Raw genomic sequence first — 57,045 nt, 5'->3', positions numbered from 1 at the left:
CCAGAGGCGGCAACGGCATGCTCTCCGCCTTGCTCGCATCGCCGGGGAAAACGAAGATCATCCCGCCTGCCTCACGACAGGGATACGTCTTCACACCATTGGGTAGCTTGCCCTTGCCCAGATACGGCACATCGATGCAGCGTCCCGAGCGGCCATAGGCCCAGCCATGATAGCAGCACTGCACTGCCTCTCCACTGACCTTGCCGAGGCTGAGCGGAACCTGACGGTGCGCGCAGCGGTCTTCGAGTGCGAAAACGCTTCCCTCTTCGGGCCGCACCAGTGCAATGGGAAAGCGCCCGAACCGTCGCCCGATCGTCTTACCGCGCTTGAGATCCTTCGACCAGGCCAGCGGATACCAGAAGTCGGGATTGATATCGACGCGACGAAGGTCAGTTTTCGGAGATGCGGGGGAAGAAGTCATGGGGTCTGGCACAGTCGGGCGTCCTCTCCAGTGTAATGAACGGCACCCCGGTTACGGAGCGTCTTCCATCAATGGTTTCAGACACAATTTGAAACCTTACCCCGCCTTTTTCCAGCCCCGCTCTTCCTGTTTCCAGTACACGAGATTGTGACCGGAAGATTTCATTGCGACCCAGCGTTCTCTTGCCCGCTGGACCGATTGCGGATTTCCACCATCGAACAGATCGAAAATCCGGGTAAATGGCGCGAATTCATCGCTCCCCGCGCCATCCACGCGGAGCAGGAACCGCGCCTCGTTCGGCACATCTTCCCCGTCGGTGAGCCAGATCGGCTGCCGGGCCGCATGACCGCTCTTTGCGGTGCCATGCGGCAGCCAGACCGGATCCCGGCACGCCCACAGCGCCGTATCCAGCGCCATGACCGCAGCCGCATCCGGGCAGCGCACAACCGCACGTTCCCCGGCATCCAGCGTCCGACCCAGCAGGGCCGGAAGCGCCTGCTCAAGCGGCGTGCGCGTCAGATGATAGAACCCGACATCCACGGTGTTATCCCGCTCCTCAGGCGCTGGCTTCGTGGGCCTTCACGAAGCAGTCCAGCAGACGCACGCCGAAGCCCGTCGCACCCTTCGGTGCAATAGCGGACGCCTTGGTCTTCCAGGTCGTTCCCGCAATATCGAGATGCGCCCAGTCCGTATCGCCCACAAAGCGCTTGAGGAACTCTGCCGCCAGGATCGCACTGCCCGGACGACCGCCAATGTTCTTCATATCCGCGATATCGGAATCAATCTGGCGATTATAGGCCTCGCCCATCGGCATCCGCCACAGACCTTCACCGACCTGCGCCCCAGCCTCCGACAGCCCCTTGGCCAGCGCATCGCTGTTGCTGAACAGACCAGCATTTTCGTAGCCAAGGCTGACCACGATCGCACCCGTCAGCGTCGCCAGATTGACCATCAGCTTCGGGCTGAAGCGCTTCCGCGTATAGGACAGCACATCCGCCAGAACGAGGCGTCCCTCTGCGTCGGTGTTCAGCACCTCGATCGTCTGACCGTCATAGGCCCGCACGATATCGCCTGGACGCTGCGCCCCACCGGACACCATGTTCTCGACAAGACCGACCACACCGATCGCATTGACCGGCGCCTTGCGACGGGCCAGCGCGCTCATAAGACCAATCACGGTCGCAGCACCGCCCATATCCGTCTTCATCTCGTCCATGCCAGCCGCAGGCTTGATGGAAATGCCACCACTGTCGAAGGTCACACCCTTGCCGATGAAGGCCAGAGGCGCCTCACTGCCACCGCCGTTATGACGGACGATCACCGTGCGCGGCTTGTGGACACTGCCCTGCGCCACGCCCAGAAGCGCGCCAAACCCCAGCTCCGTCATGGCCTTTTCGTCGAGAACTTCAACCGTCAGACCAAGCTCACGCAGTTCTTCGATACGCTGCGTAAAGGTCTGAGGATAAAGCACATTCGGCGGCTCGCTCACGAGATCCCGCGTCAGGATCACACCCTGCGAGACCGCATCCAGAGCCGTCCAGCGCGTCTTTGCTGCCGTAACATCGGAAACCGCAACATGCAGCGTGTTCAGAACCGGATGGCTGTCGGACTTTTTCGTGCGGTACACGTCAAAATCATACGACGCCAGACGCGTGCCCAGAGCCGCTTCCGGAGCAAACTGCTCCAGCCCTTCGGAAAGCGCCAGAACCGCACTCTCAACACCATCCAGCAGACGAACCGCCCGACCGGCAGCATTTTCGACGGCCACGGCATCCACAGCAGCCCCGCCCTTCGGCTTCACACCGGCGAGCACGACCTGCGACAGCCCTTCGGCCGGCGCCGGGAGCACCACGCTCTGCCCGGCCTCGCCCTTGAATCCCTTCAGCGCGACAGCGCGCGAAACCGCTCCCGCAGAAGCCTTGTCCAGCGCCGAGAAAATCTCACCAGAGGCCGCATCGCACAACAGAACGACAGCCTTGGGCGCATCCGCAGAAAAGGCTGGAAGGGAATCGAAAATCACTGAAAGCATGATGGTCCTGTCGTCTGGAACATGAAGTCGTTGTCACCGTTATCGGGAACACCAACCGCCCATACAAGCCCTCTGCACGTCCGGCCTGAAGAAAGACCACTCCATGCGTCGCGCTCTTGTGAAGATCCTGCTCTGCTCCGGCCTGACTTTCGGAACCACACAGGGACGCGCTGCTGCGGCCAGTGCAGAGATTACCGATATCCAGCCCATCGTGATCGACAACCGCCCCGTCACACTTCATCCGGCAGGCTTCCCTGACGTAACCATCACGCCGCTATGGCGCGAAAACGGCAATGCATGGGGCTACATGCTATATGCCGTCAGCACCCGCGATACAGAACAACCCGACCGCACAAGCCTCGTGGATACGGAAGACCCGGATAATGGCGGTCAACTTCTCGATATGTTGCGCGACATTCCGCATACCGGCGAAGATGCCATCCAGACCATTCATTTTGCCTCCGGCCGGGCCAACGGAAAGCCAGCCTTTCTGCTGTTCGTAACCACCCGCGACACCGGCGCCCATCCCGTCCCACAGCCCAGCCCGGCGCATATCCGGATCTATCAGTTGACGCGCGGGGACGGGGAACCTGGCACCACACCCTTCTATTTCGCACTCAGGACCACGCTCGCATCCCCGGTTACAACCTGCCACGCGGACATCGCGCTGAGTGCCGCAACAAAGATCCCGTTTGCAAAATGGAACGGCCATGATGCGCCCGTACCGACCTGCCCGTGGTGACACCTGCCTTCATCAGCACATGACGCAAAAAGCATCTTGGAGTAGTCTGGGGAAATGACATCTGCCCCCCCATCACCGTCCGCGCGGACGATGACCGCGCCCTTCTGGCCCTGGCCTTCCGGCTCGCATCCGAAGCCTCGGACATCATCAATGCCATCCGCGCCCGAGGGTTCAAAACAGACATCAAGACCGATGCCTCCCCCGTCACGGAAGCGGACCATGCTTCCGAGCGGCACATTCTGTCCGGCCTGCGCGCAGCCTGCCCGTCCATTCCCGCCATTGGCGAGGAAGAAATGTCGGCTGGAATCCGGGTCAATGCAGAAGACGCCTACTGGTTGGTCGATCCGCTCGACGGCACCCGCGGCTTTGCCACAGGGGGAAAGATTTCACCGTCAATATCGGTCTCGTCCGACACGCCCGCCCGGTTCTGGGCGTCGTGGCCCTTCCCGGCTACGGCCTGATCTATAGCGGCGGACAAGGCCTTGGCGCCCACCGTTCGGACGGAACCCACAGCACACCGATCCGGACCGCTACCCCCTCAGCCGAGGGTCTGCGCGTTCTGGCGTCCAGCCACCATGGCAATCCGGAACTGCTGGAGCGCTGGCTCGCAGGACGGAAAGTCGCCTCCGTGGAAAAGCTGTCCTCCTCGGTCAAGTTCATGCGGGTCGCCGAAGGCGCTGCCGATTTCTATCCCCGTTTCGGACCCACCATGGAATGGGATACGGCCGCCCCCCAGGCCATTCTGGAAGCCGCAGGCGGCGCCCTTCTGGACGAGCACGGAAAACCCCTGCGCTACGGCAAGCCGGACCGGCTGAATTCATCTTTCTACTGCACCGGAGGCGCATCTTGAGCGACACGCCGCATACCGAACGTCTGACAGCCACACCCGAAGGGATCCGTCGCGCGGCTGAACTTCTGAAAGCCGGCAAGCTCGTCGCGTTCGGAACCGAAACCGTCTACGGCCTGGGTGCCATCGCCTCGTCCGATACGGCTGTCGCAAAAATCTTCGCCGCCAAGGGACGCCCGCGCTTCAACCCGCTCATCAGCCATCTGCCCGATGCTGAAAGCGCTTTCGCACAGGCTTCGCTCAGCGGCAGAATGCAAGACATCGCACATGCCTTGGCCGACCGCTTCTGGCCCGGCCCGCTGACGATGGTGCTCCCCCGTTCTCCGGACTCGACCGTCTCCGACCTTGCCGCCGCCGGCCTGTCTACGCTGGCGCTACGTGTTCCGCGCGGCAAGACGGCTCTGGCCCTGCTGCGCGAAGTCGGCGCGCCCGTGGCCGCCCCGTCCGCAAACGTCTCGGGCACTGTCAGCCCATCCGATGCCTTCCACGTCCTGCGCTCACTCGATGGCCGGATCGACGCGGTTCTGGATTCCGGCCCGTGCTCCATTGGCGTGGAAAGCACCGTGCTCGACCTCACCCGCGAAGTGCCCGTCCTCCTGCGTCCGGGCGGCGTGACGCTCGAAGAATTGACCGCTCTTTGCGGCCCCATCCGCCACCCGGATGATTTTTCCGAAATCGCCCCGGCCTCGCCCGGTCGCCTGGCCTCGCATTATGCCCCAAGCTTGCCGGTCAGACTGGACGCGACCTCCATCGCCTCCGATGAAGCCCAGCTCGCTTTTGGCAAACCCCTGCCCGGCGCCGGCCTGACCTGGAACCTGAGCGAAAGCGGCGATCTTGAAGAAGCCGCGGCCCGCCTCTTTGCCGGACTGCGCTTTCTGGATGCGGAAGGAACCCGCCGCGGCCTGAAAACCATCGCTGCCCAGCCGATCCCGCGCCATGGGCTTGGCCTCGCCATCCGTGACCGTCTTCGCCGTGCCGCCGAACCGCGCACGGATGCTGCGACGCTCTCCTGAACATGGCCCGCGCTCCAGACCCCAGGGAAATCAAGATCCTGTCCGATATCCTGGCCCTGGTGCTGGACGAACAGCCCGGTCATGCCGCCACGGCGCTGGAACGGATCCGCCAGATGGCCCGACGCGATGACGTTACGGGCGGCGCGCTGAAAAACCTGTTCATGACCCGCATCGGAACAGCGCCGCACAAAGACACGTCTAACCGGGAGCAGGGCCTGCGGGAGCAAATTTCCACGCTGGAGCGCCGCCTCAGACAGAGCGAAGCAGACACCCGCACCGCCCAGTTACGTCTGGGCCGATGCCAGATGGATGTGGGAATGCTTCAGATGGAGATGGCAACCGTGCGAACACAGAAACCCTGGCGTTATCTTGCGCTCGTCTTTGCGGTTGGTGCGGGACTTCTGGTGGGTATTGCCGCAACAGAACTCTATCACAGCCTGACACCCACAAGGCCGCCCATCGACCGGGCCTCCTATCTGCGATAGAAACTGTTTCGTTTTTTCGCCTTCCTCCCGCCACGCGCTAGGGATAGATGAAGGGCCATGGCCTCATCCTCCGGTACTTCCGGGCGGCAGATCCTGCCTCTGCTCGACCGCTATATTCTTCGTCAGCTCCTCATCGCCCTGCTGGCGCTGACAGGAGGCGCGACGGCACTGATCTGGCTGACCCAGTCGCTGCATTTCGTCTCGATGGTGGTCCAGCACGGCCTTTCGCTGCGGGTTTTCATCCAGCTCACCTCGCTGATGCTGCCCTCTTTCGTCGCCGTCATCCTGCCCATCACGACCTTTCTGGTCGTGCTCTTCACCTATCAGCGGATGGTCGGCGACCGGGAACTCACGGTCATGCGCGCTGCCGGCCGCTCACCGCTGGAGCTCGCCCGCCCCGGCCTGCTCTGCGCGGGCTTCTCCGTGATCCTGTGCTACATCCTGACCCTGTGGCTCGCGCCGGTCTCCTATCATGCGTTCCACCGTTACGAGTTCCAGATCCGGAACCGCATGGCCGCCTTCCTGCTTCAGGACGGCGTTTTCACCAGTCTTTCCAGCGATATGACGGTCTATGTGCGGGGCCGGACCAGTGACGGCCAGTTGCACGGTGTGCTGGTCGAGGATGACCGTGATCCCGATTCCCATACGACAGTCCTGGCGGAGCGCGGCACCATGGTCGTGGTCAATGACCAGCCCCGCGTCGTCCTGTATGATGGGTCACGTGAAGAAATCGATCGTCACACCGGCCGGCTGAACGTTCTGACCTTCGGACGCAACACGATCGACCTCACCTCGTCGCGCCGGAACAACCATGAAGACCGGGACCCGGACGAGATGTCGCTCCACGAACTGTTCCACCCCGATCCCCATGAAGTCTCCGAACGGGACCGGGGCAAGAACATCGTCGTGGCATGGCGTCGGCTCACCTCGCCACTGACAGCCCTTTCCTTTGCGATGATCGGTCTCGTAACCGTGCTGCGGGGAGCTTTCTCGCGACATGGCAACATCACCCGTCCCCTCACGGCCATCCTGACGGTCGTGGGCCTGCTGGCCATCTCACTCATGCTCCAGAACCTCGCCGGACGACATCTCATTCTGGTCCCGCTGATCTGGATTGAAGCCATCCTGCCCGCCGTGGTCTGCGCGGTGCTCCTGTTCCTCGAACAGTGGACCGGGAACGTGCGGGAACCTGCCTCTGCCCAGAATTCCGCGGAGGCCGCCCGATGAGGGCTGCATCCACCTTCCGCCCGGGGCCGTGGCTGACCTCCCTGTTCCAGGTCTTCAGGACCCGCGACGATCACGCCGGATTCTCCACGACACTCGCGATCTACATCGCACGCCAGTTCATGCTCAGCACGTTGTCCATGGTGCTTGCGCTGACCGGGCTGGTGTCGCTGTTCGACTTCATCGACCTGCTGCGCCGTGCGGCCACGCGTCCCAATGTTCCGGCCAGCCTCGTCGTCAAGATCGCGGCGCTGCATGTCCCGTATTACGTCATCTACGTCCTGCCCTTCGGCATCCTGCTGGGCGGGATCGTCTGTTTCTCACGCCTGACGCGCTCGTCCGAACTGATCGTGGCACGCGCCGCCGGCATTTCCGCCTGGCAGTTCCTCGCCAGCCCCCTGGCCTGTGCGCTGCTGACCGGCCTGCTGACAACGACCGGCATTTCCGCCCTGTCCTCAGACATGTTCCGCAGCGCCGAAATGCTGGACCAGACCTATCTGCGCACCGGTGGTGGCCCCCTGACCCTGAATGGCGGCGCGCTCTGGCTCAGACAGGCCGATGACGGGCTGGTGCCTCATGGCGTTGCCATCCTGCATGCCCAGGACGTCCATCTTGTCAGCGGCGAACTCAAGGTTTCGGGTGTCTCGATCTTCCGTCTTGATGACCACGACCGCCTGATCGTCCGCGTCGAGGCGCCCAGCGGCGCGCTTGGCAATCATCAGTGGATCCTTCACGGAACGTCCCTGCTGCATCCGGATCACCTGCCCCAGCAGATCGGCGACATGACCCTGCCATCCGATCTCACCGTCGGCCGCGTTCAGGAAAGTTTCGCATCGCCGGATACCCTCTCCGTCTTCGCGCTTCCGGGGTTCATCAACCTGCTGGAACGCTCCGGTTTTCCCTCAATCCGGCACAGACTTCATTTCCAGTCGCTACTGGCCCTTCCCATTCTGGCCGGGACCATGGCATTGGTATCCGCAGGCTTCTCGATGCGTCCGACACGGCGCGGCGGTGTGGCCCGGATGCTGGGATCGGGAATCGCCGCAGGCTTTGCGCTGTTCACCATCTCGAAAGTGGCCGAACAGTTTGGTGAATCCGGCGCCCTGCCGCCGGTTCTTGCCGCATGGGCGCCGACAGGTGCGGGGCTCTGCCTCGCGGTGGCCCTTTTGCTGCACATGGAGGATGGTTGATGACGGTGCCCCTGTGGCTCCCAACACGCGCCCGCAGACGCGCTTCGTTCGTCGGGGCCACGCTGATGGCTGGAACCGCGCTCGTGGCGCCGCAGAAGATGTCTGCCAATACGATGCAGCGCGACAACTCCCATGTCATCGTCATCGGCAAGCCAACGTCCCAGACTGATCCCCTGACCTATCTTGCGGATAGCGAAAGCTACGCCAAGAACGGCCTGATCACATGGGATGGCAATGTCCGTGTCTGGCAGGGCGATCACGCCATGCGCGCCGACCGCGTGACCTATGACCGCAACACCGGCATCCTGTCGGCCAAGGGTCATGTCGCCGTCGTCGAACCTGACGGCAGCACAACCTATGCCGATTATGTCGAGTTCAGCCATGGCATGCATGACGGTATCGGCAGCGGCATCTACATCCGCATGGAAGATAACGCCAAGCTTGCCGGCAACGGCATGCGCCGCACGAACGGACTTCTCAATGACCTCACGCATGCCGTCTACACGGCCTGCAAGATCTGCGAGAAAAATCCGGACCTGCCCCCTTTCTGGCAGTTCCAGGCCTTCGATGCGACGCAGGACGTACAGCACAAGCGGCTTGAGTTCGACCATGCCTGGCTGAAAATGCTCGGCCTGCCGGTTTTCTATTTCCCGTTCTTCTCCATGACCGATCCGTCCGTCAAACGGCAGAGCGGCTTCCTGATGCCCGGCATCAGCCCGCATGACCGTTATCTCGGCACCTATTTCACGCTTCCCTATTTCTGGGCCATCGACGAGCAGCAGGACCTGACCGTCCGCGGCCTCGTCTCGACCAAAACCGGCCCCGAACTGACGGCGCAGTACCGCAACCGCCTCAATTTCGGATCAGTCGACGTCACGGGCGGCATTGCCTACGACACGCATGACGAAAGCCGTTACACGAACACGTTCGGCAACAACGTCGGCGCCTCCAGTGAATACGGTGTGCAGGGTTATGTGTTCGGTCGCGCCAACTTCGCCGTCGACCGCAACTGGCAGGCCGGCGCCAACATCAACGTCGCCAGTTCCGCCAACTACATGCGTGATTACCGTGTTCCCGGCTACGGTCAGGAAATGCTGAATTCCAACGTCTTCCTCGAAGGCTACGGCATCGGCTCCTATCTGCGTTTTGACGGACAGGCCTATCAAGGCCTGAACCAGGGGACCATCCGCAACGCGGACCTTCCCTGGGCCCTTCCGCGACTGACTTATGCCTATCAGGGGCAGCCTGACATGTTCGGCGGCCGCCTCAGCGTTCAGACGACAAACTTCAACCTGTACCGAAAGAACGGCATCAACGATCAGCGTGGCGAAGTGGCCGCCCAGTGGGACCGCCCGTTCCACAACAAGCTTGGCCAGCAGTTCCTGCTGACGGCACGGCTTGATTCGATGATCTATCACGCCACCCAGGCCTATCAGCAGCCAACCTATTACACGGGTGCGGGCGGCAACCATGTTGTCGGACAGGTCCAGCCAACCATTGCCCTGCGCATGAACTGGCCGTTCCTGCGCAGCTTCGCCAAGGGACACGGTTCGCAGATCCTCGAGCCGATCGCCCAGATCATCGCTTCTCCCAATACCGGCAATTCGCAGAACCGCCACCTGCCCAACGAAGACAGTCTGTCCTACGAATTCACGGATACGACGCTGTTCTCTCTCAACCGCTATCTCGGTACCGACCGTCTCGATGGCGGCATCCGTGCGAATGTGGGCATCCACCAGAACTGGTCCTGGAACGGCCACGCCATCGACATGCTCGTTGGCGAAAGCTTCCAGGAACATATCGACCACAACCGCCTGCCCTATTCCGGCCTCGACCATCACCTGTCGGATCCGGTGGGCCGTGTGCGCGTCAGTCCGAACCAGTATGTCGATGTCACGGCCCGCGGCCGTTTCAATCCCTGGACGCACCAGTTCGATTACGGTGAAGGTCTCATCAGCACGGGCGTTCCGATGTTCCGCCTGACAGGCGGCTATGTCTATGCGCCCGTGACGCCCTATTATTATTACGCGACGAACTTCCGCCAGTACGGTCCAAACGCGCCCTACATGGTCAAGACCAGCGAAGTGACAGGCGGTTTCTCAACGCACTGGCGCAATTACCATGCATCAGGTTTCTTCCGTCGCAGCCTGTCGCGGAAACAGTTCGTCGCAAATGGCGGGACGATCGGCTATTCCAATGACTGTTTCGGGCTGGATATCATGTATATCAAGCAATACACCCGTATTGGCGGCGAACAGCGTAACGAGACCATCCTGTTCAACTTTACGTTCAAGACGATCGGCACATTCGGAATCAACGGTTGAGCATGTCCAAGACCCATTGCACCGCATCAACGGCCCTGGCTGCCCTGCTCGCCTTCTCGGCAGTCATGCCGGCCATGGCCGCCCCCCATCATCACAAGACAGAGGCGAAGCCTGCAGCGGCCAAACCGGCAGCCGCTCCGGTCAAGCCGCCTGAGGACCAGATCCTGGCCGTCATCAACGGCCAGGTCCTGACCCAGCGTGACGTGGACAACCGCGCAAAGCTTTTCGTGCTTTCCACCGGCCTGCCCATCAGCCCGGAGATCATGAACCGCATGCGCAGCCAGATCATCCATCAGCTGATCGACGAGCGCCTGAAGACACAGGAAATCCTCAAGCGCCACATCAACGTGGAGCCTGACCAGATCGCCGGCGCCATCTCCAACATCGAACAGCGCAACGGCATGCCCAAACATGCCCTGCGTGACCGTCTCGCAACAGACGGCGTGTCCCTGACGACGCTGATCGACCAGATCCGCGTGCAGATCGGCTGGATGCAGGTCCTGCGTGAAAAGCTGGGCGAGGAAGGCCGGATCACCGCCACCCAGATCAGCCAGCGCGAGCAGGCCCTTCAGGCCGAGCAGGGCCGTGCCCAGTACTTCATGAGCGAGATTTTCGTTCCCGTGGCCGACCCGCGCCATGACGAGAACGAACTGGCCTTCACCAAGACCATCATTTCCCAGCTCCGCGAAGGCGCGCCCTTCCCGATCGTGGCGGCCCAGTTCTCGCAGGCCCAGTCAGCCCTTGATGGTGGCTCCATGGGCTGGGTGCAGGAAGACAGCCTCGATCCGCAGGTCGTCAGCATCGTCCGCCAGATGCCGATCGGCGCCATTTCCAACCCGATCCAGGTTGCGGGCGGCTTCGTCATCGCGACGGTTCAGGCCAAGCGCGTGGTTGGCAAGCAGATGGGAACCCTTCTCGACCTGCGGCAGGCCTTTTTCCCGTTCGATGCGCCGCTTAATCCGCAGAACCCGACCGACCAGCAGAAAATGGCGCTGCAACATGCCACGGCTGCTATCCAGAACACCCATAGCTGCCCGGAAATGGAAGCGCTCAACAAGTCTCTGGGTGAAAAGCGCCCCAGCAATCCTGGCGCACAGGTTCTCGAACGCCTGATGCCCCAGATGAAGGCCATCCTTGAGACGCTTCCGCCCAACAAGGTCAGCCGCCCGCTCGTCTCGATGGACGGCATTGCCCTGCTGATGATCTGTGACCGCCAGCAGAAGAACCTGGCCCAGCAGAGCCCGAGCGAAATTGCCGACCAGCTCATGAACGAACGCGTCGAGCAGGCCTCCCGCCAGCTTCAGCGTGACCTTCAGCGCCGTGCAATCATCGAGATGCGCCCCGCCGCCAAGGCCACCAACTGACGTGTCCCTTCCCTCACTGCGTGACACCATCCAGGCCCATGGTCTGGATGCAAAGAAATCCCTTGGCCAGCACTTCCTTCTCGATCCGGGCATCTGCGCCCGCATCGCGGCTCTGGGTGGAGACCTGACCGGTCGCAGCGTCGTCGAAATCGGCCCCGGTCCCGGCGGTCTGACCCGAGCCCTGCTGGACACACCCGCCAGCCGCGTCGATGTCGTGGAAATCGACGAACGCGCCTGGCCCCTGCTGGACGAACTGGCAACCTACTACCCGGACCGTCTGCACGTCGTCCGTCAGGATGCCCTGAAGCTGGACGCTGCCACTCTGGCTCCTGCCCCGCGTCAGATCATTGCGAACCTGCCCTATAACGTTGCTACGCCCCTGCTCGTGGGCTGGCTGCGTCAGGCATCCCAGTGGGAACGGCTGTCGCTGATGTTCCAGCTGGAAGTCGCCGAGCGCATCTGTGCCGCGCCGGGAAGCTCGGCTTACGGGCGCCTTGCCGTACTGGCCCAGTGGTGCGCTTCATGCTCGGTCGCCCTGCGCATCCCGCCGGCCGCCTTCTCGCCGCCGCCCAAGGTCCATTCCGCAGTCGCCGTCATCATCCCGCATGCCAAGCAGCCTTCTCCACAGCTGTTCCGCGCCATGGAGCAGGTCACAGCCGCTGCCTTCGGACAGCGCCGCAAGATGCTGCGTTCTTCGCTGAAATCCATCGGCGGCGAACGCCTGTTGGAACAGGCCGGCATCGAACCAACCCGCCGGGCCGAAACGCTCTCGGTCGCCGAGTTCGCACGGCTGGCGGAACTCAATCTCGCCAGCCGCTGAAGCCTCTTACGACTTCGCGCTTTCCCGTTCCCGCTCGAACATATAGTCCCGCGTGAACGGCACGGCGTCGATCGACCGGGTCAACTGAAGCTGGAAGTTCATGTGCCCCTGCACCCTGAACGCCAGCTCGGCCCCCACGAGATAGAACTCGAACATCCTGACAAACCGCTCGTCATAAAGCGCCAGGATCTTGTCCCGATTGGCATCGAAACGCTTGCGCCATTCCGCCAGCGTGCGCGCATAATGCAGACGCAGCACTTCGCAGTCCGTCATCCAGAGCCCCGAGCGTTCAATCGCCGCCAGCGTCTCGCTCAGCGCCGGTGAATAGCCACCCGGGAAAATATATTTCTGGATCCAGGGATTGGTCGTCCCCGGCCCGTCCATACGCCCGATGGAATGGATCAGCGCCACACCATCCGGCTTCAGACAGGCCTTCAGCTGTTTGAAAAAGGCCTCGAACTGCGGCGGCCCGACATGCTCGAACATGCCCACCGAAACAATCCGGTCAAACTGCTGGCGCAGATTGCGGTAGTCGATCAGCTCGAACCGCACCTGTCCTTCGAGCCCTTCATCCTTCGCCCGCTGACGTGCCACCTCAAGCTGCTCGCGTGACAGCGTGATGCCCAGCACCTTGGCGCCATAGTCCTTCGCCAGCGTCAGGGCCATGCCACCCCAGCCACAGCCGATATCCAGCACCTCAAGCCCCGGACGATCCAGATTGAGCTTGGAGGCAATATGCCGCTTCTTGGCGACCTGCGCCTCTTCCAGCGTCATGTCCTCGCGCGCGAAATAGGCGCAGGAATACTGCCGGTCCTTGTCCAGAAACAGGTCGTACAGCTTGCCGTTCAGATCATAGTGATGCGCGACATTGCTGCGGGATTTCTTGAGCGAATTGAGCGTCTTCCACGCCCGCGTCACATAACGCAGACGGTCCTCGATTTCTTCAAAGACATGCCCGTGCCCGTTGATGTTCTCCATCAGGACCGTCAGCAGCGTCTCAAGTGTACAGCCATCGGGAACGATGCTGCCCGCCATGTATTCCTCGCCGAACGCCAGACCCGAATTGATGATCAGGGCGCGCTCGGCCTGTTTGTTCAGCAGATGAAGTCCGGCTTCCAGCCCCGGTTTGCGTCCCCGATAGGTACGGACAACGCCATCGCTGAAGGTTACCCGCAGGCTTCCTGTCTGGATGAATTTCTTCAGGACAAAATCCAGAATTTGCTTCATGCCGATCTCCTGTATCCAATATCGGGAAAAAGCCCGAGCAGTGCTGGAGTTGTATCCTGCCAGTCAAACGGGCACAAAAAACCCGGCTCGGGATTACTCCCGGCCGGGTTTTCCTGGACAAGGTCAGCGGTATCAGCCTTCGGCTTCTTCCGATGCTTCGGCAGCAGCTTCTTCGGCGGCGTTCTCAGCCTGCAGTTCGCCAAGGATGTTCTCATCCTCGTCCTGCACGCCGATGGCTTCGCCACGAGCCTGACGCTCTGCTTCTTCAGCGGAACGGGCAACGTTGACCGTCAGCGGGATGGACACTTCCGGATGCAGCACGATGCGTGCTTCCGTCAGGCCAAGCTGCTTGATCGGATGTGCCAGGACAACCTGCTGACGCGAGATCGTCAGACCGGCTTCCGTAGCGGCAGCCGCGATGTCGCGGGTGCTGACGGAGCCGTACAGGCTTCCGCTGTCACCAGCCTGACGGATGATGACGACGGACAGCTCGTGCATGCGCTCGGCAAGACGCTCGGCCTCTTCACGCTTCTTGAGATTCTGGGCCTCAAGCTGTGCGCGCTCGGTCTCGAAACGCTTCTTGTTGGCAGCCGTGGCGCGCATGGCCTTGGCCTGGGGCAGCAGGAAGTTACGGGCATAACCCGGCTTCACGTGCACCAGGTCGCCCATCTGGCCGAGATGCTCGACCCGCTGCAGCAGGATCAGTGCGGTCTGGGACATGATGCTCTCCTCAGTTCACGACGTAGGGGAGCAGGGCGAGGAAACGGGCGCGCTTGATCGCCTGTGCCAGCTCACGCTGCTTCTTGGCCGAAACGGCCGTGATGCGGCTCGGCACGATCTTGCCACGCTCCGAAAGGAAGCGGCTCAGCAGACGCACGTCCTTGTAGTCGATCTTCGGCGCGTTCGGGCCGGAGAACGGGCAGGACTTGCGACGACGGTAGAACGGACGACGTGCGCCAACTGCCGTACGACGGGCAGCGGGGTTCACTTCGTTGACGTCGGGAGTGTTGGTCTCGGACATGTTTCTTACTCCGCTCCGGCCGTCTCACGAGCATCGTCCTGCTCGCCACGTGCACGATATTCCTCACGGTCTTCGCTGCTGCGACGGGGACCGCCACGGCCGCTCTCGAAACGACCGGCCGGCTTGGAGCCGCCACGGAAGTTGCCGCGATCGCCACGATCGTCGCTCTTGCGCGCCAGAACCGGAGACGGGTTCTCGTCGATCTCGTCAACGCGCAGCGTGAGGACGCGCAGCACGTCTTCGTTCAGGCCCAGCTGACGCTCCAGCTCGCGCAGCGTGTCGGGGGTGCAGTCAAGGCCCAGCAGGACGTAATGGCCCTTGCGGTTCTTCTTGATGCGGTATGCGAGCGAACGCAGGCCCCAGAACTCGCGCTTCTGGATGGAACCGCCGTTGTCCTTGAGCAGGGTTTCGATGGTCTCGACCAGGGTTTCCACCTGAGCCTGCGACACATCGTTACGTGCGATGAGCACGCTTTCATACAATGGCATGAATACTCCCTTCGGATGAGGTCAACCCGAAACTGGCTCCGGCCCATGCCGGAAACAGGGCCCATGTTTCAGGGCACGGGTATAGCCGGTGCGATGCCACATCGCCCGGCAGGGAAAGGCGGCATTAATCACACCATGCGTCTCAAGGCAAGTCCTGCCTCAGAGTCGCCTCAGTCTTTCCGGGACATATTCGTCCGGAACGTCCCAGATTTCGGACACCACGTTGCGGACCAGAAAACCCGCCCGCCGGTAATTCGGCAGCGCATGGGGATGGTCCAGCGTGCAGGTATTGACCCGCAGCCGCCAGCTTCCGGCATCAAAGGCCCGCGCCACCGCATGGTCCAGCAGCATACGCCCCAGACCACGCCCCATCGCCTGCGACAGCAGACCGAAATAGGCCAGATTGGCGTCTCCATCCCGCCTCAGGTCAAGTTCGTAGAACCCGACAGGGCTGCCCGAACTGTCCCGCAGAACCATGAAATGAACGGCGGGATCATGCAGGATATCCGCAAGATCCTGATCCGGCATTGAACGCCGCATCCACCAGCAATACTCCTGCCCCACCCCTGCATAAAGCGCGCGATAGAGCGGCACGGCATCTCTGCCGGTCATACGGGTCAGGAAAAACCCGTCCGGCAGGACGGGTGACGGACACGCAGTACGCGTCTCCAGAAAGGTGACATCCACCGCAAGACGGGTGGATGTCCCTTTGGGTCGGAGCCAGCCGGGCAGCACCGCCTGACGATCAGTTGTCGTCGAGGAAGGACCGCAGCTTGCGCGAGCGGCTCGGGTGCTTGAGCTTGCGCAGGGCCTTCGCCTCGATCTGACGGATACGCTCACGGGTCACGTTGAACTGCTGGCCCACTTCCTCAAGGGTGTGGTCCGTGTTCATGCCGATACCAAAGCGCATCCGCAGCACGCGCTCTTCACGCGGCGTCAGCGACGCCAGAACGCGCGTCGTGGCTTCACGCAGGTTCGTCTGGATCGCAGCATCCAGCGGAATGACGGCCGTCTTGTCCTCGATGAAGTCACCGAGATGGCTGTCTTCCTCGTCACCGATCGGCGTTTCGAGAGAGATCGGCTCCTTGGCGATCTTCAGGACCTTGCGGACCTTCTCCAGCGGCATACCGAGTTTCTCGGCCAGCTCTTCCGGAGCCGGCTCACGCCCGATCTCATGCAGCATCTGGCGCGACGTCCGAACGAGCTTGTTGATCGTCTCGATCATGTGCACCGGAATACGGATCGTCTTGGCCTGATCCGCAATGGAACGCGTGATCGCCTGACGGATCCACCAGGTGGCATAGGTCGAGAACTTGTAGCCACGACGGTACTCGAACTTGTCCACGGCCTTCATCAGACCAATATTGCCTTCCTGAATCAGATCCAGGAACTGCAGACCACGGTTCGTGTATTTCTTGGCAATCGAGATCACCAGACGCAGGTTCGCCTCGATCATTTCCTTCTTGGCACGCGTGGAATCACGCTCGCCACGGGAAATGGTCGCATAGACCCGGCGGAATTCACCGACCGGCAGACCCGTCTCATGCGACAGGACCGCAATCTCGCCACGCAGATTGCGCAGCTGGTCCATGTGCTTGGTCGTCAGGTTCTTCCAGCCCTTGCCCGGTAGTGCTGAAATGCTGTCCAGCCAGGTCGGGTCAAGTTCGCGGCTGCGATACTTGATGAGGAAGTCATCACGCGAGATCTTGCAGTTCTCAGCCAGACGCATCATCCGGCCTTCGACATTGTTCAGCTTCTGAACCTGCATCTTGATCTGCGCAACCAGCTCTTCAATCCGGTTGTTGTGCAGATGCACCTGCTCGACGAGGCTGACCAGCTCATGACGCAGCTTCTCGTAGGTCTGCTCGGACTTGTCCGAATGATCTTCACCACCCGTTAGGGCTTCGATGCGCTTGATCTGAAGCTTGCGCAGCTTGTGATACAGTGGCTCGATGGCTTCGAAGCGTGCCAGGATTTCCGGCTTCAGCTTCTCTTCCAGAGCGGACAGGGACAGGCCGCTGCCTTCCTGCTGATCGCCTTCGCCCTCTTCGTTCTCGTCCTCGGTGGTGTCTTCCTCTTCGGAAGCCTCGTCACCTTCTTCGCCCTCAACCGCCTCTGGGTCCGGACCGCCACCCTGGCTGGCCTCGAGATCCACGATGTCACGCAGGAGCATCTCACCGTCCTTGAGGCGCTCATGCCAGGAGATGATGGCGCGAATCGTCAGCGGGCTTTCGCACAGGCCGCCGATCATCTCGTCGCGGCCGGCCTCGATCCGCTTGGCGATCGCAATCTCGCCTTCGCGCGACAGCAGCTCGACCGAGCCCATTTCGCGCAGATACATCCGGACCGGATCATCCGTACGGCTGGCGGCCTCGGCATCGACGTTACCGCCCTGCGGACCTTCGGCCTCTTCAAACTCGTCCTCGGCTTCCTTTTCAGCAGGAGCCTCGGCGTCATCCTGCTCTTCGTTCTCGATGACCTGAATGCCCATTTCGGACAGCGCCGCCATGACGTCCTCGATCTGCTCCGAGGACATCTGGTCCTGCGGCAGGACAGCATTCAGTTCGTCAAAGGTGATATGCCCGCGTTCACGCCCTTTGGCGATCAGCCGCTTGACGGCAGCGGACTGCGTATCGAGGAGAGTGGTATCCCCCTCCTGTTCCTGCGCGTTCCGATCCGTTCCAGAGGCTGTTTTCGTCGCCATTCGTCTCTCCGTCAACTCCGCCGCGAGTTAGCAATCCGGCAGCGTGCAGGTGGTCGATCCTTCGCCCGAAGTCAAGATTGGCACCCCAAAGAATGCAACCTTTCGGGAATAAAAAACATTACGTTGCCGTTTGCAGCCGCTCGTTTCCTAGACGGCCTCGCCCCGGCGCAGCGCCTCCAGCGCCCGCATCCGCGCCAGCAGTCCTTCCGGAAAAGTCGGCCCCGCATCCGCACCATCCGCAGTTGGCGCATCCTGCGAATAAAGCTGCATGATGGTGTTCTGGATGTCCGCCGTCACCTCACGCTCGAAGGTCTGGAAATTAACAAGACCGTAAAAATGCCACCAGCTTTCAATGACATCCACCTTCAGGATCTCGTCCCGAACCTTCTCGTCTCCCACGCCCCGGGGCAGCGGCCCGCTTTTCACTGTAATCGCCAGATCCGCCAAGCCATGCTCTTCCAGCCACGCCATGCACCCGTCTTCGGACAGTCCGTCCTGGCCCTCTTCCTGACAGGACCAGTCCAGCAGCGCTGACCGCAACCGGTCCAGTTCAGGCGGCAGAGGCAGACCGCTATAAGCCTGTTCCACTTCCGGAAGGATATCCGGATGATGAAGCAGCATGGCGGTCATGATGTTCAGCCGCTCCAGATTTCCCGACTCCACATCGCGCATTGCTCCGGGCGCCTGCGTGGACAGCGGCAGACTCTCGCCCCCCTTGCGCTGGAAATTCTTTTTCCGCCGGAAGCGGGCAAAGAACATGTCGAGCAGCGTGCTGCGATATTCGGACGCCAGCGCCTTGTCCGGAATAAGCCGCGACAGCGCCACCAGCTTTTCGCGCAATGCCGCCCGCTGGTCCGGTCCCGGATCCACCAGCCCTACCGTCAGCAGCCCGAAGAGCTCTTCCGCCATCGAGGTTGCGCCCGAAAGAACCTCCTGCATGGCTCGGGGCCCACGGCTGCGGATCAGACTGTCCGGATCGTCTTTCGGGTCCAGTCGGCAGAAGCGGATCGTCCGCTCCGGCGACAGAAGGGGCAATGAAACCTCACAGACCCGAAGCGCCGCCCGCGCACCCGCCGCATCGCCATCAAGACAGAGGATCGGTGACGGCGACATCCGCCACAGCAGTTCAAGCTGCTCCTCACCCATCGCAGTGCCCAGAGGAGCGACGGCTCCACCAAACCCGGCCTGATCCATGGCAATCACGTCCATGTAGCCCTCGACTACCACAAGCTCCGCCCCGCGATGCACGGCTTCGCGCGCCAGATCGAGATTGAACAGCGTGCGTCGTTTGGAGAACAGGGCCGTCTCGGGACCGTTCAGATACTTAGGCTGCCCGTCCCCCAGCGTCCGTGCACCGAAGGACATGATGCGCCCCCGCCGGTCCCGGATCGGGAATGTTACGCGATTGAAGAACAGTTCCCCCTTCGGAGCCCCCTGCTCATCCACGCGCATGACACCAGCCCGGATCAGCATCTCGACCGTCACCCCATGCGGCCGCAACTCGTCCAGAAGCTGCCGCCCGTCACCGGACCAGCCCAGACCGAACCGTTCGATCGTCTGATCCGTCAGTCCGCGCCCTCTGAGATAGGCCAGCCCCTCGCTTCCTTCCGGCCGATAGAGCCGCCGCCGATAGCTCTCCTGCACGAGATTGAGCACATCCCCGAGCGACTGCGCCTCCCGCGCCCGGGCTTCCGTCCGCGGGTCAGCTTTCGGAACCTCGAGTCCCGCCTCGGAGGCAAGCTGTTCGACCGCTTCCGGAAAGCTGCGCCCCTCGCTCTGCATCACATAGCTGATGGCATCGCCATGCACGCCACAGCCGAAGCAGTGGAAATGATCATCGTAAATATAGAAGGACGGCGTCTTCTCGCCATGAAACGGGCAGCAGGTTTTCCAGTTACGTCCGGACCTCACCAGCTTGTTACGCCGCCCGATCAGCGACGGAAGCGGAGTCCGGTTGCGCAGTTCGTCCAGAAAAGCAGCATCAATTGCCATGGGCAGGAAGAGCCTTTCATGCGGGTTGGAAAGAAGGTCCACGAGCGCATACAGCGCCAGTCCTTCTGTTTAAAGGAAACTTTTTTCCGAAATCCACCGCGCGTACCCTCCCGACGGGTCGCAGGAAACTGACCGATCGGTCAGTCCTGTCACAAAACCATAATGACCGATCGGTCATTTCGAACAGTTTTCAAGAAGATATAATTTCTTCCTTTTGATATCCATCAATGGTTTCCACCCTGAAGAAGCGTCATGGTGGCGCTGAACCGGGGCACGGGCCCTCCTGCTCCGCCTTTCCTTCGGCGACAGCCCGCGCCCGACGACAGACACAGGATCACAGCCAATGACTGTCAAAATTTCAGTCCTGAAAGAACGCGACGAAGGCGGGGAACGCCGCGTCGCCCTTATCCCGCAGGTTGTTGAAAGACTGACCCCGCTCGGGATCAGCTTTTCCATGGAGACGGGTGCAGGCGTCGCATCGTCTTATCCCGACAGTACCTACAAGGGCGTTACCTTCTCGCCGGACCGCAAGGCGCTGGCGGCGAATGCCGACATCGTCCTCGCCGTCCAGCCCCCGACGCTGGAAACGGTGAAGGCCATGAAGCCCGGCGCCATCCTCATTTCCTTCATCTATGGCCGCAACAATCCGGATCTGGTGAAGGCATTGCGGGACGGGAAAATCACCTGTTTTGCCATGGAACTGGTGCCCCGCATTTCCCGTGCACAGGCCATGGACGCACTCTCCAGCCAAGCCACGCTGGCTGGGTATTATGCCGTCCTGATGGGCGCGGTGCACATGCCCAAGATCCTGCCCATGATGACCACGGCCGTCGGCTCCCTGCGCGCCGCACAGGTTCTGGTCATGGGCCTTGGTGTGGCCGGGCTTCAGTCCCTGGCAACCGCCAAGCGCCTTGGTGCCATCACCGAAGGCTATGACGTCCGCCCCGAAACCAAGGAAGAGGCGCAGTCGCTGGGCGCGAAATTCGTCGATACCGGCGTCGATGCCACCGGTCAGGGCGGCTATGCCCGCGAACTGACGGATGACGAGAAACAGAAGGTCCGCAAGGCGCTGAGCGACCATATTGCCCGCTCGGATCTGATCGTCACCACGGCCGCCGTTCCCGGCAAGCGCGCACCGCGTCTGATCGACGCCGAACAGATCAAGGCCATGAAGCCCGGCGCCGTCATCATCGACCTTGGCGCCGAAGGCGGCGGTAACTGCGAAGGCACGCAGGCCGGGCAGACCGTTCAGGTCGGCCCCACGACCATCGTCGGCCCCGTCAACGTTCCGTCCATGCTCGCCGAACAGGCCAGCGAACTCTACTCCAAGAACATCATGCATCTGCTCCAGCAGATCATCACCAAGGACAAGGGTCTGGCGCCGGATTTCACCGACGAAGTCATCTCCGGCACCGCACTGACACATGACGGCACCATCACGAATGAAGGCATCCGCAAAGCCGTGGATCCGAATTCGCCAGCCCCGCCCGCGCCTGCGACCGCACCCGCCGCAACTCCCACGCCTACAGCTCCCGCTGCAAACGATACAGGCAAGGAGACCGCAAAATGATTACCGCAATGACCTTCGTCATCGCCCTGTACATCTTCATGCTCGCGGCTTTCACGGGCTATGAGGTCATCAGCCGCGTCCCCTCCATCCTGCACACACCCCTCATGTCCGGCTCGAACTTCGTGCACGGCATCGTGGTCGTTGGCGCCCTCGGCGCGCTGTTCAACGCGTCCTCCGTTCTGGAGCAGGTCGTGGGCTTCCTGGGCGTCATGCTCGGCGCCGGCAACGTGGTCGGCGGCTATGTCGTGACCGATCGCATGCTGGCCATGTTCAAACCCAGCACGAAACTCTCTGCCCCGGCATCGGCTCCGACACAGGGAGCCAAATCATGATCCTGCTCGCCTATATCGTAGCCCTCAGCGGCCTGGTCGCTTCCGGCCTGCTGGTCTATGGCCTCAAGCGCATGTCTTCCCCCGTCACGGCCGTCTCCGGCATCGTGACCGCAGGCTGGGGCATGCTGTTCGTCGTCGCGGCCAGCTTCCTGCAGATCTTCAGCGTTTCTGACGCAGCCCAGCCCCATATCGTCGTGAACGTCATCCTGGCCGTGCTCGCCCTGCTGATCGGTGGTGGCTGGGCCGGCTGGAAAGGCCGCAGCGTCGCCATGACCGCGATGCCGCAGATGGTCGCCCTCTTCAACGGCATGGGCGGTGGTGCGGCCGCGGCCGTCTCCGTCATCGCCCTGACCGGCCCGAAAGACACCGGTATCGGCCAGCTTCTCGTCACCGTCGCCGGTGGCCTGATCGGCAGCATGTCCCTCTCCGGCTCGCTGATCGCCTGGGCCAAGCTCGATGGCCGCATGAACAAACCGATCCGCTTCGGTGGACAGCGCATTGTCAACGCCGCCGTGTTCATGCTGACAGTCCTGCTCGGCGTCATGGCTGTCGCCCTGTATCATCAGCCCGGCGGTGGACTGCTTGCCCTGCTGTTCTTCATCGGCGCCCTGCTCTGCGGCATCTGCATGACCGTCCCTATCGGCGGCGCCGATATGCCGGTCGTGATTTCGCTGTACAACGCCTTCACGGGCCTTGCCGTCGGGCTTGAAGGCTATGTCATGGCCGATCCGGCCCTGATGATCGCCGGTATGGTCGTGGGTTCGGCCGGTACGCTGCTGACGGTCATGATGGCCAAGGGCATGAACCGCTCCATCACCAACGTTCTGTTCAGCAATTTTGGTGAAGCCACCAAAGCCACCGCCAGCGGCCCGCAGAAGGAAGCCAAATCCGTCAGCCCCAGCGATGCCGCAACCACGATGCGCTATGCGTCCACGGTCATCATCGTGCCGGGCTACGGTCTCGCCGTCGCACAGGCCCAGGGCAAGCTCTATGAGTTCGTCAAACTGCTCCAGGCCGCGGGCGTGGACGTGAAATTCGCGATCCACCCCGTCGCGGGACGCATGCCGGGCCACATGAACGTGCTGCTCGCCGAAGCCGGCGTGCCGTACGACATGATCTACGACATGGACGACATCAACGACAGCTTCGCCGATACCGACGTCGCCCTCGTCATCGGCGCGAACGACGTGGTGAACCCCTCCGCCCGGACGGACAAGTCCTCCCCGATCTACGGCATGCCGATCCTGAATGCCGACAAGGCCCGTCAGGTCTTCGTCATCAAGCGCGGCATGGGCATGGGCTATTCGGCAGTCCAGAACCCGCTGTTCTTCCAGGACAACTGCGCCATGGTCTTTGGCGATGCGCAGGCCGTGCTTTCCAAGATGGTGGAGGCCGTCAAGGGCCTCTCCGCCTCGTAACACCCGCCAGAAGGAGCCTTTCCCATGGCTGATACAATGCTCGCCGCCGTCGTCCGTGAATTCGGCAAGCCGCTCTCCATCGAGCGGCTACCCATCCCGGACATCAAGCCCCACCAGATCCTCGTGAAGGTCGATACCTGCGGCGTCTGCCATACCGACCTGCACGCCGCGCGCGGGGACTGGCCGTCCAAGCCCAACCCGCCGTTCATTCCCGGGCATGAAGGCGTCGGACACATCGTCGCCGTCGGCAGTCAGGTCGGCGATTTCGTCAAGACCGGCGATGTCGTGGGCGTGCCCTGGCTCTACTCCGCCTGCGGTCACTGCGAACACTGTCTGGGCGGCTGGGAAACACTCTGCGAAAAGCAGGACGACACCGGCTACACCGTCAATGGCTGCTTCGCCGAATATGTCGTGGCAGACCCGAACTACGTCGCACACCTGCCCTCGACCATCGACCCGCTTCAGGCCTCGCCGGTCCTGTGCGCGGGCCTGACGGTCTATAAGGGCCTGAAAATGACGGAGGCCCGCCCCGGCCAGTGGGTCGCAGTCTCGGGCGTCGGCGGTCTCGGCCAGATGGCCGTGCAGTACGCCGTCGCCATGGGCATGAATGTCGTCGCCGTGGACATCGATGACGAAAAACTCGCCACGGCCAAAAAACTTGGCGCGTCCCTGACGGTCAACGCCAAGGACACGGACCCGGCAAAGTTCATCCAGCAGCAGATCGGCGGCGCACATGGCGCCCTCGTCACAGCTGTCGGACGGACGGCGTTTTCGCAGGCCATGGGCTATGCCCGGCGCGGCGGCACCATCGTCCTGAACGGACTGCCGCCCGGCGATTTCCCGGTCTCGATCTTCGACATGGTCATGAATGGCACCACCATCCGCGGCTCCATCGTCGGCACGCGGCTGGACATGATCGAAGCCATGGATTTCTTCGCCCGCGGCAAGGTCAAATCCGTCGTCACCCCCGGCAAGCTCGAAAACATCAATACGATCTTCGACGATCTGCAGAATGGTCGCCTCGAAGGCCGGACAGTGCTCGACTTCCGGTCCTGAACCATAAGCCACAGGAGAACACGCCATGTTCGCCATGCAGCTCAAAGCCCATCACACCCCTCTGGAATGGGTCGAACTCCCCGATCCCGAACCCGGCCCCGATGAAATCCGCATCCGGATCGGCGCCTGCGGCGTGTGCCGGACAGACCTGCATGTTGTGGATGGCGAACTCCCGCACGCCACTCTCCCGATCATCCCCGGCCATGAAATCGTCGGCCGGATCGACAAGCTCGGCAGCAATGTCACAGGCCTGTCGGTTGGCGAGAGGGTCGGCGTGCCGTGGCTGGGGCATACCTGCGGGCATTGCTATTACTGCACGCACGGGATGGAAAATCTCTGTGACCATCCCCTCTTTACAGGCTTCACCCGCAATGGCGGCTACGCGACCATGACGGTCGCTGATGCCCGCTACGCCTTCCCGATGGGTGACAAGGGCGAGGACAAGGATCTGGCCCCCCTGCTCTGCGCCGGGCTGATCGGCTGGCGCTGCCTGAACAAGGCCGGGGACGGCAAAAAAATCGGCCTCTACGGCTTCGGCGCGGCGGCCCACATCATCACGCAGGTCCTGCGCTGGCAGGGCCGCGACGTGTACGCTTTCACGTCCCCAGGCGATACGCAGAAGCAGGACTTCGCCCGTTCCCTCGGTGCCGTCTGGGCCGGTGGTTCGGACGAACTTCCGCCCGAACCACTGGACGCCGTCATCCTGTTCGCCCCCGTCGGCGCCCTGCTCCCTGCGGGCCTGAAAGCCATCCGCAAGGGCGGCAAGGTCGTGTGCGGCGGCATCCATATGAGCGAGATCCCGGCCTTTTCCTACGACACGCTTTGGGAAGAGCGCGAAATCGTCTCCGTCGCCAACCTGACCCGTCAGGACGGTCTGGAGTTCCTGAAAATCGCCCCGGAAGTCGGCATCAAGGTGACCAACACGCCCTATGCCCTGAAGGACGCCAATCAGGCCCTCGATGACCTCCGCCACGGCCGCTTTGACGGTGCCGCCGTATTGCTGCCCTGACCGGCACCGGAAAACAGGTTTCAGAAAAGCTAACTTTCGGAATACATGCTGCACAGCGCGACGGCATACGTCGCGCATGGATGCACAAACCGTCGCAAACCTGCGCCTTGCCGTCAGAGAGAGATATGGGACAGACACAGACCCTGCCACGAGACGCTTCCTATCTCGCCTTTGACCTGCTTCCAGACCCGATCTGCGTGGAGCCTGCCAATGGCGCAGGCTCGCGCCATTTCAACACGGCCTGGAAACGCCACGCCTCCAGTCTGGGCATCCCGGATGATTTTTCGAAATGGATCCCGATCGTCCTCCCGCCCGATCAGGCCGAGGTCACCCGCGCCCTTCGCGAAAGCACGGCGCCCGACACCACCCGGAGCGCAACATTCCGCATCCGCTATCCCGACGGGCAGTACCGCTGGTTCCTCCTGCGCATCATCCATCGCGCGGCACCCGGATGCGACACCCCCTCCCGCCTCCTGATCCTGACGGACATCCACGAGCAGAAACGTCGCGAAAAGGCCCTGTTTCAGAAAGCCGACATCCGTGATCGCATGCTCAATGTCAGCGTGGACTGCATCAAGGAAATCGCTACGGACGGCACACTGGTCCACATGAACGCGGCCGGCTGTGACGCTCTTGGCGTCGACAGCACCTCAGGCTTCGGCATGCGCTGGCTCGACCTGCTCCCGCCGGAAGCCCAGGCTCCCGGCAATGCAGCCCTCCGGGACGCCGCCGAAGGACAGAACGTCCGTTTCGTGGGCGCCAGCCAGCTCCCCGCTCAGCCCGTCCGGCACTGGGACAACATGCTGACCCCGCTCCTGAACCCCGATCAGGGCGTCGAAGCCATTCTCTGCGTCTCGCGTGACGTGACAATCCAGCGCGAGCATGAGCAGCGGATCGCCCTGCTGCTCAACGAGCTGAACCATCGCTCCAAGAACATGCTCGCGATCTTCCAAGCCCTGATCCGGCGCACCGTCCCCGACCCTACCGCCCCTTTCGTCAAGGTTCTGGAACAGCGCATCACGTCAATTGCGAGAAGTCAGGACCTCCTGATTCACGGTGAATGGACAGGCGCCACAGTCCGCGACGTTGTCACGTCCCAGACCGTTGTCGCCGGAGACTTCCCCGCCACGCGCCTGCGGATCGAGGGCGATCCGGACCTCCAGTTCGTCCCCGACACCGCCGACCGCATCGGTCTGGCGATCTACGAACTGACCACCAACGCCATCAAATATGGCGCCCTGTCGAACGATACCGGAACCGTCACCGTCAGCTGGGGCCTGCAGGACGAAGAAGACGGCCCCGTTTTCCGGATGTGCTGGAAAGAAAGCGGCGGCCCCACCGTCACCCGACCGGAACGCCGCGGCTTCGGATCGATCGTGATCGAACACAATCCCCGCTCCATCCCCGGCGCAAGCGTCTCCTGCTCCCATGAACCGGATGGCACCGTCTGGACCTTCAGCGCCCCGGCCGAAAATGTCGTGCGCTGCCCGTCCCGATTGTTCTGAACGCAGGATTGGGGCATGCTCGGTTCCGTCTCTCTGCTACCGGGTGCTCCGGCAGCTTTGGAAAACAGGAAGCGTTCATGAAAAAGTACTTGATGCTTGCCGCCGCAGCCGGTCTGCTGGCGACATCGATCACCACAGCGGAAGCAGAACCGGGCGGCTGCCTCAAATACGGCGCTGCCGGCGCCGTCGGTGGACACGTCGCCAACCATCACGGTGTCCTCGGCGCCATGGGCGGCTGTGCAACCGGCATGTATGTGCGTCACCGCTACCGCAAGGAAGCCCGCGCAAAGGCTGCCCTGTATGACAAGGAACATCCGGGCGCAAAGGGCTCCTACAAGGAAAAGGCCACGGCTTATGACGTGGAACACTCCACATCCCCCGGCCAGATGAACAGCACGACCCAGCCGGGAACTGCCGCTCCGGCTCCGGGAACTCCGGCCGCACAGCCGCAGCAGTAACATTCTGCCAGTCCATTACGACTGACGGCGTCGGGCTCCCGAAAGGGGGCCCGATCTGCATTCAGAGGTTCTGTATGGCAATATCCGGAGCACTGTCCCTCTTGTCCTGAGCCTCCACATACATCCGCAGCACAGCCGGGAACCGCTCCCGGACCTTCCGCTCCAGCGCAGACACACCACGCTCCACCTGCCCGGCGGTCAGCGTATCTTCCCAGTCCAGCGACAGCAGGACAATCACACTCCCCGGTCCCCGCGTCTCGGTCACGACCTCGTTGACCCCGACCACACCCGGAAGCCTCGCCGCCTCCTCCCGCACGAACGCATCAATTTCCGGGCTGCTCTCCCCGACCAGCAGCGAGCGCGTCTCATTCGTCAGCAGCACCGCGACAATGACCAGAACCACCCCGATCAGCAGCGATGCCACACCATCCAGCACATGCAAACCCGTCACGACGGACAGCACAGTAAAGACCAGCGCGATCATCAGACTGACCAGCGCCGCCCCGTCCTCGAACAGCACGACAAACAACCCCGGATCGGTACTGCGGCGGATCAGGGTCCACAGCGACCCCTTGCCCGAAGGCAGGGACTTCATGGCCGCCAGAAACCCGTAGCCTTCCATGCTGCCCGAAATCACGAGAATGGCGACGTTCAGCCACCAGCCAGGAAAGACATACCCCAGCACATGGATCGGCTCCATCGCCGCCGGATGCCAGACCTTCTCCCAACCCTCATGCAGGGACGCAACGCCACCGCCGACGAACAGCGCGCCCGCCACAACCAGCGTCCAGAAATAGAGCTCCCGGTGATGGCCAAGCGGATGATCCCGCGTCGCCGGCGCCTCAGCCCGCTTCATGCCGACCAGCAGCAGAAGCTGATTGCCGCAGTCCACAAAGGAATGGACCGTCTCCGCCAGCATGGCCGCCGACCCGGTCAGCAGCGCGGCCGCCCCTTTCACGCAGGCGATGGCCAGATTGACCCCCAGCGCAATGAAAACGACCTTCGTTGAACCACCTGCCGACATTCTGGCCTCATCCACAAAACAGGATTTCAGAGTGAGGGCCTCGCCGCCGCGCTGTCAAACCCACCCTACGCTATTGCAGACTTCCCAACGCATCATCGCCATCATGGCCCTTCTGAACATGCGTCAGTTCGTCCACCAGACAGAGCCGCCCATCACGGAACTGGTAGAACGCAACCACCCGGATCACGCTCCGCGCCCCCGACGGCCGGGTCGCAGAAGCCAGATGAACCGTCGCCGCCCGATCCGCCTCACAGACCAGATGCAGGATCTCGATTTCCAGAGACGAAAGCCCCTCCCGCAGGGCCAGCGCATGAGCGCGAAAATCCGCCAGACTCATTTCCCGCCCATCCACAAGCTGGCGATAATCGGGCGTCATGAACGCCGTCAGCGCGTCCAGATCGGACCCGAAATCCGTAAACATGGCGAACATATCCCGGATGATCTTTTCCGAAGCACGACCGGGCACCTCGATATGTCCTGACATCTATTTCAGCCCGCTGTCCTGCCGCGCCCGCTCCAGCAGCACGACGAAATCCCGCTCGGCATCCCCGGCACTGATCGCGCTCAGCAGCCGGTCCCGCACCACCGAGGCATAAGGCAATGGCACAGCATGCTCCCCACCGGCCTTGAGGAACATCTCCATGTCCTTGAGCCCCAGCGTCACCGGCGCACCCGGATGATCGTACTCATGATCGACCATCAGCTTTCCATAATTTTTATGCACCGGCGCGTTGTAGAAACTGCCCGTCATGATCTCGAAAATCTTATGCGGATCCGTCCCGGCCTTTTCATTCAGCGCAAAGACTTCCGCCATCTGCTCGATCGTCGAATAAATCATGAAGTTCAGAGACAGCTTGGCCAGATTGGCCTGAACCGGATCCTGTCCCGCTTCGAAAATCTTCGAGCCAAAACATTCCAGCAAAGGCCGCAGACGCTTCAGCGCCTCCTCCGCGCCCGCCGTCACGACGAACAGCTCACCCGCCTTCGCCGCCGGTGGCCGCCCCAGTACATTGGCACTGACATAGACCTGTCCATGCTCCGCATGCCCGTCCCGCAGACGGCGCGCCTGCTCCAGGGACAGCGTACTGCTGCACGCATGAATACCGCCCGGCGCCAGAGCCGTCGCGATACCATGCTCCCCGAAAACAGCCTCTTCCGTGCTCGCATCATCGAACAGCATGGAGAACACGACCTCCGCCTGCCGCGCCACATCCGCAGGCGTTTCGGCAAAAACAGCCCCCTGCGCCACCAGATCATTCGCCTTCGCACGCGTCCTGTTGGTTACGACAAGCTCATGCCCTCCTTTAAGAAGGCGCTCCGCCATCGCATGTCCCATGGCTCCGAGGCCCACAAAACCGACTTTCATGATCCTGATCTCCCGCTGAACACTCCGTGCAGAGTTTCAAACCCGCCCGGAGACCACAGTTCTAGCGAAAGTCATTTTGGCGTTCTCACGCTCTCAGGCCATAGTTCGACTCATGTGCGCCAATTCCTTCATGACTCCCGCCGCAGACCGTACAGACGCCGGAACGCCGTGGCTCCTTGGCGGCCACATGAAGCAGGACACACGCCGGATCGCCGAGCGCCACGCCCATGCACGCGGCCAGATCTTCGGCATCGAAAGCGGCGTCATGGCCATCCGCACCGAGCATGCCTACTGGCTGATCGGCCCTGGCCAGTGCCTCTGGCTTCCGCCCCACATTCCGCACGAAGCCCGCTCCCACGGCGCCGTCGCAGGCTGGAGCCTGTATGTCAGTACAGCACGATGCTTCGCCCTTCCGGACGAACCCTTTCTCGCAGGCGGCACACGCCTCCTCACCGCTCTGGCGGACCGCCTCTCCCACGACGCCGACGAAACACGATGGGACGCCCAGATCAGCCGCCTCGCGGAATGCTTCTGGCACGAATTCCTCACCGCCCCCCGCGCCGCCGTATCCCTGCCTTTCCCGAAAAGCGAACAGCTCTGCCGCGTCGCCAACACCCTGAGCGACAACCCGGCAGATTCCCGCGACCAGAAAGACTGGGCCGAACTGGCCGCCATGTCGCTCCGCTCCTTCGTCCGACATTTCACGCTTGAGACGGGACTGCCGTTCTCGGTCTGGCGACAGCGCCTGCGCATCCTGAACGCCCAGGAGAAACTGGCCCGCGGCGAGAGCGTGGCCAGCGTGGCACTGGAAATCGGCTATGAAAGCCTCGGCGCCTTCGCCACGGCCTTCCATAAAAACACAGGCTATCGCCCCAGCGATTACGCCAAACTCTGCCGGACAGCCTGAAAACAAAAAAAAGCCGCCCCCGAAGGAGCGGCTTTCCATCGTGCGACTTGATCGACGGATCAGGCCGAAAGATGCGCCTTCACCAGCGCACTGGCCTTCGCCGGGTCCAGATCCGCGCCGAAACGCTCCTTCAGCGCAGCCATGACCTTGCCCATGTCCTTCATGCCAGCCGCTTCCGTCTTCTTCACGGCGTCTTCGATCCCGGCCTTCAGCGTGGCTTCGTCCAGCTCCGGCGGCAGGTAGGACTTGATCGTCGCGATCTCGCCCTCTTCCTTTTCCGCCAGCTCCGGACGGCCACCCTCACGATACATCGTGGCGGATTCCGTGCGGGACTTGATCATGGAGCGCAGGGCGGAAATGATGTCCGTATCCGTCACCTCGGCGCTCTTGGCGCGGGCGGCAACGTCCAGATCCTTGATCTTGGCCGTAATCCCGCGGATTTGGGCCACCGTCTCGGACTGACCGGCCTTCATGGCTGTCTTGAGGTCGTCCATGATCTGCTTGCGAAGCGACATCGCCGTTCTCCTTCATTGGACAGCCCGCAGGAAACTCCCTCGGCGAGCCGTCCCTCATTCCTTGAATGGCGGCAAAATCGCACAAAAGCCGGTTTGCAACAATCCGGCACCCCTGTGGCCGCAAAACAAGCCATTCGGAAAAAACTTCCCACCCTTTCCAAGAACGTAAAACAGGCGTTGGGAAAAAACTTCCCATTCCGTTTCCGATCCCTTATTCAGAGGCCCCAGAAGTACATCCGGCAGCCAGCAACGGGGCGACCATGGACATCGACAGAATCATCGAAAAAGCCGGAGGCGCGGACGAAATCGCCGCTCTTGCCGGCGTCGGACTGGAAGCCGTCCGCAAGTGGCGCCAGTCCCGCATGGTCCCGACCAAGCACTGGCCAGCCCTGCTGCGCGTGCCGGGAATCGCCCTGCAGGATCTGACAGCAGACCTCACCACGACTGAAACCCAGCAAGAACAAGAAAGAGAGACGGACGTGTCCAATCCCTGCCCTCCCGGCGCCAACGCCGCCCTTGTCCTTGCCGATGGGACGGTCCTCTGGGGCCGTGGCTTCGGTGCCCATACGGAAGGCGCCGTCGGAGAACTCTGCTTCTCCACCGGCATGACCGGCTATCAGGAAACCCTGACCGACCCGTCTTTTGCCGGGCAGATCGTGACCTTCACCTTCCCGCATATCGGCAATGTCGGCACGAACGCCGATGACAACGAGGCCCCGAAGATGTCCGCCCTCGGCGCCGTCGTGAAGGAAGACATCACCGCCCCGGCAAGCTGGCGCTCCCACGAACCCTTCGCCGCATGGCTCCGCGATCACGGTCGTGCCGGCATCAGCGGCATCGACACCCGCGCCATCACCTGCACCCTGCGCGACAAGGGCCCGCAGACCGCGATCCTCGCCTTCCCGGAAAATGGCCGTATCGACACGGACAGCCTGCTGAACCGTGCCCGCCAGTGGCCCGGCCTCGAAGGCATGGACCTCGCCAAGGAAGTGACACGCCCCAAGCGCGTCTGGACCGAAGGCGTGTGGCACTCCACAAAGCCCGTGCGCGAGAACCGCCGCCGCGTGGTCGCCATGGATTATGGTGCCAAGGACAACATCCTGCGCTGCCTCGTGACCGCTGGCTGTGACGTCACCGTCCTGCCCGCCACGGCCACCGCCGAAGAGATCCTGGAACTCAAGCCTGAAGGCGTGTTCCTCTCCAACGGCCCCGGCGATCCGGCCGCGACCGGCACCTATGCCGTCCCCACCATCCGCAAGGTGCTGGACGCAAAAATCCCCGTCTTCGGTATCTGCCTCGGCCATCAGCTGCTCGCACAGGCGCTGGGTGGCAAGACCTACAAGCTGGAGCGCGGCCATCGCGGCGCCAACCAGCCGGTCAAGGACGTCGAAACCGGCCGCGTGGAAATCACCAGCCAGAACCACGGTTTCGCCGTGGACGAAAAGTCCCTGCCCGCCGACGTGAAGGTGACGCATGTGAGCCTGTTCGACGGCTCCAACGAAGGCATCGCCTCCACCACGAAAGACGCCTTCTCCGTCCAGTACCACCCCGAGGCGAGCCCCGGCCCGTCCGACAGTTTCTATCTTTTCGAGCGTTTCGTCGCGGTCATGGACCGTCGCGCCGCCAACAGCACGAACGCAGGAGCCTGAGCCATGCCAAAACGGACAGACATCTCGTCCATCCTGATCATCGGCGCCGGCCCGATCGTCATCGGACAGGCCTGCGAATTCGACTATTCCGGCGCACAGGCCTGCAAGGCCCTGCGTGAGGAAGGCTATCGCGTCATCCTGATCAACTCGAACCCCGCCACCATCATGACCGACCCCGGTCTGGCGGATGCGACCTATATCGAGCCGATTACCCCGGAATTCGTCGAGCGCATCATCCTCAAGGAAAAGCCCGACGCCGTCCTGCCGACCATGGGTGGCCAGACAGCCCTGAACGCCGCCATGGCGCTCGACAAGTCCGGCTTCCTCAAAAAGCACAACGTGGAACTGATCGGCGCGGACGCAGAGGTCATTGACCGCGCGGAAGACCGCCAGAAGTTCCGCGAAGCCATGGACGAAATCGGGATCGAAAGCCCCCGCAGCACCATCGCCCACACGCTGGAAGAAGCCCGCGCCGCACTGGCCGATGTTGGCCTGCCTGCCATCATCCGCCCGTCCTTCACCATGGGCGGCGCAGGCGGCGGCATTGCTTATAACCGTGAAGAGTTTGACCAGATCGTCACGGGCGGCCTCGATGCCTCACCCACGACCGAAGTCCTGATCGAAGAGTCCGTTCTCGGCTGGAAAGAATACGAGATGGAAGTGGTCCGCGACACCGCGGATAACTGCATCATCATCTGCTCCATCGAGAATATCGACCCGATGGGTGTGCATACCGGTGACTCCATCACCGTCGCTCCCGCGCTCACGCTGACCGACAAGGAATACCAGCGCATGCGGGACGCCTCGATCGCGTGCCTGCGCAAGATCGGCGTCGAGACCGGCGGTTCCAACGTGCAGTTCGGCGTCAATCCGAAGGACGGCCGTCTGGTCGTCATCGAGATGAACCCGCGCGTCTCCCGTTCTTCCGCTCTCGCCTCGAAGGCCACCGGCTTCCCGATCGCCAAGATCGCCGCCAAGCTGGCCGTCGGCTACACGCTGGACGAACTCAAGAACGACATCACCAAAACGACCCCGGCCTCCTTCGAGCCGACGATCGACTATGTCGTCGCCAAGATCCCCCGCTTCACCTTCGAGAAGTTCCCCGGTTCCCCGGCCCTGCTCTCGACGTCCATGAAGTCGGTCGGTGAAGCCATGTCGGTCGGTCGCTCCTTCGCCGAAGCCATCCAGAAGGGCCTGCGTTCGATGGAAACGGGCCTCAACAGTCTCGACCCGGTCGAAGCCCCCGGCGACGGTTCGCACAACGCCTATCTCGCCGCCCTGGCCGAGCCGCGCCCCGAGCGCATCCTGATGGCCGCACAGGCCCTGCGCGCCGGGCTGTCTGTCGAGCAGATCAACGAAGCCTGCAAGTTCGAGCCGTGGTTCCTCCGCCAGCTCGAAGACATCGTGACGTCCGAGCGCGAGATCGAAAAGAACGGCCTGCCGAAGGACGCTTACAACCTGCGCCGCCTCAAGGCCCAGGGCTTCTCCGACGCCCAGCTCGCCCGCCTCTCGGGTCAGAGCGTCAAGGACGTCGCAGCCCTGCGCGAAAAACTGGCTGTCACGCCGGTCTATCGCCGGATCGACACCTGCGCCGCCGAATTCGCTTCCGACACGCCCTATCTGTACTCGACCTATGAAGGCGGGTTCGGCACGCCGGACTGCGAAAGCCGCCCGACGAACCGCGACAAGATCATCATCCTCGGCGGTGGCCCGAACCGCATCGGTCAGGGCATCGAGTTCGACTATTGCTGCGTCCACGCCGCCTACGCCCTGCGCGAAGCCGGTTTCGAGACGGTCATGGTCAACTGCAACCCCGAGACGGTCTCCACCGACTACGACACCTCGGACCGCCTGTATTTCGAGCCTCTGACCGCCGAAGACGTGATAGCCCTGATCCGCACCGAAGCAAAGGGCGGCAAGGTTCTGGGCTGCATCGTGCAGTATGGTGGCCAGACCCCACTCAAGCTGTCCCGCGCCCTCGAAGAAGCAGGCATCCCGCTCCTCGGTACACCCGCCGACGCCATCGACCGCGCCGAGGACCGTGAGCGCTTCCAGGCCATGCTCCGCAAGCTCGGCCTGCGCCAGCCCCGCAACGGCATCGCCCGTAGCCCGGCGGAAGCCGAGAAGATCGCGGAAGAGGTCGGCTACCCGGTCGTCGCCCGTCCTTCCTACGTTCTGGGCGGCCGTGCGATGGAAATCGTCTATGACAAGCCGGGCCTCAAGCGCTACCTCAACGAGGTTCTGCGCGCCGCCGGCCCCGAAGTCTCGACCGGCCCCGTCCTGCTCGACCACTACCTCAACGACGCGATCGAAGCCGACGTGGACTGCATCTGCGACGGCGAGAACGTCTATGTCGCAGGCGTCATGGAACATATCGAGGAAGCCGGCATCCATTCCGGTGACTCCGCCTGCTCCCTGCCGCCCTACACCCTCTCCCCGGCCCTCGTGACCGAACTGCGCTCGCAGACCGAAGCCATGGCCCGCGAACTGGGCATCCGTGGCCTGATGAACGTGCAATACGCCATCAAGGATCAGGAAGTCTTCGTCCTCGAAGTGAACCCGCGCGCCTCGCGGACCGTGCCGTTCGTCGCCAAGGCCACCGGCGTTCCGGTTGCCAAGATCGGCGCCCGTGTCATGGCCGGTGCGAAGCTGACGGAGTTCCAGCTCAATGGCGGTGCGGTCTCTCCGCATGTCGCGGTCAAGGAAGCCGTGTTCCCGTTCCATCGCTTTGCCAATGCCGACACGATCCTCGGTCCGGAAATGCGCTCCACGGGTGAAGTCATGGGGCTGGATTCCAGCTTCGAGCGCGCCTTCGCCAAGTCCCAGCTTGCGGCTGGCGTGAAGCTGCCGCTTTCGGGCACGGTGTTCCTCTCGGTGCGTGAAAGCGACAAGGCCCATGTCCAGCCGCTGGCCCGCAAGCTGGTCGCCATGGGCTTTACCATCCTCGCCACCAGCGGCACGGCCGCACGTCTGGAGGCTGCGGACATTCCCGTAAAGCGTGTGAACAAGGTGATGCAGGGCCGTCCGAACTGCGTGGATTCCATCCGCTCGGGTGACGTGCAGATGGTCATCAACACCTCGCAGGGCGGTCAGGCCGCACAGGACAGCTACGAGATCCGTCGCAGTGCCCTGACCATGGGCATCCCGCACTATACGACGATCGCGGGTGCTCGTGCCGCGACCTACGCCATTGCGGTCATGAAGGAAGACAATCTGGGCGTCGCCCCGCTCCAGTCCTACTTCAAGGGTGCATTCTGACCCTTCAGTCCCCGGCCTGAAGCAGCAGAAACCCCGGTGGAGATCCCCTCCGCCGGGGTTTTTCAGTCTTGGGCCAGATCAAGAATGTCTCCAGGCTGACAGTCCAGCACGCGGCAGATCGCCTCGAGCGTGGAAAAGCGGATTGCTCTGGCCTTACCCGTCTTAAGAATGGACAGATTGGCCATCGTCAGACCGACATTTTCCGACAGTTCGGTCAGGGACATGCCCCGGCTCCTGAGAACGTCATCCAGCCTGACACGAACAGGCATCACGCCTCTCCGCGGCAAGCTGACTGAGATGGCAAAAGCAAGAGCAGGTTATTGCTTTTCGATAAATTCATGTCGGTTATCCAAGACAGGACGATTATCGAATATCAATAATAAAAACCGCCCCATCTTGCAAAAAACCCCCGCAAACCCTAGATTGTCTGGCTTCATCACAGTTTCAGTCACGCTTTTCCGAGGATTTCAGAGTGCAGAAGATCCCCATGACCGCAAAGGGACTACAGCGTCTCGAAGACGAACTGCGGACCCTCAAGAGCGTCGACCGCCCTGCTGTCATCCGTGCCATCGCCGAAGCCCGCGAGCACGGTGACCTGTCCGAAAACGCCGAGTACCACGCCGCCCGTGACCGCCAGTCCTTCATCGAAGGCCGCGTTCTGGAGCTGGAGGGCATCATCTCCAATGCCGAGGTGATCGATCCTTCGACGCTGACCGGGACGCGCGTCCGTTTTGGTGCCCATATCGAACTCGTCGACGAAGAAACCGACAAGGAATCCCTGTACCAGATCGTGGGCGTCCATGAGGCCGATATCAAGCAGGGCCTGATCTCGATCTCGTCCCCGCTGGCCAAGGCGCTGATCGGCAAGGATGTCGGTGATAGCGTCTCCGTCCCCGCCCCCGGCGGCGACCGGACCTACGAAATCCTCAAGGTCGCATATCGCTGATGTCTGACGTCCTGACGTCCACCACTCCTGTCGTGACCATCGCGGATATCGAGAGCGCCCATGAGCGCATCGCGTCCACGGTGGTCCGCACGCCGACCATCGCCTGCCCGGCCCTTTCCCGGCTGACAGGCGCGGAGATTACGCTCAAGCTCGAAAACCTTCAGGCGATCGGCTCCTTCAAGGAGCGCGGAGCGGCCAACAAGATGGCCCTCCTGACGCCGGAAGAACGGGCGCGGGGCGTCATTACCGTCTCGGCAGGCAATCACGCACAGGGTGTGGCCCGTCAGGCCAGTCTTCTCGGCATTGATGCCACCATCGTCATGCCGCGCTTCACGCCGGCCACCAAGATCGCAGCAACGCAGGCCTGGGGTGCGAATGTCGTGCTTGCTGGGGACGATTTCGCACAGGCCAGTGAAACAGCCGCCGAATTGCAGAAACAGGATGGCCGCGTCCTTGTCCACCCGTTCAATGACCCTGCCGTCATCGCCGGTCAGGGCACTGCGGCGCTTGAGCTTCTGCAGGATGCGCCGGATATCGACACGGTTGTCGTTCCCGTGGGTGGCGGCGGACTGATCGGTGGGTTTGCGACCGTCATGGCAGCGCTCCGCCCGGATGTCGAAGTCATTGGCGTGCAGGTCGAAGCCTATGCCTCGCTGTCCAATTATCCGCAGGAAGACGGCCCGACGCAGGGTGGCTCGACCATCGCGGAAGGTATCGCCGTCACAAGGCTTGGCGATCACTGCCTGAACGCCTTTCGCAACAAGATCTCGAAGATCCTTGTCGTCAGCGAGCTTCAGGTCGAAAGCGCCATCACGACGCTGGCCGAAAAGGCCAAGCAGGTCTGTGAAGGCGCGGGCGCCACGGGCCTTGCAGCCGTTCTGGCCTATCCGGAGCTGTTCAAGGGACGGCGCGTTGCGCTGCCCCTGTCTGGCGGCAACATCAACGCCCGCATCCTTGCTAACACGATCCTGCGCTCCCTGCTCCGGGACGGACGGATCCTGCGCCTGATCTTCCAGATCCCTGATCGTCCGGGCATGCTGGCTGACATCTCGGCCCGCATCGGCAATTACGGCGGCAATATCATCGAGGTCTCCCATCATCGCCTGTTCGCCTCCCCGTCCGTTCAGACGGCCGAACTGCTGGTGATGGTGGAAGCCCGCGACACCGAACATGCCCACCAGATCGAGACCGATCTGGCACGGCATTACATCGTCCGGCGCGACTGATTTTCAGAGACCGTCCACGATAACAACGTTATAGGGCCCGGCTTTCCAGCGATGCGCAGCAGCCTTCTGGTAGGCCGGGCTTTCATACCAGGCCCGGGCCGATGCCGCGTCCGGAAACTCGATAATCACGACACCATCAGGCTCGGTGCCTTCGAGTTTTTCCTGCTTGCCGTAAGCAGCAAGGATCTTGGCCGGAAAGCCCTTGAAGGTTTCCCCAACCACTTCCGAATATTTCTGGAATTCGGCTGGATCGGTAAGTTTTTCACGAATGAATACGGCATAGGCAGGCATGAAATGCTCTCCTCAGGATGAGCCTCCATACCCGCCACAAAACACCGCAACTTTCAGCACACAAGAGCGTGTGCCGACGCCTCAGCGCGTACCGAACAGACGGTCGCCCGCATCGCCGAGGCCCGGAACGATATAACCGTGTTCGTCCAGATGACTGTCGATGGAGCAGGTTACGATCTGCACATCAGGATGCAGTCCCTGCACATGGGCAATCCCTTCCGGCACGGCCAGCAGACAGGCGAAAACCGGATCCTTGGCGCCAGCCGCCTTCACGCGGGTAATGGCCGCAGCGGCGGAATGTCCCGTCGCCAGCATCGGATCGAGCACGATGCAGGTCCGGCCCGGAACGTCGCTTGGCATGTTGAAGTAGTACTCGCTGACTTCCAGTGTCTCGTGATCGCGGCGCAGGCCGATATGCCCGACACGTGCAGACGGCACCAGATCCAGCATCCCGTCCAGCAGACCATTGCCGGCACGCAGGATGGAGACAAAGCAGAGCTTCTTGCCGTCCAGTTCCTCACCTTCCATCGGGCCGCTCGGGGCCTCGATATGACGCGGCACCAGTGACAGGTTGCGCGTGGCTTCATAGGCCAGCAGCAGGCTGAGTTCGCGCGTCAGGCGGCGGAACCCGGCCGTGGAAGTATTGCGGTCACGCAGACGGGTCAGCTTGTGGCGCACCAGCGGGTGGTCGAGAACGATAGGCGGCAGCGCCTGACTCATGCTTTTTCTCCTTCGGCCGGGCGGAAATCGAGCGCCAGACCGTTCATGCAGTAACGAAGTCCCGTGGGCGGCGGCCCATCGGGGAAGACATGCCCCAGATGCCCCTTGCAGTTCGCACAGTGGACCTCGGTGCGGACCATGCCATAGCGGCTGTCCTGCGTGGTTTCGACACCATCGGGCAGCGCCTGAAAGAAAGACGGCCAGCCGCTTCCGCTGTCATATTTCGTATCCGAAGAAAACAGCTCCCGCCCGCAGGCCGCGCAGGCATAGATCCCCGCACGCTTCTCGTCATTGAGAGGACTGGAGCCGGGACGTTCTGTTCCATGTTCATGGAGGATACGCCGCTGCTCCGGTGTCAGGCCAACACCGCAACCGCCACCGGTTTGCCCGTTCGGGCCGCAACTCTGGGTCATGCTGGTTCTCCGGAAAATCTTGAGGACGTCTTCAGGCAGGGCTTCTGTAAAAGGGCTTCTATGGGGATGTATGTAAGCGCCGCCGTATTTTGTCACGCATCTTAAACTGTCAGGACGCAACCTGCCGCATCACCGACCGTTATCGTCAACACACCTGAAGACGAAAGGATGCGATCATGAGCTCCATGGAAGACAAAATCAAAGGCGTTGCCAACCAGGCTACCGGCAAGGTCAAGGAAGAAGTCGGTCACATGACGAACGACAAGAAACTTGAAGGTGAGGGCGTGGCCCAGAACATCAAGGGCAAGGTCCAGCAGACCACCGGCGATGCCAAAGATGCGGTCAAGAGCGGCGTCGACAAGATCTGACGCTGACGCACTGATCACGATGCAGCGCCCGCCTTCATGGCGGGCGTTCGCATTTGTATGGAATGATGGCATGATGGGAAAACAGTCCCATCCCTCCTTCCCGGCAGGAGACAGCCCATGTCCACATCCCCGATCCCCCGCCCCGTCATGCTCGTCATTCTCGACGGCTTTGGCTGGCGCGAGGATGAATCCGACAATGCGGTCCGTCTCGCCAACATCTCGACCTTCGACCATCTCTGGGCCACCAGCCCCCATGCTTTCCTGAAAACGTCAGGCGAAGACGTCGGCCTGCCCGATGGCCAGATGGGCAATTCCGAAGTCGGACATCTGAATATCGGCGCCGGTCGCGTCGTCATGCAGGAACTGCCACGCATTTCCCGCAGCGCCCGTGACGGTTCTCTGGCCAAGAACCCGGTCCTTCTGGACTTCATTGCCTCCCTGAAAGCTTCAGGTGGCACCTGCCATCTCATGGGCCTGATCTCGCCCGGCGGCGTCCATGCCCATCAGGACCATGTCGTCGCACTCGCGAAGATCGTCAGCGCAGCCGGCGTTCCGGTTGCCGTGCATATTTTCAGTGACGGCCGCGATACCGCACCGCGTTCCGGCGAGGAGTTCATCGGCAAATTCCTCAAGGACCTGCCTGACAGCGTCAAAATCGCAACCCTGAGCGGCCGCTATTATGCGATGGACCGTGACCGTCGCTGGGAGCGCGTGGCTCTTGCGGTCGATGCCATCCGTGACGCGAAAGGCCCTCACGCTCCGGACGCGCTTTCCGCCCTCAAGGCCAGCTACGACAATGACAAGGGGGATGAATTTGTTCTCCCCACTGTTCTGGGCGATTATGCCGGCATGAAAGACGGCGACGGCATCCTGGCCTGCAATTTCCGGGCAGACCGCATCCGTCAGCTTCTGGACGTCCTCGTCCTGCCCGATTTTGCGGATTATGACAGTGGCCGGAAGGTGAAGTTCGCATCCGTCTGCGGCATGTCGCGCTATTCCGACCATCTGGCTCCGCATATGAGCGTCCTGTTCGCCAAGGTCTCGCTTGATGACCTGCTAGGCGATGTCGTGTCCAAAGCCGGCAAGACACAGCTTCGCATGGCGGAGACGGAGAAATACCCGCACGTCACCTACTTCCTGAATGGTGGCCGCGAAGTGCAGTTTGAAGGCGAAGAGCGCATTCTGGTCCCGTCCCCCAAGGTCGCGACCTACGATCTCCAGCCCGAAATGTCCGCCCCTGAACTGACGGACAAGGCCGTTGCCGCCATCGAAAGCGGCAAGTTCAACATGATCGTGCTGAACTTCGCCAATCCGGACATGGTCGGCCATACCGGCTCCCTGCCCGCCGCCATCAAGGCCTGCGAAACCGTCGATCAGGGGCTGGGTCGCATCAATGACGCCATCGTCAAGGCAGGCGGCAGCCTGCTTGTCACGGCGGATCACGGCAACTGCGAGACCATGCGCGATCCCGTAACGGGGGGTGCACACACGTCTCACACGCTGAACGTCGTGCCTGTCATTCTGGCGCATGCGGACGGCCAGACCATCCATGACGGCCGTCTGGCTGATCTGGCTCCCACCATGCTGGCCCTGATGGGCGTGAAACAGCCTGAAGCCATGACGGGTGTTTCCCTGCTTGAAAGCGCCTGATCCACGGCCGTTTCTGCCGCTCGTTCTGGTCCTGGTGCCCGGCTGGGCGGCAGCCCATCACGCGTCCCACCATCACATCCGTCATACAGAAAAACCGGCGGTCGCCGCGCCCAGCGAGGGAGAGAAAGCCCTCGCCCGCGCCCAGGCCGCGCGCAGGGCCCTGGAAAAACGGCAGGCGGATGAAGCTGCGGCCCTGAAGGCAAAACAGCTCGCCTCGGCACAGGCCGAAGCAAAAGCCCGTCGGGACAATGCGCGCACTCTCGCCTTCACGGCCCAAACCCACACCGCACAGTCTGCCGTGGACATGACCCAGAGCCGCATTCTTGCACTCAAGACCAGTATTGCGGAGTTGATGGACAAGCGGACGACTGTTGAAGCAGATATTCGCCACCAGAATGATGCGCTTCAGCCCCTGCTTCCCGTCGCAGCCCGCCTGTCCATCGCACCGGACGCGGCACTGCTGGCCTCGCCCGAAACAGCGTCCGAAAGCGTGACGGCCCTTTCCGTTCTTGGTGGCTTCTCGCGCCTGACCCAGCAGCGGGCACAGGCATTGCAGTCCCGCGAAGACGAACTCCATGTCATCGGTGTCGATCTGGACAACCGACAGAAAGAACTCGCGGACCTGCTTGCGCAACAGACCCGCGAGCGCAATGCAGCCGCAGCCCGGACCAAGGTTGCCGCACGACAGAAAGCCGTCGCGGATCAGGGCGCCCAGAAAGCCCGCAAGGCCGTAGCGGACGCCATGCAGGCCGCAGCGGATCTGTCTGCTGAAATCGACACGCTTGTCCGGCAGGAAGCCCAGGCGCGCGCCGAACTGGAAAAGGAAGCTGCTGCTCTGGCCCGTCAGCACCAGCTCGAACGCGCCCGCCATGCACGGTCGCAGGCCCAGGCCCTGTCCTCGGCCGGACAGGGCGTTTCCAGTGGCAGCGGCCATGCCCCCGTCTCAGGTCATGTTGCCGTCCACTGGGGCCAGACGACGGAAGCTGGCCCCGCAACCGGCATTACCTATGCCGCCCTCTCCTCCGCGCCCGTACAGGCGCCCTGCACGGGCCGAGTCGAATTTGCCGGTCCCTTCCGCTCCTTCGGACAGATGCTGATCCTGGACTGCGGACGGAATTACCGCTTCGTGCTTTCCGGACTGGGACAACTGAATGTTTCGGGTGGCCAAAGCATCAGGAAAGCTGCCACACTCGGCCAGATGCCTGCGGCCGACGGGATGCTTTTTGTCCAGCTCCGGCATGGCACGCAGGTCGTCAGTCCTGCTCCGTTCCTATGATCCGGTTTGCCGAGCGCGTCTGACCTTGTAGGATCATTTCTTAGTAATTTGGCAACCTGAACCGGCTAAGCCTGCCTTAACAGGTAATGACGGGTCGGGACGTTCCTTCGTTCCCGAGGATGGAGATCACATGAAGTTTCGCAGTGGCCTGTTGCTGGGCACCGCCTTTCTGGCCGGACTGGCCGTCGGACCGGGCGCCCTGCGTCTCGCTGGCTCCGGCGACTTTCCGGGCGCAGCCCTCGCCCGTGAAATCTCCCATGACAACAGCGCGGAAACCGTCCGTCTGCTGACGCTGCTGGGAACGGTCATGGACGTGGTGAAGGCGGAATATGTCCACCCCGTCTCCGACAAGGACCTGATCAATAACGCGCTTGATGGGATGGTCGGCAATCTCGATCCGCATTCGTCCTACATGACCGCAGCGCAGTTCCACGACATGCAGACCGAGATTTCGGGCAAGTTCGGCGGTCTGGGTCTTCAGGTTCAGGGCGAGTCCGGACATGTCCGCGTGGTCTCCCCGATTGACGGCACTCCGGCTGCACGCGCAGGCATCCAGCCCGGCGATTTCATCACGATGGTGGACCACAAGAGCATTGATGACCTGACGCTCGATCAGGCCGTCCGCAAGATGCGCGGTGATCCGGGCACGAAAATCAGCCTGACGATCGTGCGCCCCAAGACCGGCAAGACGCTCACTTTCGACATGACGCGTGAGATCGTGCACGTCCAGATCGTGAAGTCTGCACTGTATGGCAGCACGGGCTATATCCGACTGACCGAGTTCGATGACGATCTCGGAAGCGCCATGCATGCCGCGTTCGACAAGCTCAAGGCCCAGGCCACCAAGGCGCCGGGCGGCAAGCTGACCGGTATCATCCTTGACCTGCGCTCCAATCCGGGCGGCAAGCTCGATCAGGCCATTGCCGTTTCGGACGACTTCATCAAGGACGGTGAAATCGTCTCGATCCGTGGCCGTCATGCTGAAAACAACCAGCGCTGGGATGCCAAAGGCACGGACATCACCAATGGCCTGCCGATCGTCGTTCTGACAAATGGCGGCTCGGCCTCGGCCAGTGAAATCGTGGCCGGCGCCCTGAAGGATCATCACCGCGCTATCATCCTTGGTGAGAAGACCTTTGGTAAAGGCTCGGTCCAGACTCTCATCCCCATCGGCGACCAGGGGGCGGTCCGTCTGACGACAGCGCGTTATTATACGCCGTCCGGCCGCTCCATTCAGGGACTTGGCATTACGCCGGACATCCCCGTGGCCGAGACGAAGGATGACGATGCCTATGGTTATCGTGAGGCCGATCTGTCCCATATCCTGACGAATATCGGCGGCAATCGCACGAACGAAACGCCACGCACCGATATTCCGCCGATCGCGAAATCCATTCCGAAGATGCCGGATGCCAGCTGGCCCGCATTCGATGCCACGAAGCCTGCAACCGATTTCCAGCTTCAGCAGGCGATCAAGGTGATCAATGCCATGGCTGGGCTTTCGAACCCAGCTCCGGCGACTGCGCCGGCGACCGAGGTCAAGGCTTCCACACCTCCCGCCTCCCCCAAGCCGCCTGAAGCGCATCACTAAAAACTAAAAAAGGACATCCCGGATCGTGCAGAACCGTCCCGCCTCCAGCCGACCAGGGCTCTGGCAACGACTTCCTGTTATCGGACGCCTTCTGATCGCGTTCTGGGCCGTTCTCCTGGCGGGAGGGGCAGGCGCAACGGCTTTTCTGCTGCATCAGCGCAAACCTGCGGTCGTCGCGAAAGCAACGCCACCAGCCAGGCCTGCCGTTCCCGCTCACACTGAGTCTTCAATTGCTTCCACACCGGCCCCGAATGATGCCGCCCTTGCTGTAAAAATGGTTGAGAATCAGCCGCTACAGGAGGCCCCTCATTCTTTGGGATCTTCTACCGCGGCACCTCCTGATGCGGCGGTGCCCAAGGCAGATCTTAATGCCGTTGCACAACAATCCCTTCCGCCGGTTACGTCACCTGCCGCACCCAATTCACCGGCAGTTGTCAGCCCGGCTCCGGTTACCCTTCCGACGGACAAAACCGCTATCGCGATCGTGTTGCAGGGGTTCGGGTATTCCGACGCTCTGACCTATGATGTACTGTCGCGTATTCCCGCGCCTGTCGCTGTAGGCGTGTCGCCGTATGTCAGCAATATCAGTGACGTGATTGCGCGGGCACATGCCAGCCATCGGGAAGTCTATGTCACCCTGCCGATGCAGAGTGCGCATCCCGAGCGGGTCGATGAAGGTCCGCATGCGCTTGGATATGGGAACTCGGCTGCTGATGACCAGCGTGAACTGGAATGGTGCCTGTCCCGTGCGGCGGGTGCGGAAGGCCTGACGGATGCGTCCGAAAACGGGGATGACCAGCCCGGCGGTGGCTATGCGACCTCTCCGGATTTTTCACCGATCGCCAATATCATCAGCAGTAAGGGCCTGCTGTATCTGGCAGGTTCAGCACAGGATGGCCGCCGGACACGCGGCATGACGGCAACAGCCTGGATTGATGGGGATACGGACGCAACCACTCTGGACAACAGGCTCGCGGCCCTGCTGCCTCAGGATGGAAAACCAGCAAAAATCCTGCTGATGGTTGGACCGGTCACACCTGTCATGATCGATCGTCTGGCGAACTGGCTCAAGGGACCTGCGGCAGCCCGCTTTGTGCTGGTGCCCCCTTCGGCTTTCGCGGATAGCGGTATCAGCAATGATCAGGCGGCCAATCTTTCACCCTCCAGCCAGGGAGCTCCTTTGTGATCGATCCCCAGACCCTGCCCTATCGCCCGAATGTGGGCATTGCCCTCTTCAACCGCGATGGCAAACTGTTCATTGGCCGCCGGACGGATCTTCCGGGCGATGTGTGGCAGTGTCCACAGGGCGGTATTGATGATGGGGAGACGCCCAAAGTCGCTGCATTGCGGGAGATGGAAGAGGAAATCGGAACGCGGAACGCCTGTATTTTGGCAGAGCGTGAAGCCTGGCTTTCCTATGATCTGCCGCAGGCTCTGATGGGAAAGGCTCTTGGTGGCCGCTTTCGGGGTCAGACGCAGAAATGGTTCGTGATGGGCTATGAAGATCAGGATTCCGATATCCGTCTGGATCTCCATGATCCGGCGGAATTCGACACCTGGGAATGGGTTGAGCCGACAGCGCTGCTTAAGCGCAATCTGGGCTTCAAAAAAGATCTCTATGCAGCGTTGATTCCGGAACTGACGGCTCTGTTTCAGGCCGCCGCCAAAGACTGGGTTTGCACCAGCCGCGCATAAAGACCGTTCTTTCTGAGAAGTTCCGCATGGGTGCCTGCCTCGACGACGGCACCGTGATCCATCACGACGATAAGATCGGCTGCCTGCACGGTTGAAAGCCGGTGTGCCACGATCACGGTTGTCCGGCCTGAGCGCAGGTTGGCCAGTGCTTTCTGCACGCGGGCCTCACTTTCGGAATCCAGGGCACTGGTGGCCTCATCCAGAAGCAGAATGCGCGGATTGCGCAGCAGGGCACGTGCAAGTGCCACGCGCTGGCGCTGTCCGCCTGAGAGACGACGACCGCCTGGTCCTACTCGCGTTTCCAGACCCGACGGCAGATTGTCGAGGAAATCGACCGCGGCCATGGCGCAGGCTTTTTCGACTTCAATCCGCGATGCAGATGGGCGCCCGATCCAGATATTCTTGATCAGAGACATGTCAAACAGGGTCGTATCCTGACTGACATACGCAATGGCATCACGCAGGGAGGAAAGTGTCAGATCCCGCAGATCCACACCCTCCAGACAGATACTGCCTTCGCTGACATCATGCAGGCGCGGAATCAGGGAGAGCGCCGTGGATTTGCCTGCGCCGCTGGGGCCGACAAGCGCCACTGTTTTTCCCGGCTGAACATCGAAGGTCAGGTTCTTCAGGCCCACACGGCCGTCTTCGTAACGGTAACTGACCTGCTGGAAAGCCAGATGGCCTTTTCCGGATGGCAGCGATATTGCGCCGGGCCGTTCCATCACCGCCGGGGGTTCGTCGATCACGGCAAAGACGCGCGACAGGCCGGCCAGCCCTTCCTGAAGGGCCGTATTGAGCGAACCAAGCGCCCGGATCGGTCGCGATGCCGTCAGAAGAGCGGCAATAAAGGCGGTGAAATCTCCGAGCGTCGCGCCACCCTGCGCCGCCCGCCAGCCTGCGAAACCCAGCACGGCCGCCACAGCCGCCCCGCCCAGAACTTCAAGGACCGGATCAACGCGCGCACGGCCTTTTGCAATCCGCAAAAATGCCGAATGCAGCAGGTCCAGAGACTGATCGACCCGTGTGCTTTCCCGATCTTCCATACGGTAGATACGGACCTGACGGGCCAGGGCAAAACTTTCGTTCAGCAGGGCGGATGTCTCGCCGATCTGTTCCTGCATGCCGCCCGAAGCCCGGCGTACCTTCTTGCCCAGCTTCTGGATGGGAACTGCCGCGACCGGATAAAGCACGAGCGCAATCAGGCTCAGTTCCCAGTCTGTCACGATCATGGAAATGACCAGACCCACCACCGTCACCGCATCCCCGAGCGCATTGACCACCCGGATCATGGCTTCACGGATCGAAATGGCATCCGTGGTGAAGCGCGCGGCCCATTTGGCCGGAGCTTCCTTCTCGATCGTCGAGACGTCCGCCTGCAGGGAATGCGCGAACATGCGGGATTGCAGGCCACGGATCACGGCCAGGACCAGCCCCTGCACGGCGATCGTCTGTCCGTATTGCGAGGCGGCTTTAAGCCCCGTGACGATCACGACCAGCGCCGGCACCTGATACAGAATCCGGGAATCATGCGCGGCAAACATGTCCACGGCGCGTTTGATGACCGCAGGGTAAAGCGCGGTCAGTCCGGCCATCAGAACCGTCAGGATAATTACGGATATGATCCGTCCGACATGCTGGCGCATTTCCTCGCGCCAGATGCGTTTCATCAGGACGCGGCTGTCCGTATCAAGAGCTGTCGTTTTCGTCATATGCGGGGGTTTAGCAGGCCTTGCGAAAAGGACGAAACCGCAGCCTCACCTGTGTGCGGCCAAATAGGCCAGACAGGCGGCCCGGTCTGGCAGGCATCCCTGCGACATCCACCAGTTCCGGCCGGTCTTGAGCCATTCTCCCATTCCCGGCCCCGGCTGAACGCCCTGAGCGATGGCATCCTTGCCTGACAATGGAAATTCCGGTTGCGGCATGGCCTGAAGTCTTGCCCGGAACCTGTCCCAGTCAGGGTCAGGCGCGCCGACACGCCGGGCCTGTTCAAGCCAGCTTCGTTCCATGAGGCAATCCAGAGGCTGCAGCACACGCAGGCGCCGAAGATCATCATCTGATGCGTCCGGATGCAACGCCGGACTGTCGGAGGCCCAGGCTTCAATCTTTGCACCGTCCGCATTGGAGAGCTTCAGACGTCCGGCCAGTTCGCTGCTTCTCCCGCGGCAAAGTGCAAACAGGCGCAGCAATGGATCGCACGGCGCAACACAGTTCAGCAGACGCAACAGGGCGGCGGGGTCCGGTGACGGCAGAACGGCCTGAAGCAGGCCGACACGCGACATTGCCGTGATCGTCTCCATGAGACGGGGACCTGCCAGAATCCGCAGGAGTTCGGATGCGATCCGCTCGGCCGAAAGCGTGCGGATCAGTTCAAGCTGTTCCGAGACGGCCTCGCAGGCCGCTTTGTCAGGATGGCCGTTCCCGTATCGTGCATCAAACCGGAAGAAACGCAGCGCTCTCAGCGCATCTTCTTCGATCCGGCGGGACGCTTCTCCGACGAACCGGACATGCCGGTTCGACAGATCCTCCCGACCGCCAAAATAGTCGTGAAGTCCGTCGTGCTGGTCCAGCGACATGGCATTGATCGTGAAATCCCGCCGGGCCGCATCTTCTGCCCAGTCCTGCGTCCAGGCAACGACCGCATGGCGTCCGTCCGTTTCCTCATCGCGGCGCAGGGTCGTGATTTCGTAGGGCACGCCGTCCAGCACTGCCGTGACCGTCCCGTGGGACAGCCCGGTCGGAATGACGCGGATCCCGGCATCCTCAAGATGGCGCAGTACGTCTTCGGGCGGCTCCGGAGTCGCAAGATCCAGGTCATGGACGGTGACACCTGCCAGAAGATCGCGAACCGAACCGCCGACAAGCCGGGCATCAGGCAGAATATTCCAGATCCGCTCCAGACCGGACCGGTCCGGGAGGCGCTCCAGCAGGCCGGAATTCTGCATCATGCAGGGCGCGAGAGCGGGAAAAAGCAGTCCTGGCTCCAGACGCCCAGACAGGGCTGCCCTTTCACATGGCCGGGAACGGCAAGGGCGGCGAGTTCGTAATGGACCGCACGCGTGACCCGCGCGAGGATGGGAAAGGCGCCCTCGCCGTCACGGACATGGACGTAAGGTACGCTGGCACAGTCATCGGACGGACGATCCCAGTCACAGGACAGCGGATGCTCGGGCCCGACGCAGATCAGTTCATCCATATTCGTACGGAAGCACAGGTTCTGCTGACGGCCACAGGTTCCGCGGAAATCCAGCTCGACCGCCACAAACGGCGCATCCTCGACCTGGATGATGCCCTGCTCCATCGGCGTTTTCAGCCAGTACGTCCCTTCGGGATCACGGGTCAGCATCGAAGAAAACATGCACAGCATGGCTTTGCGTTTTATCGCAGAGCCCCGGTAGAGCCATGTACCATCGCGCTGAATGAGAAAAGGCAGCAGCCGCGGGCCTGTACCGGGTGTTCCGGGGAAGGAAGACGGGGGCATCAGGGGATCTGGAGACAGGGAGACGTCAGGACGGGCCGCCTGCCGGAACTCATGATCGCTCAATTTTCCCTCCAACTGCATAAAAACTCTCTTCTCACACCAACTTGGGTGCAATCGAGCCTTGATGAAACCCCCACACCTGTCAGACTGGCAGCATGAGCGAGCAGCAATATTCTTCCGGCGTTTCCGCCGGCACCCTGCAGGGCGAGGCGGACGTGGCTGAAGCCGACCGTCTGGCCCCGGTTCTCCGTCATGTGCGTCAGGCCATCGGCGGGATTGTTCTCGGCCAGGACAGCGTCATTGAACAGGTGCTTGTCACGATCCTGTCTGGTGGTCACGCGCTTCTGATGGGCGCGCCGGGTCTGGGCAAGACGCTTCTGGTCAACACGGCGTCGCGCGTGCTGGGTCTGGACGCAACGCGCATCCAGTTCACGCCCGACCTGATGCCGTCGGACATCACCGGCGCGGAAATCCTCGATCAGGATGTGGACGGGCGCCGCGCCTTCCGCTTCCTGCCCGGCCCGATCTTCGGTCAGCTCGTTCTGGCTGATGAAATCAATCGTGCCAGCCCGCGTACCCAGTCCGCACTTTTGCAGGCGATGGCGGAACGTCGCGTGACGCAGGGCGGCAAGGATTATGCCCTTCCGCGCCCGTTCCACGTTCTCGCGACCCAGAATCCGATCGAACAGGAAGGCACCTATCCGCTCCCTGAAGCCCAGCTTGACCGTTTCATGCTTCAGATCAGCCTCGGATTTCCGGGACGGGATGCGGAACGTCAGATGCTACTTCAGACCACAGGCGCCACGACGCCGACGGCCACGGCGCTGATGAACGCCGAAAGTCTTCTCGCGGCCCAGAACCTCGTCCGCCGTCTGCCGGTTGGTGACCAAGTGGTTGATGCGATCCTGACCCTCACCCGTTCCCTGCGTCCCGAAGATCCGTCCTCTCCGCAGGACGTGCGTGATGCCGTCTCCTACGGTCCCGGCCCCCGTGCGGCACAGGCCCTGATGATCGCAACCCGCGCCCGCGCTCTGCTCGACGGTCGTCTGGCACCGAGCCTCGATGACGTTGTGGCCCTCGCAAGTCCGGTCCTGTCCCATCGTATCGGGCTGGGCTTTGGTGCGCGCGCATCGGGGACGGATCGCGAAGCCCTGATCCGCAAGCAGGCACAGGCCCTCCTCTGATCGCCGTGAAAAGTCCGTCCGATACCCTGCGCAGCTTATTCCGCCGCAACCGGGGCGCCGCTTCCAGCGCTCCGACCGTGCAGGCGGAAAGTCTGGCCCTGCCCGCACTTGTTCTTGAAGCCGAAAAAATTGCTGCGAGCCTGCAAAGCGGTGTTCACGGCCGCAGGCGTTCGGGTGCGGGTGAGGATTTCTGGCAGTTCCGTCCCTATCACGCCGGCGAGCCCGCAACGTCCATCGACTGGCGGCAGTCTGCCCGCTCTCCGGTCGAGGACACGTTCTGGGTTCGTGAGCGCGAGCGGGAAAACGCCCAATCGCTGATGCTGTGGTGCGACCCGTCGCCCTCCATGCAGTGGCGCTCATCCGATGCCCTGCCGACCAAGGCGGAGCGGGCCCAGCTCTGCACGCTGGCGCTGGCTTCGGCGTCCCTGCGGGGTGGTGAGCGTGCCGGGCTGCTGACCGGGATCGAGGCGGGACGCGCGCTGGCAGGTCGGCAGGTTCTGCCGCGGCTGGCCGCTTCCCTTCTGCATTCGGATGCGGACGAGCCCGAATTTCCGCGCATGGCACTCGTTCCCGCCCGGTCCGATCTGGTCGTGATCAGCGATTTTCTGTGGGACGAAAAGCGGATCGACGCATTTCTCAAGACCTGCGCCAGTCGTCCCGTGCGAACGCATCTTCTCTGCGTTCTCGATCCTGCGGAACGGGAACTGAAACGCTCCGGTCGAATCCGGTTTGAAGGGCTGGAGGGCGGCATTCTGACCCTTCCTGCTATGGAAAGCCTTGGCCCTGCCTATGAACAGGCCATGAACGCCCATCTGGCAGCGCTGAAGCAGAGTGCGGCCTCGCTTCATGCCGACTGCATCATGCATGATACGTCGCAGAACCCGCTTCCGGCCCTGCTGGCGCTTCACATGGCGTTGGGAGGCGGCCGATGATCCTTCTCGCCCCGCTCCTGCTGCTCGGTCTTCTCACGCTGCCCGCCTTGTGGTGGCTGGTCCGTGCCACGCCACCTGCACCGCAGGATCAGCGCTTTCCGTCCCTGCTCATCCTGAACCGGCTGACGGCCCGGCGTGAGGATGCGGCCCGCTCTCCGCTCTGGCTTCTGCTTCTGCGCATGGCCGCCGTGGCTCTCGTCATTTTCGGACTGGCCCGGCCTGTCCTGACCCCGCATCAGGCCGAAGCCGGAAACGGCCCGCTTACCCTTGTGCTCGATGACGGCTGGGCCGCCATTCCGCACTGGAACGAACGTATTTCCGCGGCTCTGGCGCTTGGTGAAACCGCGATCCGCAATGGTCAGGACGTGACGCTGCTTCATGCTGCCCGCGCGCCTGATGGCGCGATACCCGAAGCGTTCACGACGCATGATGCACATGCCCTGTCCGAACATCTCTCCCGCCTGCGGCCTCAGCCCTGGCCGACCGATCGTCAGGCCCTGGCGTCCCTGCTCCAGCACCGGGACCTGTCCGGGCAGCGTGTGATGCTCATTTCGGATGGATTGGCGACAACGGGTGACAATGCCCTGCATGACGCGCTCGCAAAGGCCGGTTCCGTGCAGGACATGCGCTGGAATGGCTGCGATATCCTGCGTCTTGCTGCATCCACCGGTCAGGACGGCGCCCTTCATGCCAGAGTGGACACGCTCTCCTGCCCGACGCGGACCGTGACGCTCCATGCCGCCAATGCCAATGGCGGAACGCTCGCCGCCTATCCTGTCAAAACCGGGCAGGATCAGACCATTTCGCTCCCGCCTCTTCTGCGGAACCAGCTTGATCATCTGACGCTGGAAGGTGCGAATGGCCCGGCTGCGGTGCATCTGATGGGACAGGCCGATCACCGCCGCCCCGTCGGCATTCTCCAGACACCCGGCGATGCCACACCGCTCGTCGGTTCGGCGTTCTTCCTGAACCGCGCCTTGCAGCCAATTTCGGACCTGCATAGCGGGGATGCGACAGCGCTGCTGGGTGCGCCCCTGTCTGTCCTGATTGCGACCGATGGCGCACTTTCCGGCGATCAGACGCGCAGCCGTGTCCTGAACTGGGTTCGTCATGGCGGCATGCTCGTCCGCTTTGCCGGTCCCGGCCTCGCCGCCGATCAGGGGACTGCGTCCGATGCCACGTCAGATGCGCTTCTGCCCGTCCATCTCATGAGCGGCATGCGGCAGCTCGGCGGTCCCATGTCCTGGGGCAAGCCGCAGACACTGGCGCCCTTCCCCGAGACATCGCCATTCTCCGACCTGACGATCCCGCCCGATGTCACTGTCTCCCGGCAGGTTCTGGCCAAGCCCGAAACGGGCCTCACGGATCATGTCTGGGCAGCCCTGAGTGACGGAACACCTCTCGTGACCGCCCGGACGGAAGGGAATGGCGAGATTGTCCTGTTCCATGTCACGGCCTCGCCGGACTGGTCCAATGTGCCGCTATCGGGGCTGTTTCCCGACATGCTGGAGCGCCTGATCGAGCGTTCGGCCGGCGTTGCGGGCGGGGGACCTTCGGAGCTTGCGCCTTGGCGTATTATCGGAAGTGACGGTGGGCTCATCATGCCGCCACAGGCCGCACGCTCCATCCGCGTCTCGGATCTGGCGCATACGCCCGTCTCCGTTACTCATCCTGCCGGACTTTATGGTCCGGCCCATGGAACGCATGCCCTGAACCTTTCCAATTCTGCGCCCGCAATGAAGGAAGAAGCCCTGCTTGGGACCAAGATTTCACCGGATGGTGCCCATGCGGACCGTCCGCTTGGTCCCGCGCTGATGACAGCCGGCCTGCTGCTTCTGCTGCTGGACCTGATCCTGTCCCTGCGGCGTCGCAGGCTGCTGGGGGCTCTGGGCGTGGCCTGCCTGCTGATCCTGCCCATGGCCCATGCCCAGACCTCGACGCAGATGCCGCCCCTGCCGACCACGGTGCCACAGGCTGCGCTCGATACACGGCTGGCCTATGTCATCACCGGCCATGACGATATCGACACCGTCTCCCGCGAGGGGCTTCAGGGCCTCTCCGACTTCACGACCGCACGCAGTTCCGCGACGCTCGGGCATCCGGATGGCGTCGTTCCGGGCAAGGACGATCTGGCGTTCTATCCGCTCCTGTACTGGCCAGTCACACCCGATGCGCAGGCCGATCCCGAGCGCACGAAAGCCCTCAATGCGTTCATGGATCACGGCGGCATCCTGCTGATCGACGAACAGGGCGCGGGCACCGATACGGATTCCGGAACCAGTTCCGCCGCCCGGGCTGCGCTTCAGCGCGTGACTGATGGTCTCGTCGTGCCGCCCCTCGCCAAACTGACGGAAAAGCACGTTCTGGCCCATACTTTCTATCTGCTGCACAGCGGCTTTCCCGGCCGCGTTGCCGGACAGCCAGTCTATGTCGCGCGTAATGGCGATGAGGCGAATGATGACGTCAGCCCGGTCATCATCGGCAATGGCGACTGGGCCCATGCTTGGGCCGTGGATGGTTCGGGCAACCATCCTTTTGCTGTCATTCCCGGTGGCGAGGACCAGCGGACGCAGGCCTATCGTTTCAGCATGAACATGGTGCTGTATGCCCTGACCGGAAACTACAAGAACGATCAGGCGCAGTATCCGGAAATGCTTCGCCGCCTCGGCACGCCCGACAATGGGGCCGCCGCAACCAGTCCCGACAGCGTTGACGAGGAGGACGCACCATGATGTTCGACCTTTCTCCCATGCTGCCGGTCTGGCTTCTGGCAACATTGGCTGTCCTGACTGTTGCGGGCGCGATTTACGGTGCGCTGCGTGGTGCGCGTGGCATGCTCTGGCGGGCGCTGGCTGTGCTGGCTCTTCTGGGCTGGCTGTCCGGACCGCGTTCGCTCCATCCGGTGCTGCGACCCGTGCCTCAGGATGCGCTTCTGGTCGTGGACCGCTCGGCCTCCATGCAGGTCGGCCACCGGACTGCCATCGCTGACCGTGCCGCCGAGCAGATCATGCAGGACGCGGCCCATCTTCCGGGCCTGACGCTACACCGCGTCGATGTTCCCGGCGGCACCGGTCACGGAACGCGCCTGTTCGAGGCGCTGGACCACGCCGATCTGCCGCAGGGCCGTTTCGCGGGTGCCATCGTCGTGACGGATGGCATGGATCATGACGTTCCGCCCCATCTGCCGCCCCGCTTTCATGGCGCAAACGGCCAGACGCTTCCGCTGCATCTTCTGCTGACGGCGCATGGCGAGGAGCAGGACCGGCGTCTGCGCATTCTGAGCACACCGCCCTATGCGATCGTCGGGCAGAACGCCACGATCCGCGTTCAGGTGGACGATCTGGGCGCGCCGAGTGCTTCGGACGCCATGCTCACCATCCGCTCCGGCGATGCCCCACCGCAGACACGCCCCATCCAGACCGGCACGCCGCAGGACATCACGCTCCCGGTCCAGCATCCCGGCGAGACGCTGGTCGGCCTGTCCGTCTCTCCTCTGGCCGGGGAAGCGTCCACCGAGAACAACAGTGAAGTCGTCCGTATCCGTGGCGTCCGGGACCGGCTGCGCGTGCTTCTGGTTTCGGGCGTGCCCAATCAGGGCGAGCGGGTCTGGCGCCGGCTGCTGAAGGCCGACCCGTCCGTCGATCTCGTGCACTTCACCATCCTGCGCTCCCCCAATACCGATGACGGCACGCCGCTGTCAGATCTGGCGCTGATCCCGTTCCCCATCCGTGAACTGTTTCAGGAAAAAATCCGCAGCTTCGACCTCATCATTCTGGACGGTTTTCGCAACAGCAACATCCTGCCCGACGAGTACCTGACCAACATCGCTGATTACGTGCGCAATGGCGGTGGACTGCTGGTGACGGCCGGACCTGAATTCACACAAGACGGCACGCTTCAGGACACGAGCCTAGCGCAGGTGCTGCCCGCGCATGTTGGCACGGACGGAATCGTCACCCGCGCCTTCCGCCCTGCCCTGACCGATCTGGGCAGAACGCATCCGGTCACCGCTGGTCTGACGGAAGACTGGGGCCCTTGGTATCGCGCACTTCGCCCCGACCAGTCCCATGGCGAAGACCTGATGCACGGTCCTGATGGTGCGCCGCTTCTCCTGCTGGATCGTGTGGATCGCGGACGCGTGGCCATGCTGCTGTCGGATCAACTCTGGCTCTGGTCTCGTGGTGAAGGTGGCGGCGGACCGCAGGCCGAACTCCTGCGGCGCCTTTCCCACTGGCTGATGAAAGAGCCGGACCTTGAGGAAAACCGCCTCACCGCCCGGATCGAGAACGGACAGCTCACCGTGGAACGTCATGCGGCCGGACAGACAGTGTCGCCGGAAGCCTTCGTGACTGCACCGGACGGAAAGCGCCAGCCCGTCGCACTGACGCAGACCAAAGGCGTCTGGCACGCCAGCGTGCCTGCGACCCTGCCGGGAATCTGGAGCGTCCGGCAGGACGGCCTTGTCGCCTTTGCCAGCCCGGTCTCCCATGATCCGATCGAACGTCAGGATCTGCGCGCCACCGCGACCGTCATGGGAGGTGCAGCCAGGGCTTCTGGCGGAACTGTCTCATGGATTGCGGATCAGACGCCCCATCTGCGACAGGTCTCGGCCGGTAACGCCATGAGCGGATCGGACTGGATGGGCCTTCCCGTTACAACCGCCGCCGTCGCGGGTGAGACGCGCACGAAAGACCTCGTTCCGGCCTGGGCGGCCCTGCTCGCAGCCCTGATTTTCCTTGCGATCGGATGGTGGCGGGAAGGTCATTGAAAAAATGTCACATTCCGGCACGCCCGAGAGGCATCTGCAAACTCGCACAGGACGATCGATCACAGTATATTGGCATCATGCGACTGCTCCCCACCCTGCCCCGCCTGCTGCTCATTGCCGCTCTGGCAATGACGCCGACAATTCTCGTACCCTGGCATCACGCCCAGGCTCAGGATGCCGACGACGCCGAGGCTGAACAGGAAGCCGAGGCCAACCAGAAAAAGGCCGAGGCCCGCAAGGCCGCCCAGCGCGCCGCGCCGCCCTCCGCCCTGCCTGGAGCAGAAGCATCGGACGACGATGCCGGTCACGCCCGAGCAGACGTAAACCCGACGACCGCGCTTTTCGATGCGATCAACCGTGGTTCGCTCAACGCTGCCAAGGAGGCGCTCAATCGTGGTGCCGATATGGGCGGGCACAACGTGCTGGATCAAACGCCGCTGGACATGGCTATCGACCTGAACCGCAAGGACATCATGTTCCTGCTGCTGTCGATGCGGACCTATAATCCGGATGGCAGGATCGAGAACAGCGTGTCTGATCAGGGCG

Annotated in this window: 51 protein-coding genes and 2 pseudogenes (2 of these 53 running past the window's edge); 32 read left to right on the top strand and 21 right to left on the bottom strand. The window is 62.4% G+C overall.

Annotated features, from left to right (window positions below; all coding sequences use genetic code 11):
* The 3 genes from ACJ2A4_RS12520 to ACJ2A4_RS12510 form a co-directional block, all read right to left on the bottom strand.
* On the bottom strand, positions 1-421 hold the 5' end (the start) of the coding sequence (locus tag ACJ2A4_RS12520) for a Rieske 2Fe-2S domain-containing protein (protein ID WP_408873063.1). It extends 692 nt beyond the left edge of the window; the window shows 421 of its 1,113 coding nt (coding positions 1-421); the start codon lies at positions 419-421; its stop codon lies beyond the left edge, outside the window.
* Positions 422-517: 96 nt separating this feature from the next.
* A complete protein-coding gene (locus ACJ2A4_RS12515) occupies positions 518-961 on the bottom strand; it encodes a DNA polymerase III subunit chi (protein WP_408873062.1) in 444 nt (147 codons plus the stop codon).
* Positions 962-977: 16 nt separating this feature from the next.
* The gene (locus ACJ2A4_RS12510; RefSeq protein ID WP_408873061.1) at positions 978-2,450 is read right to left on the bottom strand and encodes a leucyl aminopeptidase; all 1,473 of its coding nucleotides are present in this window, start codon (positions 2,448-2,450) and stop codon (positions 978-980) included.
* Positions 2,451-2,553: 103 nt separating this feature from the next.
* Here ACJ2A4_RS12510 and ACJ2A4_RS12505 point away from each other — a divergent pair, with 103 nt between their 5' ends.
* The 9 genes and pseudogenes from ACJ2A4_RS12505 (at position 2,554) to rsmA (ending at position 12,459) form a co-directional block, all read left to right on the top strand.
* Complete coding sequence (locus ACJ2A4_RS12505; protein ID WP_408873060.1) at positions 2,554-3,192, top strand: hypothetical protein; 639 nt, start codon at positions 2,554-2,556, stop codon at positions 3,190-3,192.
* Positions 3,193-3,246: 54 nt separating this feature from the next.
* Positions 3,247-4,042: pseudogene (locus ACJ2A4_RS12500) on the top strand (3'(2'),5'-bisphosphate nucleotidase CysQ).
* Entirely contained in the window at positions 4,039-5,052 is a 1,014-nt protein-coding gene (locus tag ACJ2A4_RS12495) for an L-threonylcarbamoyladenylate synthase (protein ID WP_408873059.1), read from the top strand. Before ACJ2A4_RS12500 ends, ACJ2A4_RS12495 begins: the two are co-directional and overlap by 4 nt.
* 2 nt (positions 5,053-5,054) lie before the next feature.
* Positions 5,055-5,537, top strand: a complete 483-nt coding sequence (locus ACJ2A4_RS12490) for a hypothetical protein (RefSeq protein WP_408873058.1) — start codon at positions 5,055-5,057, stop codon at positions 5,535-5,537.
* A 57-nt stretch (positions 5,538-5,594) separates the two neighbouring features.
* The gene (gene lptF / locus ACJ2A4_RS12485; RefSeq protein ID WP_408873057.1) at positions 5,595-6,764 is read left to right on the top strand and encodes an LPS export ABC transporter permease LptF; all 1,170 of its coding nucleotides are present in this window, start codon (positions 5,595-5,597) and stop codon (positions 6,762-6,764) included.
* Positions 6,761-7,951, top strand: a complete 1,191-nt coding sequence (gene lptG / locus ACJ2A4_RS12480) for an LPS export ABC transporter permease LptG (protein WP_194259051.1) — start codon at positions 6,761-6,763, stop codon at positions 7,949-7,951. The genes lptF and lptG overlap by 4 nt, the downstream gene beginning before the upstream one ends.
* A complete protein-coding gene (locus ACJ2A4_RS12475) occupies positions 7,951-10,275 on the top strand; it encodes an LPS-assembly protein LptD (RefSeq protein ID WP_408873056.1) in 2,325 nt (774 codons plus the stop codon). Before lptG ends, ACJ2A4_RS12475 begins: the two co-directional genes overlap by 1 nt.
* Positions 10,276-10,277: 2 nt before the next feature.
* On the top strand, positions 10,278-11,639 hold the full coding sequence (locus tag ACJ2A4_RS12470; protein WP_408873055.1) for a peptidylprolyl isomerase: 1,362 nt from the start codon (positions 10,278-10,280) through the stop codon (positions 11,637-11,639).
* Position 11,640: 1 nt separating this feature from the next.
* Entirely contained in the window at positions 11,641-12,459 is an 819-nt protein-coding gene (rsmA, locus tag ACJ2A4_RS12465; protein WP_408873054.1) for a 16S rRNA (adenine(1518)-N(6)/adenine(1519)-N(6))-dimethyltransferase RsmA, read from the top strand.
* A 6-nt stretch (positions 12,460-12,465) separates the two neighbouring features.
* On the opposite strand, the gene ACJ2A4_RS12460 is transcribed toward rsmA, so the two are convergent.
* The 7 genes from ACJ2A4_RS12460 to dnaG form a co-directional block, all read right to left on the bottom strand.
* The gene (locus ACJ2A4_RS12460; protein WP_194259048.1) at positions 12,466-13,686 is read right to left on the bottom strand and encodes a cyclopropane-fatty-acyl-phospholipid synthase family protein; all 1,221 of its coding nucleotides are present in this window, start codon (positions 13,684-13,686) and stop codon (positions 12,466-12,468) included.
* A gap of 132 nt (positions 13,687-13,818) precedes the next feature.
* The gene (gene rplI, locus ACJ2A4_RS12455) at positions 13,819-14,406 is read right to left on the bottom strand and encodes a 50S ribosomal protein L9 (protein WP_408873053.1); all 588 of its coding nucleotides are present in this window, start codon (positions 14,404-14,406) and stop codon (positions 13,819-13,821) included.
* Positions 14,407-14,416: 10 nt separating this feature from the next.
* Positions 14,417-14,707 carry a 30S ribosomal protein S18 gene (rpsR, locus tag ACJ2A4_RS12450; protein ID WP_062509557.1) on the bottom strand — a complete coding sequence of 97 codons (291 nt, stop codon included), beginning with the start codon at positions 14,705-14,707 and terminating at the stop codon, positions 14,417-14,419.
* A gap of 5 nt (positions 14,708-14,712) precedes the next feature.
* Positions 14,713-15,195, bottom strand: coding sequence for a 30S ribosomal protein S6 (rpsF, locus tag ACJ2A4_RS12445; protein ID WP_041110770.1), 483 nt, complete (start codon positions 15,193-15,195; stop codon positions 14,713-14,715).
* A 159-nt stretch (positions 15,196-15,354) separates the two neighbouring features.
* On the bottom strand, positions 15,355-15,807 hold the full coding sequence (locus ACJ2A4_RS12440; protein ID WP_408873052.1) for a GNAT family N-acetyltransferase: 453 nt from the start codon (positions 15,805-15,807) through the stop codon (positions 15,355-15,357).
* 133 nt (positions 15,808-15,940) lie between these two features.
* A complete protein-coding gene (gene rpoD, locus ACJ2A4_RS12435) occupies positions 15,941-17,899 on the bottom strand; it encodes an RNA polymerase sigma factor RpoD (RefSeq protein WP_408873051.1) in 1,959 nt (652 codons plus the stop codon).
* A gap of 147 nt (positions 17,900-18,046) precedes the next feature.
* Positions 18,047-19,891 (bottom strand): DNA primase, encoded by a 1,845-nt coding sequence (dnaG, locus tag ACJ2A4_RS12430; protein ID WP_408873050.1) that lies wholly within the window; start codon positions 19,889-19,891, stop codon positions 18,047-18,049.
* Between the two features lie 343 nt (positions 19,892-20,234).
* Between dnaG and ACJ2A4_RS12425 the strand changes: the two genes are divergently transcribed.
* The 7 genes from ACJ2A4_RS12425 to ACJ2A4_RS12395 all read left to right on the top strand — a co-directional run bounded on the left by ACJ2A4_RS12425 (position 20,235) and on the right by ACJ2A4_RS12395 (position 27,239).
* Positions 20,235-21,461: an NAD(P) transhydrogenase subunit alpha gene (locus ACJ2A4_RS12425; RefSeq protein WP_408873049.1), complete on the top strand. Its 1,227-nt coding sequence runs from the start codon at positions 20,235-20,237 to the stop codon at positions 21,459-21,461.
* Entirely contained in the window at positions 21,458-21,793 is a 336-nt protein-coding gene (locus tag ACJ2A4_RS12420) for an NAD(P) transhydrogenase subunit alpha (RefSeq protein ID WP_408873048.1), read from the top strand. Before ACJ2A4_RS12425 ends, ACJ2A4_RS12420 begins: the two co-directional genes overlap by 4 nt.
* Complete coding sequence (locus ACJ2A4_RS12415; RefSeq protein ID WP_408873047.1) at positions 21,790-23,211, top strand: NAD(P)(+) transhydrogenase (Re/Si-specific) subunit beta; 1,422 nt, start codon at positions 21,790-21,792, stop codon at positions 23,209-23,211. The genes ACJ2A4_RS12420 and ACJ2A4_RS12415 overlap by 4 nt, the downstream gene beginning before the upstream one ends.
* A gap of 24 nt (positions 23,212-23,235) precedes the next feature.
* Complete coding sequence (gene adhP, locus ACJ2A4_RS12410) at positions 23,236-24,267, top strand: alcohol dehydrogenase AdhP (protein ID WP_172491767.1); 1,032 nt, start codon at positions 23,236-23,238, stop codon at positions 24,265-24,267.
* 25 nt (positions 24,268-24,292) lie between these two features.
* Positions 24,293-25,276, top strand: coding sequence for a zinc-dependent alcohol dehydrogenase family protein (locus ACJ2A4_RS12405; protein WP_408873046.1), 984 nt, complete (start codon positions 24,293-24,295; stop codon positions 25,274-25,276).
* A gap of 125 nt (positions 25,277-25,401) precedes the next feature.
* A complete protein-coding gene (locus ACJ2A4_RS12400) occupies positions 25,402-26,781 on the top strand; it encodes a sensor histidine kinase (RefSeq protein ID WP_408873045.1) in 1,380 nt (459 codons plus the stop codon).
* A 77-nt stretch (positions 26,782-26,858) separates the two neighbouring features.
* A complete protein-coding gene (locus tag ACJ2A4_RS12395; protein WP_408873044.1) occupies positions 26,859-27,239 on the top strand; it encodes a hypothetical protein in 381 nt (126 codons plus the stop codon).
* Between the two features lie 61 nt (positions 27,240-27,300).
* On the opposite strand, the gene ACJ2A4_RS12390 is transcribed toward ACJ2A4_RS12395, so the two are convergent.
* The 3 genes and pseudogenes from ACJ2A4_RS12390 to ACJ2A4_RS12380 form a co-directional block, all read right to left on the bottom strand.
* Complete coding sequence (locus ACJ2A4_RS12390; RefSeq protein ID WP_408873043.1) at positions 27,301-28,263, bottom strand: cation diffusion facilitator family transporter; 963 nt, start codon at positions 28,261-28,263, stop codon at positions 27,301-27,303.
* 70 nt (positions 28,264-28,333) lie between these two features.
* On the bottom strand, positions 28,334-28,747 hold the full coding sequence (locus tag ACJ2A4_RS12385; RefSeq protein ID WP_408873042.1) for a nuclear transport factor 2 family protein: 414 nt from the start codon (positions 28,745-28,747) through the stop codon (positions 28,334-28,336).
* Positions 28,748-29,644 (bottom strand): annotated as a pseudogene (locus ACJ2A4_RS12380) (NAD(P)-dependent oxidoreductase); the annotation flags it as partial.
* 172 nt (positions 29,645-29,816) lie between these two features.
* Here ACJ2A4_RS12380 and ACJ2A4_RS12375 point away from each other — a divergent pair.
* Positions 29,817-30,536 carry an AraC family transcriptional regulator gene (locus ACJ2A4_RS12375; RefSeq protein ID WP_408873041.1) on the top strand — a complete coding sequence of 240 codons (720 nt, stop codon included), beginning with the start codon at positions 29,817-29,819 and terminating at the stop codon, positions 30,534-30,536.
* Between the two features lie 59 nt (positions 30,537-30,595).
* Here ACJ2A4_RS12375 and ACJ2A4_RS12370 read toward each other — a convergent pair whose 3' ends face one another.
* Entirely contained in the window at positions 30,596-31,051 is a 456-nt protein-coding gene (locus tag ACJ2A4_RS12370; protein ID WP_041110791.1) for a GatB/YqeY domain-containing protein, read from the bottom strand.
* Between the two features lie 260 nt (positions 31,052-31,311).
* On the opposite strand from ACJ2A4_RS12370, the gene carA reads away from it, so the two are divergent.
* Both carA and carB read left to right on the top strand, forming a co-directional pair.
* Positions 31,312-32,700, top strand: coding sequence for a glutamine-hydrolyzing carbamoyl-phosphate synthase small subunit (gene carA / locus ACJ2A4_RS12365; RefSeq protein WP_408873040.1), 1,389 nt, complete (start codon positions 31,312-31,314; stop codon positions 32,698-32,700).
* 3 nt (positions 32,701-32,703) lie between these two features.
* Positions 32,704-35,958 carry a carbamoyl-phosphate synthase large subunit gene (gene carB, locus ACJ2A4_RS12360; RefSeq protein ID WP_408873039.1) on the top strand — a complete coding sequence of 1,085 codons (3,255 nt, stop codon included), beginning with the start codon at positions 32,704-32,706 and terminating at the stop codon, positions 35,956-35,958.
* A gap of 62 nt (positions 35,959-36,020) precedes the next feature.
* Here carB and ACJ2A4_RS12355 read toward each other — a convergent pair whose 3' ends face one another.
* On the bottom strand, positions 36,021-36,227 hold the full coding sequence (locus ACJ2A4_RS12355; protein WP_408873038.1) for a helix-turn-helix domain-containing protein: 207 nt from the start codon (positions 36,225-36,227) through the stop codon (positions 36,021-36,023).
* Between the two features lie 203 nt (positions 36,228-36,430).
* On the opposite strand from ACJ2A4_RS12355, the gene greA reads away from it, so the two are divergent.
* Complete coding sequence (gene greA, locus ACJ2A4_RS12350; RefSeq protein WP_408873037.1) at positions 36,431-36,904, top strand: transcription elongation factor GreA; 474 nt, start codon at positions 36,431-36,433, stop codon at positions 36,902-36,904.
* A complete protein-coding gene (locus ACJ2A4_RS12345) occupies positions 36,904-38,130 on the top strand; it encodes a threonine ammonia-lyase (protein ID WP_408873036.1) in 1,227 nt (408 codons plus the stop codon). Before greA ends, ACJ2A4_RS12345 begins: the two co-directional genes overlap by 1 nt.
* A gap of 3 nt (positions 38,131-38,133) precedes the next feature.
* Here ACJ2A4_RS12345 and ACJ2A4_RS12340 read toward each other — a convergent pair whose 3' ends face one another.
* From ACJ2A4_RS12340 to msrB, 3 genes are all read right to left on the bottom strand, one after another.
* Positions 38,134-38,421, bottom strand: coding sequence for a DUF1330 domain-containing protein (locus tag ACJ2A4_RS12340; RefSeq protein WP_062448882.1), 288 nt, complete (start codon positions 38,419-38,421; stop codon positions 38,134-38,136).
* Positions 38,422-38,502: 81 nt separating this feature from the next.
* On the bottom strand, positions 38,503-39,141 hold the full coding sequence (gene upp, locus ACJ2A4_RS12335; protein ID WP_062509596.1) for a uracil phosphoribosyltransferase: 639 nt from the start codon (positions 39,139-39,141) through the stop codon (positions 38,503-38,505).
* Positions 39,138-39,554 (bottom strand): peptide-methionine (R)-S-oxide reductase MsrB, encoded by a 417-nt coding sequence (gene msrB, locus ACJ2A4_RS12330; RefSeq protein ID WP_408873035.1) that lies wholly within the window; start codon positions 39,552-39,554, stop codon positions 39,138-39,140. Before msrB ends, upp begins: the two co-directional genes overlap by 4 nt.
* A gap of 176 nt (positions 39,555-39,730) precedes the next feature.
* Here msrB and ACJ2A4_RS12325 point away from each other — a divergent pair, with 176 nt between their 5' ends.
* The 6 genes from ACJ2A4_RS12325 to ACJ2A4_RS12300 all read left to right on the top strand — a co-directional run bounded on the left by ACJ2A4_RS12325 (position 39,731) and on the right by ACJ2A4_RS12300 (position 46,134).
* The gene (locus tag ACJ2A4_RS12325) at positions 39,731-39,922 is read left to right on the top strand and encodes a CsbD family protein (RefSeq protein WP_408873034.1); all 192 of its coding nucleotides are present in this window, start codon (positions 39,731-39,733) and stop codon (positions 39,920-39,922) included.
* A 117-nt stretch (positions 39,923-40,039) separates the two neighbouring features.
* Positions 40,040-41,572, top strand: coding sequence for a 2,3-bisphosphoglycerate-independent phosphoglycerate mutase (gene gpmI, locus ACJ2A4_RS12320; RefSeq protein ID WP_408873033.1), 1,533 nt, complete (start codon positions 40,040-40,042; stop codon positions 41,570-41,572).
* Positions 41,559-42,848 (top strand): murein hydrolase activator EnvC family protein, encoded by a 1,290-nt coding sequence (locus tag ACJ2A4_RS12315; RefSeq protein ID WP_408873032.1) that lies wholly within the window; start codon positions 41,559-41,561, stop codon positions 42,846-42,848. The genes gpmI and ACJ2A4_RS12315 overlap by 14 nt, the downstream gene beginning before the upstream one ends.
* Positions 42,849-42,978: 130 nt before the next feature.
* Positions 42,979-44,439 carry a S41 family peptidase gene (locus tag ACJ2A4_RS12310; protein WP_408873031.1) on the top strand — a complete coding sequence of 487 codons (1,461 nt, stop codon included), beginning with the start codon at positions 42,979-42,981 and terminating at the stop codon, positions 44,437-44,439.
* Between the two features lie 313 nt (positions 44,440-44,752).
* The gene (locus ACJ2A4_RS12305; RefSeq protein ID WP_408873030.1) at positions 44,753-45,625 is read left to right on the top strand and encodes a divergent polysaccharide deacetylase family protein; all 873 of its coding nucleotides are present in this window, start codon (positions 44,753-44,755) and stop codon (positions 45,623-45,625) included.
* Entirely contained in the window at positions 45,622-46,134 is a 513-nt protein-coding gene (locus ACJ2A4_RS12300) for an RNA pyrophosphohydrolase (protein WP_408873029.1), read from the top strand. Before ACJ2A4_RS12305 ends, ACJ2A4_RS12300 begins: the two co-directional genes overlap by 4 nt.
* Here ACJ2A4_RS12300 and ACJ2A4_RS12295 read toward each other — a convergent pair.
* Genes ACJ2A4_RS12295 through ACJ2A4_RS12285 form a run of 3 tightly spaced genes read right to left on the bottom strand, consistent with a single transcriptional unit; the run spans position 46,092 to position 49,615 of the window.
* The gene (locus ACJ2A4_RS12295) at positions 46,092-47,846 is read right to left on the bottom strand and encodes an ABC transporter ATP-binding protein (RefSeq protein ID WP_408873028.1); all 1,755 of its coding nucleotides are present in this window, start codon (positions 47,844-47,846) and stop codon (positions 46,092-46,094) included. The genes ACJ2A4_RS12300 and ACJ2A4_RS12295 overlap by 43 nt on opposite strands.
* A 45-nt stretch (positions 47,847-47,891) precedes the next feature.
* Positions 47,892-49,082 carry a CCA tRNA nucleotidyltransferase gene (locus ACJ2A4_RS12290; protein ID WP_408873027.1) on the bottom strand — a complete coding sequence of 397 codons (1,191 nt, stop codon included), beginning with the start codon at positions 49,080-49,082 and terminating at the stop codon, positions 47,892-47,894.
* Positions 49,079-49,615, bottom strand: coding sequence for a DUF1285 domain-containing protein (locus ACJ2A4_RS12285; RefSeq protein ID WP_062509831.1), 537 nt, complete (start codon positions 49,613-49,615; stop codon positions 49,079-49,081). Before ACJ2A4_RS12285 ends, ACJ2A4_RS12290 begins: the two co-directional genes overlap by 4 nt.
* Before the next feature lie 155 nt (positions 49,616-49,770).
* Between ACJ2A4_RS12285 and ACJ2A4_RS12280 the strand changes: the two genes are divergently transcribed.
* From ACJ2A4_RS12280 to ACJ2A4_RS12260, 5 genes are all read left to right on the top strand, one after another.
* Positions 49,771-50,799, top strand: coding sequence for an AAA family ATPase (locus ACJ2A4_RS12280; RefSeq protein WP_408873026.1), 1,029 nt, complete (start codon positions 49,771-49,773; stop codon positions 50,797-50,799).
* Between the two features lie 5 nt (positions 50,800-50,804).
* A complete protein-coding gene (locus ACJ2A4_RS12275) occupies positions 50,805-51,731 on the top strand; it encodes a DUF58 domain-containing protein (RefSeq protein ID WP_408873025.1) in 927 nt (308 codons plus the stop codon).
* On the top strand, positions 51,728-54,463 hold the full coding sequence (locus tag ACJ2A4_RS12270; protein WP_408873024.1) for a DUF4159 domain-containing protein: 2,736 nt from the start codon (positions 51,728-51,730) through the stop codon (positions 54,461-54,463). The genes ACJ2A4_RS12275 and ACJ2A4_RS12270 overlap by 4 nt, the downstream gene beginning before the upstream one ends.
* A complete protein-coding gene (locus ACJ2A4_RS12265) occupies positions 54,460-56,499 on the top strand; it encodes a VWA domain-containing protein (protein ID WP_408873023.1) in 2,040 nt (679 codons plus the stop codon). The genes ACJ2A4_RS12270 and ACJ2A4_RS12265 overlap by 4 nt, the downstream gene beginning before the upstream one ends.
* A gap of 77 nt (positions 56,500-56,576) precedes the next feature.
* A protein-coding gene (locus ACJ2A4_RS12260) for an ankyrin repeat domain-containing protein (RefSeq protein ID WP_408873022.1) crosses the window boundary here: on the top strand, positions 56,577-57,045 show its 5' portion. 149 nt of this gene lie beyond the right edge of the window; 469 of the gene's 618 nt are visible here — the first part of the coding sequence; the start codon lies at positions 56,577-56,579; its stop codon lies off the right edge, out of view.

Origin of the sequence: Gluconobacter roseus, assembly GCF_046058915.1 — a bacterium.
GTDB classification, from domain to species: Bacteria; Pseudomonadota; Alphaproteobacteria; order Acetobacterales; family Acetobacteraceae; genus Gluconobacter; species Gluconobacter roseus_A.
The sequence above is the reverse complement of the archived record's forward strand: the minus strand, read 5'-3'. Positions and strand labels throughout refer to the sequence as shown.

What these genes read in the sequence shown, in the direction of transcription:
- ACJ2A4_RS12510 (WP_408873061.1), bottom strand. Translation starts at nt 2,450, where the DNA reads ATGCTTTCAGTGATTTTCGATTCCCTTCCAGCCTTTTCTGCGGATGCG.
- ACJ2A4_RS12505 (WP_408873060.1), top strand. Translation starts at nt 2,554, where the DNA reads ATGCGTCGCGCTCTTGTGAAGATCCTGCTCTGCTCCGGCCTGACTTTC.
- ACJ2A4_RS12490 (WP_408873058.1), top strand. Translation starts at nt 5,055, where the DNA reads ATGGCCCGCGCTCCAGACCCCAGGGAAATCAAGATCCTGTCCGATATC.
- lptF (WP_408873057.1), top strand. Translation starts at nt 5,595, where the DNA reads ATGGCCTCATCCTCCGGTACTTCCGGGCGGCAGATCCTGCCTCTGCTC.
- lptG (WP_194259051.1), top strand. Translation starts at nt 6,761, where the DNA reads ATGAGGGCTGCATCCACCTTCCGCCCGGGGCCGTGGCTGACCTCCCTG.
- ACJ2A4_RS12475 (WP_408873056.1), top strand. Translation starts at nt 7,951, where the DNA reads ATGACGGTGCCCCTGTGGCTCCCAACACGCGCCCGCAGACGCGCTTCG.
- ACJ2A4_RS12470 (WP_408873055.1), top strand. Translation starts at nt 10,278, where the DNA reads ATGTCCAAGACCCATTGCACCGCATCAACGGCCCTGGCTGCCCTGCTC.
- ACJ2A4_RS12460 (WP_194259048.1), bottom strand. Translation starts at nt 13,686, where the DNA reads ATGAAGCAAATTCTGGATTTTGTCCTGAAGAAATTCATCCAGACAGGA.
- rplI (WP_408873053.1), bottom strand. Translation starts at nt 14,406, where the DNA reads ATGTCCCAGACCGCACTGATCCTGCTGCAGCGGGTCGAGCATCTCGGC.
- rpsR (WP_062509557.1), bottom strand. Translation starts at nt 14,707, where the DNA reads ATGTCCGAGACCAACACTCCCGACGTCAACGAAGTGAACCCCGCTGCC.
- rpsF (WP_041110770.1), bottom strand. Translation starts at nt 15,195, where the DNA reads ATGCCATTGTATGAAAGCGTGCTCATCGCACGTAACGATGTGTCGCAG.
- ACJ2A4_RS12440 (WP_408873052.1), bottom strand. Translation starts at nt 15,807, where the DNA reads ATGACCGGCAGAGATGCCGTGCCGCTCTATCGCGCGCTTTATGCAGGG.
- rpoD (WP_408873051.1), bottom strand. Translation starts at nt 17,899, where the DNA reads ATGGCGACGAAAACAGCCTCTGGAACGGATCGGAACGCGCAGGAACAG.
- dnaG (WP_408873050.1), bottom strand. Translation starts at nt 19,891, where the DNA reads ATGGCAATTGATGCTGCTTTTCTGGACGAACTGCGCAACCGGACTCCG.
- ACJ2A4_RS12425 (WP_408873049.1), top strand. Translation starts at nt 20,235, where the DNA reads ATGACTGTCAAAATTTCAGTCCTGAAAGAACGCGACGAAGGCGGGGAA.
- ACJ2A4_RS12420 (WP_408873048.1), top strand. Translation starts at nt 21,458, where the DNA reads ATGATTACCGCAATGACCTTCGTCATCGCCCTGTACATCTTCATGCTC.
- ACJ2A4_RS12415 (WP_408873047.1), top strand. Translation starts at nt 21,790, where the DNA reads ATGATCCTGCTCGCCTATATCGTAGCCCTCAGCGGCCTGGTCGCTTCC.
- adhP (WP_172491767.1), top strand. Translation starts at nt 23,236, where the DNA reads ATGGCTGATACAATGCTCGCCGCCGTCGTCCGTGAATTCGGCAAGCCG.
- ACJ2A4_RS12405 (WP_408873046.1), top strand. Translation starts at nt 24,293, where the DNA reads ATGTTCGCCATGCAGCTCAAAGCCCATCACACCCCTCTGGAATGGGTC.
- ACJ2A4_RS12400 (WP_408873045.1), top strand. Translation starts at nt 25,402, where the DNA reads ATGGGACAGACACAGACCCTGCCACGAGACGCTTCCTATCTCGCCTTT.
- ACJ2A4_RS12395 (WP_408873044.1), top strand. Translation starts at nt 26,859, where the DNA reads ATGAAAAAGTACTTGATGCTTGCCGCCGCAGCCGGTCTGCTGGCGACA.
- ACJ2A4_RS12390 (WP_408873043.1), bottom strand. Translation starts at nt 28,263, where the DNA reads ATGTCGGCAGGTGGTTCAACGAAGGTCGTTTTCATTGCGCTGGGGGTC.
- ACJ2A4_RS12385 (WP_408873042.1), bottom strand. Translation starts at nt 28,747, where the DNA reads ATGTCAGGACATATCGAGGTGCCCGGTCGTGCTTCGGAAAAGATCATC.
- ACJ2A4_RS12375 (WP_408873041.1), top strand. Translation starts at nt 29,817, where the DNA reads ATGAAGCAGGACACACGCCGGATCGCCGAGCGCCACGCCCATGCACGC.
- ACJ2A4_RS12370 (WP_041110791.1), bottom strand. Translation starts at nt 31,051, where the DNA reads ATGTCGCTTCGCAAGCAGATCATGGACGACCTCAAGACAGCCATGAAG.
- carA (WP_408873040.1), top strand. Translation starts at nt 31,312, where the DNA reads ATGGACATCGACAGAATCATCGAAAAAGCCGGAGGCGCGGACGAAATC.
- carB (WP_408873039.1), top strand. Translation starts at nt 32,704, where the DNA reads ATGCCAAAACGGACAGACATCTCGTCCATCCTGATCATCGGCGCCGGC.
- ACJ2A4_RS12355 (WP_408873038.1), bottom strand. Translation starts at nt 36,227, where the DNA reads ATGCCTGTTCGTGTCAGGCTGGATGACGTTCTCAGGAGCCGGGGCATG.
- ACJ2A4_RS12345 (WP_408873036.1), top strand. Translation starts at nt 36,904, where the DNA reads ATGTCTGACGTCCTGACGTCCACCACTCCTGTCGTGACCATCGCGGAT.
- ACJ2A4_RS12340 (WP_062448882.1), bottom strand. Translation starts at nt 38,421, where the DNA reads ATGCCTGCCTATGCCGTATTCATTCGTGAAAAACTTACCGATCCAGCC.
- upp (WP_062509596.1), bottom strand. Translation starts at nt 39,141, where the DNA reads ATGAGTCAGGCGCTGCCGCCTATCGTTCTCGACCACCCGCTGGTGCGC.
- msrB (WP_408873035.1), bottom strand. Translation starts at nt 39,554, where the DNA reads ATGACCCAGAGTTGCGGCCCGAACGGGCAAACCGGTGGCGGTTGCGGT.
- ACJ2A4_RS12325 (WP_408873034.1), top strand. Translation starts at nt 39,731, where the DNA reads ATGAGCTCCATGGAAGACAAAATCAAAGGCGTTGCCAACCAGGCTACC.
- gpmI (WP_408873033.1), top strand. Translation starts at nt 40,040, where the DNA reads ATGTCCACATCCCCGATCCCCCGCCCCGTCATGCTCGTCATTCTCGAC.
- ACJ2A4_RS12310 (WP_408873031.1), top strand. Translation starts at nt 42,979, where the DNA reads ATGAAGTTTCGCAGTGGCCTGTTGCTGGGCACCGCCTTTCTGGCCGGA.
- ACJ2A4_RS12295 (WP_408873028.1), bottom strand. Translation starts at nt 47,846, where the DNA reads ATGACGAAAACGACAGCTCTTGATACGGACAGCCGCGTCCTGATGAAA.
- ACJ2A4_RS12290 (WP_408873027.1), bottom strand. Translation starts at nt 49,082, where the DNA reads ATGATGCAGAATTCCGGCCTGCTGGAGCGCCTCCCGGACCGGTCCGGT.
- ACJ2A4_RS12285 (WP_062509831.1), bottom strand. Translation starts at nt 49,615, where the DNA reads ATGCCCCCGTCTTCCTTCCCCGGAACACCCGGTACAGGCCCGCGGCTG.
- ACJ2A4_RS12280 (WP_408873026.1), top strand. Translation starts at nt 49,771, where the DNA reads ATGAGCGAGCAGCAATATTCTTCCGGCGTTTCCGCCGGCACCCTGCAG.
- ACJ2A4_RS12270 (WP_408873024.1), top strand. Translation starts at nt 51,728, where the DNA reads ATGATCCTTCTCGCCCCGCTCCTGCTGCTCGGTCTTCTCACGCTGCCC.
- ACJ2A4_RS12265 (WP_408873023.1), top strand. Translation starts at nt 54,460, where the DNA reads ATGATGTTCGACCTTTCTCCCATGCTGCCGGTCTGGCTTCTGGCAACA.